The organism is Rubrivivax gelatinosus, assembly GCF_004340905.1.
GTDB classification, from domain to species: domain Bacteria; phylum Pseudomonadota; class Gammaproteobacteria; order Burkholderiales; family Burkholderiaceae_C; genus Rubrivivax; species Rubrivivax gelatinosus.
The window spans coordinates 1-55,324 of the sequence record NZ_SLXD01000018.1; the positions used below are offsets into that span (position 1 = coordinate 1).

56 protein-coding genes, 1 pseudogene and 1 riboswitch (1 of these 58 cut by a window edge) are annotated in these 55,324 nt (G+C 71.5%); of the genes and pseudogenes, 23 read left to right on the plus strand and 34 right to left on the minus strand.

Translation table 11 applies throughout. From position 1 onward, the window contains the following. From tkt to EV684_RS21800, 4 genes are all read left to right on the plus strand, one after another. Positions 1–1,788: transketolase (gene tkt / locus EV684_RS21785; RefSeq protein ID WP_132649455.1), on the plus strand; the 1,788-nt coding region annotated here is incomplete at its 5' end. Between the two features lie 23 nt (positions 1,789–1,811). Further along, positions 1,812–2,477: an HAD-IA family hydrolase gene (locus EV684_RS21790; protein WP_132649456.1), complete on the plus strand. Its 666-nt coding sequence runs from the start codon at positions 1,812–1,814 to the stop codon at positions 2,475–2,477. Between the two features lie 60 nt (positions 2,478–2,537). Then, on the plus strand, positions 2,538–3,551 hold the full coding sequence (fba, locus tag EV684_RS21795; RefSeq protein WP_132649457.1) for a class II fructose-bisphosphate aldolase: 1,014 nt from the start codon (positions 2,538–2,540) through the stop codon (positions 3,549–3,551). Between the two features lie 19 nt (positions 3,552–3,570). After that, entirely contained in the window at positions 3,571–4,305 is a 735-nt protein-coding gene (locus EV684_RS21800; RefSeq protein ID WP_132649458.1) for an HAD-IA family hydrolase, read from the plus strand. Between the two features lie 10 nt (positions 4,306–4,315). Here the strand turns inward: EV684_RS21800 and EV684_RS21805 are convergent, their stop codons facing one another. From EV684_RS21805 to EV684_RS21910, 22 genes are all read right to left on the minus strand, one after another. Next, positions 4,316–5,770: a nickel-dependent hydrogenase large subunit gene (locus tag EV684_RS21805; protein ID WP_132649459.1), complete on the minus strand. Its 1,455-nt coding sequence runs from the start codon at positions 5,768–5,770 to the stop codon at positions 4,316–4,318. Positions 5,771–5,792: 22 nt separating this feature from the next. After that, complete coding sequence (locus tag EV684_RS21810) at positions 5,793–6,797, minus strand: NADH-quinone oxidoreductase subunit B family protein (RefSeq protein ID WP_200222392.1); 1,005 nt, start codon at positions 6,795–6,797, stop codon at positions 5,793–5,795. Then, complete coding sequence (locus EV684_RS21815) at positions 6,794–8,290, minus strand: sigma-54-dependent transcriptional regulator (RefSeq protein ID WP_132649460.1); 1,497 nt, start codon at positions 8,288–8,290, stop codon at positions 6,794–6,796. The genes EV684_RS21810 and EV684_RS21815 overlap by 4 nt, the downstream gene beginning before the upstream one ends. Positions 8,291–8,395: 105 nt before the next feature. Further along, positions 8,396–9,448 carry a hydrogenase expression/formation protein HypE gene (gene hypE / locus EV684_RS21820; protein ID WP_132649461.1) on the minus strand — a complete coding sequence of 351 codons (1,053 nt, stop codon included), beginning with the start codon at positions 9,446–9,448 and terminating at the stop codon, positions 8,396–8,398. Then, a complete protein-coding gene (hypD, locus tag EV684_RS21825) occupies positions 9,445–10,584 on the minus strand; it encodes a hydrogenase formation protein HypD (protein WP_132649462.1) in 1,140 nt (379 codons plus the stop codon). The genes hypE and hypD overlap by 4 nt, the downstream gene beginning before the upstream one ends. After that, on the minus strand, positions 10,581–10,805 hold the full coding sequence (locus tag EV684_RS21830; protein ID WP_132649463.1) for a HypC/HybG/HupF family hydrogenase formation chaperone: 225 nt from the start codon (positions 10,803–10,805) through the stop codon (positions 10,581–10,583). Before EV684_RS21830 ends, hypD begins: the two co-directional genes overlap by 4 nt. Beyond that, positions 10,805–11,902 carry a Kae1-like domain-containing protein gene (locus EV684_RS21835; protein ID WP_132649464.1) on the minus strand — a complete coding sequence of 366 codons (1,098 nt, stop codon included), beginning with the start codon at positions 11,900–11,902 and terminating at the stop codon, positions 10,805–10,807. Before EV684_RS21835 ends, EV684_RS21830 begins: the two co-directional genes overlap by 1 nt. Next, on the minus strand, positions 11,899–12,849 hold the full coding sequence (gene hypB / locus EV684_RS21840) for a hydrogenase nickel incorporation protein HypB (protein ID WP_132649465.1): 951 nt from the start codon (positions 12,847–12,849) through the stop codon (positions 11,899–11,901). The genes EV684_RS21835 and hypB overlap by 4 nt, the downstream gene beginning before the upstream one ends. An 18-nt stretch (positions 12,850–12,867) precedes the next feature. Further along, complete coding sequence (locus tag EV684_RS21845) at positions 12,868–13,209, minus strand: hydrogenase maturation nickel metallochaperone HypA/HybF (protein WP_014429783.1); 342 nt, start codon at positions 13,207–13,209, stop codon at positions 12,868–12,870. After that, complete coding sequence (locus EV684_RS21850) at positions 13,202–14,254, minus strand: hydrogenase formation protein (RefSeq protein ID WP_132649466.1); 1,053 nt, start codon at positions 14,252–14,254, stop codon at positions 13,202–13,204. The genes EV684_RS21845 and EV684_RS21850 overlap by 8 nt, the downstream gene beginning before the upstream one ends. After that, positions 14,251–14,706 (minus strand): [NiFe]-hydrogenase assembly chaperone HybE, encoded by a 456-nt coding sequence (hybE, locus tag EV684_RS21855; RefSeq protein WP_132649517.1) that lies wholly within the window; start codon positions 14,704–14,706, stop codon positions 14,251–14,253. Before hybE ends, EV684_RS21850 begins: the two co-directional genes overlap by 4 nt. A 5-nt stretch (positions 14,707–14,711) precedes the next feature. Then, the gene (locus tag EV684_RS21860) at positions 14,712–14,951 is read right to left on the minus strand and encodes a rubredoxin (RefSeq protein ID WP_132649467.1); all 240 of its coding nucleotides are present in this window, start codon (positions 14,949–14,951) and stop codon (positions 14,712–14,714) included. After that, a complete protein-coding gene (locus tag EV684_RS21865; protein WP_132649468.1) occupies positions 14,948–15,823 on the minus strand; it encodes a hydrogenase expression/formation protein in 876 nt (291 codons plus the stop codon). Before EV684_RS21865 ends, EV684_RS21860 begins: the two co-directional genes overlap by 4 nt. A 21-nt stretch (positions 15,824–15,844) precedes the next feature. Next, entirely contained in the window at positions 15,845–16,291 is a 447-nt protein-coding gene (locus EV684_RS21870; RefSeq protein ID WP_043816478.1) for a thioredoxin domain-containing protein, read from the minus strand. After that, positions 16,288–16,632: a HypC/HybG/HupF family hydrogenase formation chaperone gene (locus EV684_RS21875; protein WP_132649469.1), complete on the minus strand. Its 345-nt coding sequence runs from the start codon at positions 16,630–16,632 to the stop codon at positions 16,288–16,290. The genes EV684_RS21870 and EV684_RS21875 overlap by 4 nt, the downstream gene beginning before the upstream one ends. Further along, on the minus strand, positions 16,632–17,294 hold the full coding sequence (locus EV684_RS21880) for a HyaD/HybD family hydrogenase maturation endopeptidase (RefSeq protein WP_132649470.1): 663 nt from the start codon (positions 17,292–17,294) through the stop codon (positions 16,632–16,634). Before EV684_RS21880 ends, EV684_RS21875 begins: the two co-directional genes overlap by 1 nt. Before the next feature lie 22 nt (positions 17,295–17,316). Next, positions 17,317–17,625, minus strand: coding sequence for a HigA family addiction module antitoxin (locus EV684_RS21885; protein WP_165908563.1), 309 nt, complete (start codon positions 17,623–17,625; stop codon positions 17,317–17,319). A 7-nt stretch (positions 17,626–17,632) separates the two neighbouring features. After that, positions 17,633–18,361: a Ni/Fe-hydrogenase, b-type cytochrome subunit gene (gene cybH, locus EV684_RS21890; RefSeq protein ID WP_132649471.1), complete on the minus strand. Its 729-nt coding sequence runs from the start codon at positions 18,359–18,361 to the stop codon at positions 17,633–17,635. A 31-nt stretch (positions 18,362–18,392) separates the two neighbouring features. Further along, the gene (locus EV684_RS21895; RefSeq protein ID WP_132649472.1) at positions 18,393–18,968 is read right to left on the minus strand and encodes a HupE/UreJ family protein; all 576 of its coding nucleotides are present in this window, start codon (positions 18,966–18,968) and stop codon (positions 18,393–18,395) included. A gap of 31 nt (positions 18,969–18,999) precedes the next feature. After that, entirely contained in the window at positions 19,000–20,856 is a 1,857-nt protein-coding gene (locus EV684_RS21900; protein WP_132649473.1) for a nickel-dependent hydrogenase large subunit, read from the minus strand. Between the two features lie 34 nt (positions 20,857–20,890). Then, a complete protein-coding gene (locus tag EV684_RS21905; RefSeq protein WP_132649474.1) occupies positions 20,891–21,979 on the minus strand; it encodes a hydrogenase small subunit in 1,089 nt (362 codons plus the stop codon). A 220-nt stretch (positions 21,980–22,199) separates the two neighbouring features. Further along, the gene (locus EV684_RS21910) at positions 22,200–22,826 is read right to left on the minus strand and encodes a DUF2238 domain-containing protein (RefSeq protein WP_132649475.1); all 627 of its coding nucleotides are present in this window, start codon (positions 22,824–22,826) and stop codon (positions 22,200–22,202) included. Positions 22,827–22,951: 125 nt separating this feature from the next. Between EV684_RS21910 and EV684_RS21915 the strand changes: the two genes are divergently transcribed. Together EV684_RS21915 and greB are read left to right on the plus strand one after the other, a co-directional pair. Continuing rightward, entirely contained in the window at positions 22,952–23,488 is a 537-nt protein-coding gene (locus EV684_RS21915; protein WP_132649476.1) for a queuosine precursor transporter, read from the plus strand. Between the two features lie 31 nt (positions 23,489–23,519). After that, positions 23,520–24,080, plus strand: a complete 561-nt coding sequence (gene greB / locus EV684_RS21920; protein ID WP_132649477.1) for a transcription elongation factor GreB — start codon at positions 23,520–23,522, stop codon at positions 24,078–24,080. Here greB and EV684_RS21925 read toward each other — a convergent pair. The 4 genes from EV684_RS21925 to EV684_RS21940 all read right to left on the minus strand — a co-directional run bounded on the left by EV684_RS21925 (position 24,065) and on the right by EV684_RS21940 (position 29,263). Next, positions 24,065–26,356, minus strand: coding sequence for a RelA/SpoT family protein (locus EV684_RS21925; protein WP_132649478.1), 2,292 nt, complete (start codon positions 26,354–26,356; stop codon positions 24,065–24,067). The two genes, greB and EV684_RS21925, sit on opposite strands and share 16 nt — an antisense overlap. 98 nt (positions 26,357–26,454) lie before the next feature. After that, on the minus strand, positions 26,455–26,658 hold the full coding sequence (gene rpoZ / locus EV684_RS21930) for a DNA-directed RNA polymerase subunit omega (protein ID WP_009858930.1): 204 nt from the start codon (positions 26,656–26,658) through the stop codon (positions 26,455–26,457). Positions 26,659–26,693: 35 nt separating this feature from the next. Continuing rightward, positions 26,694–27,314, minus strand: coding sequence for a guanylate kinase (gmk, locus tag EV684_RS21935; protein ID WP_132649479.1), 621 nt, complete (start codon positions 27,312–27,314; stop codon positions 26,694–26,696). 32 nt (positions 27,315–27,346) lie between these two features. Beyond that, positions 27,347–29,263, minus strand: a complete 1,917-nt coding sequence (locus EV684_RS21940; protein ID WP_132649480.1) for a sigma-54-dependent Fis family transcriptional regulator — start codon at positions 29,261–29,263, stop codon at positions 27,347–27,349. A gap of 307 nt (positions 29,264–29,570) precedes the next feature. On the opposite strand from EV684_RS21940, the gene exaC reads away from it, so the two are divergent. Continuing rightward, entirely contained in the window at positions 29,571–31,091 is a 1,521-nt protein-coding gene (gene exaC, locus EV684_RS21945; protein WP_132649481.1) for an acetaldehyde dehydrogenase ExaC, read from the plus strand. Positions 31,092–31,147: 56 nt separating this feature from the next. Here exaC and EV684_RS21950 read toward each other — a convergent pair whose 3' ends face one another. Beyond that, complete coding sequence (locus tag EV684_RS21950) at positions 31,148–31,531, minus strand: OmpA family protein (protein ID WP_132649482.1); 384 nt, start codon at positions 31,529–31,531, stop codon at positions 31,148–31,150. Positions 31,532–31,931: 400 nt separating this feature from the next. Between EV684_RS21950 and EV684_RS21955 the strand changes: the two genes are divergently transcribed. From EV684_RS21955 to EV684_RS21995, 9 genes are all read left to right on the plus strand, one after another. After that, on the plus strand, positions 31,932–32,339 hold the full coding sequence (locus EV684_RS21955) for a bactofilin family protein (protein WP_132649483.1): 408 nt from the start codon (positions 31,932–31,934) through the stop codon (positions 32,337–32,339). Continuing rightward, entirely contained in the window at positions 32,317–33,369 is a 1,053-nt protein-coding gene (locus EV684_RS21960) for a M23 family metallopeptidase (RefSeq protein ID WP_165908564.1), read from the plus strand. The genes EV684_RS21955 and EV684_RS21960 overlap by 23 nt, the downstream gene beginning before the upstream one ends. After that, positions 33,356–33,808 carry a bactofilin family protein gene (locus tag EV684_RS21965; protein WP_132649485.1) on the plus strand — a complete coding sequence of 151 codons (453 nt, stop codon included), beginning with the start codon at positions 33,356–33,358 and terminating at the stop codon, positions 33,806–33,808. Before EV684_RS21960 ends, EV684_RS21965 begins: the two co-directional genes overlap by 14 nt. Before the next feature lie 25 nt (positions 33,809–33,833). Continuing rightward, a riboswitch (TPP riboswitch) is annotated at positions 33,834–33,942 on the plus strand. An 89-nt stretch (positions 33,943–34,031) separates the two neighbouring features. Continuing rightward, entirely contained in the window at positions 34,032–35,942 is a 1,911-nt protein-coding gene (gene thiC / locus EV684_RS21970; RefSeq protein WP_132649486.1) for a phosphomethylpyrimidine synthase ThiC, read from the plus strand. A gap of 369 nt (positions 35,943–36,311) precedes the next feature. Beyond that, the gene (gene lldP, locus EV684_RS21975; protein ID WP_132649487.1) at positions 36,312–37,982 is read left to right on the plus strand and encodes an L-lactate permease; all 1,671 of its coding nucleotides are present in this window, start codon (positions 36,312–36,314) and stop codon (positions 37,980–37,982) included. Between the two features lie 16 nt (positions 37,983–37,998). Beyond that, a complete protein-coding gene (gene lldR, locus EV684_RS21980) occupies positions 37,999–38,799 on the plus strand; it encodes a transcriptional regulator LldR (protein WP_132649488.1) in 801 nt (266 codons plus the stop codon). Further along, the gene (gene lldD / locus EV684_RS21985; protein WP_132649489.1) at positions 38,796–39,935 is read left to right on the plus strand and encodes an FMN-dependent L-lactate dehydrogenase LldD; all 1,140 of its coding nucleotides are present in this window, start codon (positions 38,796–38,798) and stop codon (positions 39,933–39,935) included. Before lldR ends, lldD begins: the two co-directional genes overlap by 4 nt. Next, positions 39,932–41,677 carry a D-lactate dehydrogenase gene (gene dld, locus EV684_RS21990; RefSeq protein WP_132649490.1) on the plus strand — a complete coding sequence of 582 codons (1,746 nt, stop codon included), beginning with the start codon at positions 39,932–39,934 and terminating at the stop codon, positions 41,675–41,677. Before lldD ends, dld begins: the two co-directional genes overlap by 4 nt. A 53-nt stretch (positions 41,678–41,730) precedes the next feature. After that, positions 41,731–42,465, plus strand: coding sequence for an SGNH/GDSL hydrolase family protein (locus EV684_RS21995; protein ID WP_165908565.1), 735 nt, complete (start codon positions 41,731–41,733; stop codon positions 42,463–42,465). Positions 42,466–42,524: 59 nt separating this feature from the next. Here EV684_RS21995 and EV684_RS22000 read toward each other — a convergent pair whose 3' ends face one another. The 4 genes and pseudogenes from EV684_RS22000 to EV684_RS22015 all read right to left on the minus strand — a co-directional run. Next, entirely contained in the window at positions 42,525–42,917 is a 393-nt protein-coding gene (locus tag EV684_RS22000) for a hypothetical protein (protein ID WP_132649491.1), read from the minus strand. Between the two features lie 31 nt (positions 42,918–42,948). Continuing rightward, positions 42,949–43,731 (minus strand): hypothetical protein, encoded by a 783-nt coding sequence (locus EV684_RS22005; RefSeq protein WP_132649492.1) that lies wholly within the window; start codon positions 43,729–43,731, stop codon positions 42,949–42,951. 2 nt (positions 43,732–43,733) lie between these two features. Then, a complete protein-coding gene (locus EV684_RS22010; protein WP_132649493.1) occupies positions 43,734–44,237 on the minus strand; it encodes a hypothetical protein in 504 nt (167 codons plus the stop codon). Between the two features lie 384 nt (positions 44,238–44,621). Next, positions 44,622–45,602, minus strand: a pseudogene (locus EV684_RS22015) (Fic family protein); the annotation flags it as partial. Between the two features lie 303 nt (positions 45,603–45,905). On the opposite strand from EV684_RS22015, the gene EV684_RS22020 reads away from it, so the two are divergent. Next, positions 45,906–47,261 (plus strand): hypothetical protein, encoded by a 1,356-nt coding sequence (locus EV684_RS22020; protein ID WP_132649494.1) that lies wholly within the window; start codon positions 45,906–45,908, stop codon positions 47,259–47,261. Positions 47,262–47,263: 2 nt separating this feature from the next. Continuing rightward, complete coding sequence (locus tag EV684_RS22025) at positions 47,264–48,334, plus strand: hypothetical protein (protein WP_132649495.1); 1,071 nt, start codon at positions 47,264–47,266, stop codon at positions 48,332–48,334. A 335-nt stretch (positions 48,335–48,669) separates the two neighbouring features. On the opposite strand, the gene EV684_RS22030 is transcribed toward EV684_RS22025, so the two are convergent. Beyond that, on the minus strand, positions 48,670–49,569 hold the full coding sequence (locus EV684_RS22030) for a YicC/YloC family endoribonuclease (protein ID WP_132649496.1): 900 nt from the start codon (positions 49,567–49,569) through the stop codon (positions 48,670–48,672). Positions 49,570–49,598: 29 nt separating this feature from the next. Here EV684_RS22030 and EV684_RS22035 point away from each other — a divergent pair, with 29 nt between their 5' ends. The 5 genes from EV684_RS22035 (at position 49,599) to hemW (ending at position 54,327) form a co-directional block, all read left to right on the plus strand. Then, on the plus strand, positions 49,599–50,567 hold the full coding sequence (locus EV684_RS22035) for a serine/threonine protein kinase (RefSeq protein WP_014429747.1): 969 nt from the start codon (positions 49,599–49,601) through the stop codon (positions 50,565–50,567). Between the two features lie 6 nt (positions 50,568–50,573). Then, positions 50,574–51,482, plus strand: coding sequence for a PP2C family protein-serine/threonine phosphatase (locus tag EV684_RS22040; RefSeq protein ID WP_132649497.1), 909 nt, complete (start codon positions 50,574–50,576; stop codon positions 51,480–51,482). A 167-nt stretch (positions 51,483–51,649) separates the two neighbouring features. Further along, positions 51,650–52,375 carry a ribonuclease PH gene (gene rph / locus EV684_RS22045; RefSeq protein WP_132649498.1) on the plus strand — a complete coding sequence of 242 codons (726 nt, stop codon included), beginning with the start codon at positions 51,650–51,652 and terminating at the stop codon, positions 52,373–52,375. Between the two features lie 13 nt (positions 52,376–52,388). Next, positions 52,389–53,027, plus strand: coding sequence for a non-canonical purine NTP pyrophosphatase (locus tag EV684_RS22050; protein WP_132649499.1), 639 nt, complete (start codon positions 52,389–52,391; stop codon positions 53,025–53,027). 85 nt (positions 53,028–53,112) lie between these two features. Continuing rightward, positions 53,113–54,327, plus strand: coding sequence for a radical SAM family heme chaperone HemW (hemW, locus tag EV684_RS22055; protein WP_132649520.1), 1,215 nt, complete (start codon positions 53,113–53,115; stop codon positions 54,325–54,327). Positions 54,328–54,336: 9 nt separating this feature from the next. Here hemW and EV684_RS22060 read toward each other — a convergent pair whose 3' ends face one another. Further along, the gene (locus EV684_RS22060) at positions 54,337–55,110 is read right to left on the minus strand and encodes a sulfite exporter TauE/SafE family protein (RefSeq protein WP_243651263.1); all 774 of its coding nucleotides are present in this window, start codon (positions 55,108–55,110) and stop codon (positions 54,337–54,339) included. 136 nt (positions 55,111–55,246) lie between these two features. Further along, positions 55,247–55,324: the end of a protein-glutamate methylesterase/protein-glutamine glutaminase gene (locus EV684_RS22065; protein WP_132649501.1), read on the minus strand. It continues 1,008 nt past the right edge of the window; the window shows 78 of its 1,086 coding nt (coding positions 1,009–1,086); its start codon lies beyond the right edge, outside the window; the stop codon is at positions 55,247–55,249.

Genomic DNA, 55,324 nt, shown 5'->3' on the forward strand with positions numbered 1-55,324 from the left:
ATCTACGGCCTGCTGCACCTCAGCGGCTACGAGCTGTCGCTGGACGAGCTGAAGCGTTTCCGCCAGCTGCACAGCAAGACCGCCGGCCACCCCGAGGTCGGCGTCACGCCGGGCGTCGAGACCACGACCGGCCCGCTGGGCCAGGGCCTGGCCAACGCCGTCGGCATGGCGCTGGCCGAGAAGCTGCTGGCCGCCGAGTTCAACCGCCCCGGCCACACCCTCGTCGACCACCGCACCTGGGTCTTCCACGGCGACGGCTGCCTGATGGAAGGCATCAGCCACGAGGCCTGCTCGCTCGCCGGCACGCTGCGCCTGTCCAAGCTGGTCGCGCTGTACGACGACAACGGCATCTCGATCGACGGCCACGTCGACGGCTGGTTCACCGACGACACGCCGGCGCGGTTCCGCGCCTACGGCTGGCACGTCATCGGCCCGATCGACGGCCACGACGCCGCCGCGCTCGACGCCGCGATGGCCGAGGCGCGTGCCCAGGGCGACGCCGCCGACGGCAAGCCGACGCTCATCGTCTGCAGGACGACGATCGGCAAGGGCGCGCCGAACAAGGCCGGCGGCCACGACGTGCACGGCGCGCCGCTGGGCACCGCCGAGGTCGCGGCGATGCGCCAGGCGCTGGACTGGCCCTGGGGCCCGTTCGAGATCCCCGACGAGCTGCGTGCCGCCTGGGACCAGCATGAACGCGGCGCCGCCGCACACGCCGGCTGGAACCAGCGCCTGGCCGCCTACCGTGCCGAATACCCGGAGCAGGCTGCCGAGTTCGAACGCCGCATGGCCGGCGAGCTGCCGGCCGGCTACGCCGAACGTGCCGCCGAAGCCGTCGCCCGGCTCGCCGCTTCGGCCGGCACCGTCGCCACGCGCAAGGCCAGCCAGCTGGCGCTGGACGCGCTGGCGCCGCTGCTGCCCGAGATCTTCGGCGGTTCGGCCGACCTGACGGGCTCCAACCTGACCAACTTCAAGGGCTGCGTCGTCGCCGGCCGCGACCGGCCGGGCAACCACCTGAGCTGGGGCGTGCGCGAGTTCGGCATGGCCGCCGCACTCAACGGCATGGCGCTGCACGGCGGCTTCATCCCCTACGGCGGCACCTTCCTGACCTTCAGCGACTACAGCCGCAACGCGGTGCGCATGGCCGCGCTGATGAAGCAGCGTGTGATCCACGTCTTCACGCACGACTCGATCGGCCTGGGCGAGGACGGCCCGACGCACCAGAGCGTCGAGCACGTGCCCTCGCTGCGCCTGATCCCGGGGCTGGACGTCTGGCGCCCGGCCGATACTGCCGAGACCGCGGTCGCCTGGGCGAGCGCGATCGAACGCCGCGACGGCCCGACGGCGCTGGCGCTGTCGCGCCAGAACCTGGCACCGGCGGCCGACGCCAGCCGCCTGGCCGAGATCGCACGCGGCGGCTATGTGCTCGCAGACGCCGCCGGCGCACGTGCCGTGATCATCGGCACCGGCAGCGAGCTGCAGCTGGCGCTGCAGGCCCAGGCGGCGCTGGCGGCCGAGGGCGTGCCGGTGCGTGTGGTCTCGATGCCGAGCACCTCGGTCTTCGACCGCCAGGACGCGGCCTACGTTGACGCGGTGCTGCCGCCGGATCTGCCGGCGGTGGCGGTCGAGGCCGCGCACCCGGACTTCTGGCGCAAGTACGTCGGCCGCCGTGGTGCGGTCGTCGGCATCGCCAGCTTCGGCGAATCGGCGCCGGCACCGACGCTCTACCAGTACTTCGGCATCACCGCCGAACGGGTGGCCGAGGCCGTGCGCGGCCTGCTCGGCTGACGTCCTTCTCGAAGGAGCCCTCCATGCTGCGCGCCCTGCTGATCGACCTCGACGGCACCCTCGTCGACACCGCGCCCGAGCTGGCGCTGGCGCTCAACGCCACCTTGCGCGCCTGGCAGCGCGAGACTGTGGACGAGGAGACGGTACGCGGCTGGATCGGCGACGGCGCGCGCGCGCTGCTGGAGAAGGCCTTCGGCGGCCCGGTCAGCGAGGCCGTCTGGCAGCACTTCTCGCTCGTCTACGGCGAGATCTGCGGCCTGCACAGCACGCTGTTCCCGGGTGCGCGCGAGCTGCTGCAGCGCCTGTCCGACGACGGCGTGCGCCTGGCGCTGCTGACGAACAAGGAGCAGGTGTTCGCGCATCGCCTGCTGGCGCGGCACGACATCGCCGACCTGTTCGACCTGCTCGTCGCCGGCGACTCGCTGGCGGTGCGCAAACCCGATCCGGCGGTGGCCGGGCACGCGCTGGCCGCGCTGGACGTGCCGGCCGAGGAAGCGGCGCTGCTCGGCGACTCGGTCACCGACGTGCGCACCGCGCGTGCCGCCGGCCTGCGCGCCTGGGTCGTCGGCCACGGCTACCCGGCCGGCGAGTTCGCCGGCGCCGACCGCCCCGATGCCTTCGTCGCCACGCTCGCGGAGCTCGATCCGCAGGCGCTGGCCGGTGGTGCGGACCGGCAGTCCATCCACTGATCCCGCCGCCGGCGACCTGCGCGCCGGCACCCCCGTTGCCTTTACGACGCAGGAGTCACCATGCCCCTCATCGCGCTGCGCCCGCTGCTCGACCATGCCGCCGAACACGATTACGGCGTGCCCGCCTTCAACGTCAACAACATGGAGCAGATCCAGGCGATCCTGCAGGCCGCCCAGGCCTGCGACGCGCCGGTGATCCTGCAGGCCAGCGCCGGGGCGCGCAAATACGCCGGCGAGCCTTTCCTGCGCAAGCTGGTCGAGGCCGCCGTCGAGCAGTACCCGGCGACGCCGATCTGCCTGCACCAGGACCACGGCGCCTCGCCGGCGGTCTGCGTGCAGGCCATCCGCTCGGGCTTCACCAGCGTGATGATGGACGGCTCGCTGCGCGAGGACCAGAAGACGCCGGCGAGCTACGACTACAACGTCGAGGTCACGCGCCGCGTCGTCGAGATCGCACGCGCCGTCGGTGTCAGCGTCGAAGGCGAGCTCGGCTGCCTGGGCTCGCTGGAGACCGGCACCGCCGGCGAGGAGGATGGTGTCGGCGCCGAAGGTGTGCTCGACCACTCGCAGCTGCTGACCGACCCCGAGCAGGCCGCCGACTTCGTCGCCCGCACCGGCGTCGACGCGCTGGCGATCGCCATCGGCACCAGCCACGGCGCCTACAAGTTCACGCGCCAGCCCACCGGCGACATCCTGGCGATCGAGCGCATCGCCGCGATCCACGCCCGCATCCCGAACACCCACCTCGTGATGCACGGCAGCTCCAGCGTGCCGCAGGAGTGGCTGCAGATCATCCGCCAGCACGGCGGCGCGATCCGCGAGACCTACGGCGTGCCGGTCGAAGAAATCGTGCGCGGCATCCGCCACGGCGTGCGCAAGATCAACATCGACACCGACATCCGCCTCGCGATGACCGGGGCCATGAGAAAAGTCATGGCGGAGAAACCCGAAGAGTTCGATCCTCGTGCGTTTTTGAAGGCCGCAACCGCGGCCGCGCGCGACATCTGCCGGGACCGCTTCGAGGCCTTCGGCTGCGCCGGGCAGGCCTCCCGGCTGGTTCGTGCCCGCGGCTGACGCGAGACGAGGAATCACCATGACCTTGAAGGCGCTGCTCTGGGACGTTGACGGCACGCTGGCCGAAACCGAAGACCATGGGCACCGGGTCGCCTTCAACCTGGCGTTCAAGGAAGCCGGCCTGCGCTGGCGCTGGGACAGCGAGCTCTACGGCGACCTGCTGAAGGTCACCGGCGGCAAGGAGCGGCTGTTGGCCTGGCTCGAACGCGTGGACCCGGCCGCCGCCGCGGCCCCCGACGCGGCCGCGCGCATGACCCGGCTGCATGAACGCAAGACCGCGATCTACGTCGACCTGCTGACCCGCCGTGCGGTGGGTTTTCGCCCCGGCGTGGCACGCCTGCTCGACGACGCCCAGGCCGCCGGCCTGCGCCAGGCGATCGCGACGACCACGACGCCGGCCAACGTCACCCAGCTGATCGACGTGACACTGGGCGGCCGCGGCCACCGGCTGTTCGAGATCGTCGGCGCCGGCGACGCGGTGCCGAAGAAGAAGCCGGCGCCGGACATCTACCGCTGGGTGCTGGAGCGCATGCGCCTGGCGCCGCACGAATGCCTGGCGATCGAGGACTCGCGCATGGGCGTCGAGGCCGCGGTGGCCGCCGGCGTGCCGGTGCTGCTGGTGCGCAGCCGCTACACCGGCACCGCGACGATCCCCGGCACCGTCGGCGACCTGCCCAGCCTCGAAGGCGTGCGCCTGCAGCAGCTGCGCGACTGGCACGCCAAGGCGGTGCAGGGCAGCGCGGCCGCAGCCTGAGCGTTCTTCATCAATGGACCGTGCAGACCATGCACGGGTCGAACGAACGCACGACGTGCTGAACCGCGACCGGCGTCGTCTCGCCGGTTGAGACCGGCGCGCCGACCAGCGCCGCTTCCAGCGCGCCGGGCACGCCGGCCGCGTCGCGCGGCGAGAAGTTCCAGCTCGTCGGCGCGACGATCTGCCAGCTGGCGATGCGCCCGCGCTCCAGCCGCAGCCAGTGGCCGAGCGCGCCGCGCGCGGCTTCGGTGAGGCCGCAGCCTTCGGCCTCGTCGGGCAGCCGCGTCGCGACGTGGAACGGCTCGCGCGGCACGATCGCGGCGAGCGCCTGCTCCATCAGCCCCGGCAGCCGCGCCAGCTCCACCAGCCGCGCCAGCACGCGTGCCGCGACGCCGCAGCCGTGGCGCGCGACGAAGTCCGTCACCAGCGGCTGGCCGGCGAGCAGCTGCCGCGCCAGCGCGCCGGTCTCGACGACCCGGCCGGCCAGGCGCGGCGCCTTGTTCCAGGTGTAGCCGCCGGGCTTGTCGGCATCGGGCCGCGTCAGGCCGACGCTGGGGTGCAGCGCGCCTTCGGGCGCGTCGGCCAGCCAGGCGTGGGTCGCATCCTCGGTGATCGTCGCCAGGTCCAGCGCTGCGATGCGGCCGTCTTCCCAGACGCCGGGCGGGAAGACGTGGCCGCCGTCGGGCTGCACGAAGCCGCCGTAGCCCAGCAGCCGGCCGGGGCCTGGGCCCAGCGCCGCCAGCCCGAGGTCCGACGCGATCTCCAGCCAGAGCCGGAAGTCACCGCGCCCCGGCGCTGCTGCACGCCAGTGCTCCAGCGCGGCTTCGTCGCGCAGCGCCAGCAGCTCTTCCAGCGGCGCGCCGAACAGCTCCTGCTCCAGGAAGGCGCGGAACTCGCGCACACGCGCCAGCAGCCGCAGGCGTTCGGAGGCCTCGATCGCACGCGAGCTGCCGCCGGGCTGGATGCTCTGCGTGTGCGGCCACTTGCCGCCCAGCGTGCCCAGCAGCTCGAACCAGCGCTGGCGCGCGGCCAGCGCCTTGCGTGCCTGCACGCCGGCGAGCGCGGCGAAACGCCGCTCGGCCTCGGCGAACCACGGCCGCGCGGCGTAGGCCGGCCGCGTGAAGTCGGGCATGAAGAACAGGTAGAAGTGCGACAGGTGGTCGGCCGCGTTCTCGGTGCCCAGCATCAGGTTGGTGGTGTGCACGCCGTTGGGCGGCGGCGTGACGCCGGCGGCGGCGGCCAGCGCACGCGCCGCGGCGACCGACTGCGACACCGAGCAGATGCCGCAGATGCGCGGCACGATGACCAGTGCGTCCATCGCCGGGCGGCCGACCAGCATCTGCTCGAAGCCGCGGTACATCGGCGACACCACCTGGGCCGACGCGACGCGGCCCTCGGCGACGTCCAGCCGCACTTCCAGGTCGCCCTCCACGCGGTTGAAGGGCCCGACGATCAGACGGCTCATGCGGCGATTCTGTGCGGCGCGCTCACCGCCGCGTGCGCCGGATCGCCGGCGGCACGACGACGTGGTCGGCCACGGCGTTGTGCTTCACGCGCCGCGGCGTCGCGCTCTTGGCCAGCGAGGACAGCGCGACGAACCAGGCCTTGGGCATGTCGGTCGGCAGGCCGATCGGGATGCCGGCGAGTTTGGGCGTGGTGTCGAAGGCGTGGCCCGGCTCCTGGAAGCCGGGTTCGGTGCAGCTGATGCAGGCGTAGCCGCCGCGCGTGCACGAGCCTTCGCCGTTCCACAGCCGGGTGTTGCAGTCGGCGTGTGCCTGGGTGCCTTTGCAGCCCAGGTGCTCCATCATGCAGCCGAGGTCGGACGGCCGTTCGGCGCTGGCCTTGAACTCGTAGTACTCGTTGCGCGTGCAGCCGTGGTGCACCAGCTGGTCGGCGTAGAAACGCGGGCGCTGCAGCGCGTCGAGGTCGGCGGCGGCCAGCGAGCCGTCGGCCAGCGCCATCAGCGTCTCCAGCACCCAGCCCGGGTGCGTCGGGCAGCCGGCGATGTTGAGCACCGGCAGCCCGCCGGCGGCGCGGAACCCGGCGCCGAGCAGGCCGCCGGCCAGGTCGTCCTCGTACTGCAGGCCGCAGGCTTCGGTCGGGTTGGCGCCGGCGGCGGTCACGCCGCCCCAGGCGGCGCAGCTGCCGACCGCGACGACGTGGCGCGCCTGCGCGGCCAGCCGGCGCACCCAGGAGACCATCGGCACGCCGGTGCCGGCCAGCAGGTGGAAGCGCCCGCTGCCGTTGGGGCCGCGCAGCAGCGCGCCTTCGACGACCAGCACGTCCAGCGGCCGGCGGCCGTTGGCGATCTCGTCGAGCAGCGCCGTGACCTCGTCGCCGCTGGCGCGCGACAGCGACGGGTGCCAGAGCAGGCGGATGCCGGCGTCGGCCAGCAGCGCCGGGAAGTCGGGCGTGTCGGCGCACAGCAGCGACATGCTGCAGCCGCCGCAGCCGCCGCTCTGCAGCCAGAGCAGGTCCAGCGGCGCGCTCACGGCGGCGACTCCAGGCCGAAGCGCTGCAGCTTGGCGCGCAGGCCCATGCGCGACAGGCCCAGCTCGGCGGCGGCCTGGGTCTTGTTCCACTGCAGGCGCAGCATGGTCTCGCGCAGGATCATCGCCTCGACGGCGGCTAGCCGGTCCTGCAGCCGCCCGGCGGCTGGCAGCGCGGCGGCGGTGGTCGACGCGGCGGCGCCGGTCTGGCCCTGCAGCAGCCGGCGCGACAGCGCACGCGCCGGCAGGCGCAGCTCGTCGCTGAGCGCCAGCGCGCGCGCCAGCTCGTTGCGCAGTTCGCGCACGTTGCCCGGCCAGGGGTAGCCCATCAGCACGGCGCGGCAGTCGTCGTCCAGGCCGCTGGCCGGGCGGCCGAGTTCGGCCGAGACGTCGGCCAGCAGCTGCTCGGCGATGGCGATGACGTCGCCCGGGCGCTCGCGCAGCGGCGGCAGCTCCAGCGAGACGCCGGCGATGCGGTAGTACAGGTCCTCGCGGAAGCTGCCGGCGCGCACCGCGGCCTCGAGGTCGCGGTGGGTCGCGGCGATCACGCGCACGTCCACCGGCAGCGTGCGCGACGAGCCCACCGGCCGCACCTCGCCTTCCTGCAGCACGCGCAGCAGCTTGACCTGGAACGCCGCCGAGGTGTCGCCGACCTCGTCGAGGAAGATGGTGCCGCCGTCGGCCTGCTGGAACAGGCCGATGCGGTCTTCGACGGCGCCGGTGAACGAACCGCGTTTGTGGCCGAAAAGCTCGGTCTCCAGCAGCGTGTCGGGCACGGCGCCGCAGTTGACGACGACGAAGGGCCCGGCAACACGTGGCGAGGCGCAGTGGATCGCACGCGCCAGCAGTTCCTTGCCGGTGCCGGACTCGCCGAGGATCAGCGCCGACAGGTCGTAGCGTGCGACACGTTCGGCCATCGCGCAGACGCCGTCCAGCGGGCTGCCCGGCGCGCGCACGATGCGGTCGAAGTCGTAGGCGCGGCGCACCTCGCGCAGCGTGGCGTCGCGGCGCTGCTGCAGCGCACGCGGGCCGGCGCGCAGGTCGAGTTCCAGGCGCTGCAGGCCGTGCTGCAGCCGGCTGGCCTCGACGGCGCTGCGCACGGTGGTGAGCAGGTGGTCGGGCGTCCAGGGCTTGAGCACGTACTGGAAGATGCCGGCTTCGTTGACGCCGGCGATGATGTCCTGGCTGTCGGTGTAGCCCGAGACGAGGATGCGCACGACGTCGGGCCAGGTCTCGCGGATCTGCTTGAAGAACTCGACGCCGGTCAGCCCCGGCATGCGCTGGTCGCAGAGCACGACCTGGATCGCGTGGCGCTCGAGCATGCCGCGTGCGGCTTCGGCGTCGGGCGCGGTGAGCACGCGGAACTCCTCGTCCAGCGTGCGCCGCATCGCCTCCTGCGAGCGCTGCTCGTCGTCGACGACCAGCACCCAGGGCAGTTCGCGGCCGGCGGAACCCAGGGCGCGGGCCGCGGCGAAATCGGAGTCGGGGGCGTTCATCGGCGGGCGGTCGTCCGCCCGGGGTGGCGGCAAGCGGCCATGCTAGCGGCCCGGGGCTGCGCCCGCCTTACGCGTTTTCCGCAGCCGATCGAGGCGCTCGGCGGCTCAGCAGATCCTGGGAAGTTGCTCACCGGACAGCCAGTCGACGATGCGCCGCCCGCCCAGCCGCGTCGTCATCTGCACGAAGCGGCGTTCGTCGGCGACGACGCGGCCGATGACCGCGGCGTCGCGGCCGCGCGGGTGGGCGCGCATCGCCGCCAGCAGCGCCTCGGCGTGTTCGGGCGCGGCGACGGCCAGCAGCTTGCCTTCGTTGGCGACGTACAGCGGGTCCAGCCCCAGCAGCTCGCAGGCTGCGGCGACCTGGGCCTGCATCGGGATCGCCGCCTCGTCCAGGTGCAGGCCGACGCCCGACTGGCGCGCGATCTCGTTGAGCGTGGTCGCGACGCCGCCGCGTGTCGGGTCGCGCAGCGTGCGCACCGCGCCTTCGGGCACCGCGGCCAGCATCGCCGCGACCAGGCCGTTCAGCGCCGCGGTGTCGGAGACGATGCGCGTCTCGAACTCCAGCGACTCACGCTGCGACAGCACCGCGACGCCGTGTTCGCCGATCGTGCCCGACAGCAGCACGACGTCGCCCGGCCGCGCGTGGGCGCCGCCGATCGAACGCCCGGGCGGCAGCGCGCCGACGCCGGTCGTCGTGATGAAGACGCCGTCGCCCTTGCCGCGTTCGACGACCTTGGTGTCGCCGGTGACGATGGCGACGCCGGCCTCGCGCGCCGCGGCGGCCATCGATTCCACGATGGTCTTCAGCTCGGCGAGCGCGAAGCCTTCTTCGAGGATGAAGCTGGCCGCCAGGTACAGCGGCGTGGCGCCCAGCATCGCGACGTCGTTGACGGTGCCGTGCACCGCCAGGCCGCCGATGTCGCCGCCGGGGAAGAACAGCGGCGAGATCACGTGGCCGTCGGTGGCCATCACCAGGCGGTGACCGGGCGCCAGCGCCGGCAGCGCTGCGCCGTCGTCGCCCTGGCGCAGCCATTCGTTGTCGAAGGCGCGTGCGAAAAGTTCGTCGACGAGTTGCGCGGCGGCGCGCCCGCCGGCGCCGTGGTTGAGGTCGACGCGGCCCTGGCGCCAGTCGATCGGGCGTTGGTAATCGGTCTTCATGCGGCGACGACGGGGATGTCCTTGAACCGTCCATACGCGTAATGCGCGGCGCAGGCGCCTTCGGACGAGACCATGCACGAGCCCATCGGGTTGTCGGGCGTGCAGACGGTGCCGAACAGCGCGCAGTCCGACGGCGTCTTCACGCCGCGCAGGATGGCGCCGCACTCGCAGCGTTTGTGGTCGGGCACCGGCTGGTAGGTCAGCGCGAAGCGCTGCTCGGCGTCGAAACGTGCGTAGGCGGGGCGCAGGCGCAGCGCGCTGTCGGGCACCGTGCCCAGGCCGCGCCACTCGAAGGATTCGCGGTGTTCGAAGACCTGGTCCATCGCCGCGATCGCCGCGGCGTTGCCGTCGCGGCCGACGGCGCGCACGAACTCGTTCTCGACCTCGGCTCGGCCGTCGTTGACCTGGCGCACCAGCATCAGGATGGCCTGCATCACGTCCAGCGGCTCGAAGCCGGCGATGACGACCGGCTTGCGGTAGGCGGCAGCAAACGGCTCGTACGGCGCCGAGCCGATGACGATGCTGACGTGTGCCGGGCCGACGAAGCCGTCCAGCGGCACCGTGCCCCATTGCGCGACCTCGGGCGAGTTCAGCACGTGGGTGATCGCCGCCGGCGTCAGCACGTGGCAGCAGAGCACGCTGAAGTTGGCCAGGTCCTCGGCCGCGGCCTGGCGCAGCACCAGCGCCGTCGGCGGCGTCGTCGTCTCGAAGCCGATGGCGAAGAACACGACCTCGCGCGCCGGGTTCTGGCGCGCCAGCTTCAGCGCATCGGCGGCCGAATAGACCATGCGGATGTCGCCGCCGCGCGCCTTGGCCTTCAACAGCGACAGGCCGCCGGAGGCCGGCACACGCATCGTGTCGCCGTAGGTGCAGACGATGGCGCCGTGCTCCAGCGCCAGCGTGATCGCCTGATCGACACGGCCGATCGGCAGCACGCAGACCGGGCAGCCGGGGCCGTGGATCATGCGCACGTTGGCCGGCAGCAGCGACGCGACGCCATAGCGTGCGATGGCGTGCGTGTGGCCGCCGCAGAACTCCATGAAGGCGTAGCGCCGCGCCGGGTCGGCTTCGGCGGCGATGCGTTCGGCCAGGTGGCGCGCGGTGTCGCCGTCGCGGAACTCGTCGACGTACCTCATCGGGCGGCCTGCGCGGCTTCGGCGAACAGCGCCAGCGTGCGCGCCGCTTCCTCGGGGTCGAGCAGGCCGATCGCGAAACCGACGTGCACGACGACGTAGTCGCCGACGGCGGCGGCGGGCACCAGCGCCAGCGAGACGCTCTTGCGCACGCCGCCGAGCTCGACGAGGGCCTCGTCGCCGTCGCGGCGTTCGACGACGAGGGCGGGCAGGGCGAGGCACATCAGGCGGTCTCCGGGAGTTCGGCCAGCCGGTGTTCGGCGATGCGGCACTGGCCACGCGCCAGGCCGGCGTCGCCGCAGTCGGCGAGCGCGGCGGGGCGCAGCGCTTCGAGGTCGCGTGCGGCCAGCCCGGCCTCGATCCGGGCCGACAGCACGCGGTTGAAGAAGCAGCCGCCGGCCAGCGCGACGCGGCGCAGGCCGTGGGCGGCGCAGGCCGCGGCGGCGGCCTCGACCAGGCCGTCGGCCAGCGCGCGGTGGAACAGCGCCGCGCCGCGTGCGGCCTGACCTTCGGCGCCGAGCTCGACCAGGCGCGCGGCGACCGGGCGCAGGTCGACCACGCCGTCCTGCACGACGGCGGCGACGGTCTCGCCGTCGTCGCCGTAGGCGGCGGCCAGGCCTTCGAGCGCCATCGCGGCCTCGGCTTCGTGCGCCTGGCGCACCGACACGCCCAGCAGCCCGGCGGCGGCGTCGAACCAGCGGCCGGCGCTGCTCGTCGGCGGGCAGTTCAAGCCACGCTTGAGCAGGCCGAAAACGGCGCGTGCGGCGGTCTCGCCGACGACCGGGCCCAGGCGCTCCTCGATCTCGGCGCACCGGCCCAGCGCGTGCAGCGCCGCGGCGGCCATGCGCCAGGGCTCCTGCGCCGCGCGGTCGCCGCCGGGCAGCGCCAGCGGCAGCAGCCGGCCGAGGCGGCGGTGGCGCGCGCCGTCCAGCAACAGCACTTCGCCGCCCCAGGCGCCGCCGTCGTCGCCGAGGCCGAAACCGTCGAGCGCGAGGCCGATCACCGGCGCGTCCAGGCCGTGTTCGGCCGTCACCGCGGCGACGTGCGCGGCGTGGTGCTGCACGCCGATCGCCGGCACGCCGAGTTCGGCGGCCAGCGCCAGCGCGAGGCGTGTGCTGTGGAAGTCGGGGTGCAGGTCGTGCGCGACGGCGTCGACGCGGCCGTGCACGCTGTCCAGCAGCGCACTGACCGAGGCTTCGAGCGCGACGCAGGCCTCGGGCGTGCCCAGGTCGCCGTGCATCGCCGAGGCCGTGAAGCGGCCGTCGACCGAGAGCCCGGCGACGTTCTTCAAGAACGCCCCTGTGGCCAGGACGCAGCTCATCCGGGCTGCCCGCCGAGTGCGCGCACCTGGGCTTCCAGCGCGGCGATGCGTTCCTTCAGCGCGGTCTCGCCGTCGGCCGCGGCCGGCAGCGCCGGTTGCGGCGCCAGGTGCAGCAGCCAGGACAGCCAGGCGTCCAGCCCTTCGCCGCTGCGCGCCGAGACCTGCAGCACCTCGATCGCCGGGTTCACGCGGCGCGCGTATTCGATGCAGCGCTGCACGTCGAAGTCCAGGTGCGGCAGCAGGTCGATCTTGTTGAGCACCATCAGCCGTGCGGCGGCGAACATGTCGGGGTACTTCAGCGGCTTGTCCTCGCCTTCGGTGACCGAGAGGATGGCCACCTTGGCCGCTTCGCCCAGGTCCCACAGCGCCGGGCAGACGAGGTTGCCGACGTTCTCGATGAACAGCAGGCGCTCGGCGTGGGCGTGGCCGTGGTCGTCGTCGTGATGGTGGTGACCGTGCTCGTGATGGTCGTGGTGGTCGTGATGGTGGTGCAGCGGCAGGCGCTCGAAGGCCGCGGCGACCATCGGTGCGTCGAGGTGGCAGCCCTTGCCGGTGTTGACCTGCACCGCCGGCGCGCCGGTGGCGCGGATGCGGTCGGCGTCGTTCGAGGTCTGCTGGTCGCCTTCGATGACCGCGACCTCGACGCCGGGCGCGCGCCGGCGCAGCGCCGCTATCGTCGCGCACAGCAGCGTCGTCTTGCCCGAGCCCGGGCTGGACACCAGGTTCAGCGCCGTGACGCCGTGGGCGACGAAGTGCGCGCGGTTGCGCGCCGCGACGCGGTCGTTGGCGCCGAGCACGTCGGCTTCCAGCTTGATCGCGCGTTCGGCGCTCAGCCCCGGCACCGAGACGCGCGCGGCGTTGGCGCCGAAGTCCAGGTCGCCGTTCGGCGCGGCGGCGGCCGTCCGGCCTTCAGGATGCTCGCCCGAGCAGCCACACACGACACACATCCGTCTCTCCTTCGTTGTTCAGGCCACGATGAGGTCCACGACCTTCAACTCGGTGCCTCCGGTGACTTGCAGCTTGTAGCCGCCGCACAGCGGGCAGGCATCGCCACGCGCGGCGATCTCGACGCCGGTGCCGCAGTCCAGGCACCAGGCCTGGCCGGGCGGCTCGTCGATCTCGATGCGTGCGCCGGCCAGCCTGGTGCCCGGCGCCATCGCTTCGAGCGCGAACCGCAGCGCACGCACCTCGACGCCGGCCAGCGCCGGGGCCGACAGGCGCAGCACGGTGACCCGCTCGAAGGCTTCGCGTTCGGCGCAGTCCTCGACGATGCGCACGATGCCGCCGGCCAGGCTCATCTCATGCATCGGCGGTTTCCTCGTTCATCGGCCGGCAGCGTACCGGCACGCAGGGGTCGAAGGCGTCGGCCAGCAGTTCGGCTCCGGCGACGTCGTCGGGGGCCAGCGCCTGCAACGTGCGCGCCAGCACGCCCTCGGGGTGGAAGTTCCACTCGGTCGGCGCCAGCACGCGGTAGTCGGCGACGCGCCAGCCGGCGGCGGCGGGTTCGACCCGCACGCGGTGCACCAGCAGCCCGCGTGCGGTCTCGGCCCAGGCCAGGCCGACGCCGGGTGCCGGCGACAGCGCGCCATGCGCCAGGCGCGCGGGATCGGCGGCCAGGCGCACGAGGTCGACCAGGCGCGAGGCGATGCGGTCCCAGGCGTGGCGCGGCGCCGCGGCGCCATCGGCGGCGCGCGACCAGGGCCCCGTGTCGGGCACGCCGGCGTCCAGCCGCGGGCGCAGCGCCCAGCCCGGTTCGTCGCCGAGGCGGCGGCCGATCTCGGGCAGCGCGGCCAGCGCCAGCGGCGCGACGGCCAGTGTCGCCAGCGTGTTGGCACGGGCCTGCATCGTGCGCAGCGCCAGCGCCGTGGGCGAGGCGCCCGTGCGGCACCAGTCGGCCACCGCGTCGGCGTCGACACCCTGCGTGAACCACTCGGCGGGCAGGTCCAGCCAGCGCCGCAGCCAGCCGGCCAGCGCGGCGCCGCGGCCGGCATCGTCGCCCGGCGCCCACAGCGGCGCGGCGGCGGCCAGGGCGGCGAGGGCCAGCGCGGCCGCGGGGGCGTGGCGGCGCGGCCAGTCGTGGCACAGGCGCAGCAGGTGCTCGCGTACCGTGGAGCCGAACAGCGAGACCGTTGCCGGCGCCAGCGCGTCGCCGGCTCCGGCGGCGGCGATCGCCTCGTGCGCGGCCAGCGCATGCGCCGGGGCGCACAGCGTGAACAGCGCGGCGGCGCGGCGCGGCGCTTCCTGCACCGCCACGCCGTTCAAGAGCCGCGGCGCGAGTTCGGCGCGCGTGCTGGCCACCGCCGGCCGGCGGCCGGGGCGCAGTTCGACTTGGCCGGCGAGATCGGCCGTCATGCGCCGCGCCCGAAGAGGAAACCGCGCCGCGACGGCACCGGCTCGCGCGCCGGCGGGGGCGGCACCGGCGCCGGCCGCAGCAGCGCGAGCAGCTCGCGTGCGGTGGCCACCGCCGCCGCCTGGTCGGCGAACTCCTGCACCGGCGAGAACAGCGAGCAGGCTTCGTAGCCGCCGCAGCTTGGTTCGTGCGCGCCGATGAACTCGAAGACCCGGCCGCCGAACTCGCGATCGGCCTTGGCACCGACGGCCAGCGCCGCACCGGCCGGCAGGCGCACGAGGTTCATGAACCAGGGTGTCAGCAGCACGCCGACGGCGGCTTCGCCGTCGTCACCCGTGTGCGGCGCGAAGCCCACGGCCTGCACCGCCAGCCGCGGGTTCAGGAAGGGCAGGCCGCGCATGCGTGTCGCCGCGATCTCGCCGAACGCGGCTTCGAGCGCGGCCACACGCGCCATCGGTGTCACCCGGCGGCTCCGTCGTCGGCCAGCACCATGAACTGCTCGGCGTCGCCGTCGCACTGCGGGCAGCGCCAGTGCGCGGGCAGCTCGGCGAAGGGCACGCCGGGCGGGATCTGCCAGGTGGCGTCGCCTTCGGCCGGGTCGTAGACCCACCAGCAGATCTTGCATTCCAGCCGCGCGCCGGCCGGCAGGCGGCTGCGGTCGCCGAGGTAGCTGCCCTCGAAACGCGCCTCTGTGCTCATCCCTGCGCCACCCACTGCAGCACCTCGTCCAGGCGCTCGGCCGAGTCGGCCAGGTCCTCGGGCGCGGCGCAGGCGACCTCGGGGATGGCGCAGACCTCGACCGAGTTCAGGATCACCTTGTCCTGCGAGTTGTAGTAGACGACGCGCCAGGTGTTGGGCACGCGCGTGTCGGTGATGCGGCAGTTGCCGTAGCCGCGCGAGAGCACGACGACGCGGCCGGTGCCGATCTGGTAGTCCATGAAGCCGATGTCCTCGGGCGACAGCGGCAGCAGCGTCAGGTTGACGACGTGCGCCGGCTGCCCGGCGCGCCACTGGTGGCGCTGCTCGGCGAGCTCGGTGAGGATGGACTGCGCGTTCATCACGCCCGGCGGCGGCGCCATCGGCTCGGGGGCCGGGCTGGCGCCGTCCTCGCGCGCGGCACGCAGCAGCACGGCGGGCACCGGGCCGCATTCGATCGTGTCGGCGACCTGGCCGTCGGCCAGCACTTCGACGACGCGCCAGACGCCGGCGAACACCGATTCCTGCACCTGCACGAGCGGCCGGCCGTCGTCGCCCAGCACCTGAGCGCTGACTTCGCCTTCGCCGAGCACCTGGTGCACCAGCGCCAGGTCGTCGGGCGACAGGCCGGCCAGCGACACCGGCGCCGGCGTCTCGCCGCGCGTGCAGGCCTGCACTGCGGCCAGCGCCTGATGCAGCGCGGCGACGGCGGCGTCGTGGCCGCCCAGCTGCTCGGGCTCGGGCAGGCGCGGCGCCTGGTAGGTGGCCATGCCCTGCGGCATCTCCAGGTAGTCCAGGCCGTCGTCCTCGTGGCTGCCGGGGCCGGCGGCGACGAGCGGGATCGGGAAGGGGCGGGGGCTGATCGGGGCGTTCATCGAGCGGCTTTCGGGCGGGACTCAGTGGCAACCGGGGCCGGCGTCGGCGGCGGCCAGCGCGATCGGCGCGCGGCTCGTCGGCATCGCCAGCGCGGCGCCGACGCGTGCGACGAAGTCGGTCCAGTCCAGCATGCCGGCGATCGTCGTCACGTAGCGGCCGTCGCGCAGGAAGACGAGTGAGGGCCAGCGCTGGGCGCCGAAACGTGCCGCCAGGCGGTCTTCGTCGGCACGCGTCGTGACGCCGACGGTGAAGCGGCCGGGGAAGGCCGCTTGCAGCTCGGGCAGCACGACGGCGACATCGACGCCTTCGGGGAAACGCACCGGGTCGCCGTGGAAGAACAGCACGCGGTCGCCGTCGCCGGCGAGAAAGGTCTCGACCGAATCGGCCCCGACCCAGGTCGCGCCGTGGCGCTCGACGAGGCGGGCGACGAGCGGCGCGGCGCCGTCGGCAGGGGAGGAGTGGCTCATCGGGTGTCGGCGCCGTCGGCGCTGGGAGGGGTGGGGGAAGCGCCACCGGTCAGGGCGGCGAGCTGGGCGGCGTCCATCGCCGAAGGCAGCACGAAGCCGGCCGCGCTGTCGGCCGGGCCGCCGCCCAGCGCGTGTTCGAGCAGGTCCAGCGTCGCGTCGACTTCGGCGGCGCGTGCGGCGTCGATGCGCTCGCGCGCGCTGTCCAGGAACACCAGCAGCCAGTCGCCGGGCGCGACCTCGCCGACCAGCGCGGTCTCGACCGGCTGCGTGCGGCCGCGGCCGGCGACGATCGCGCGGCCGGGCGTCACCGACAGCACCTGCATAGCCACACCGAGGCACATCAGCCGGCCTCCGGCATGAAACGCGCGTCGCCGACGCGGCAGGCCTCGTCCTCGGACGGGCGGCCGGCCTCGTAGGCGGCGAGTGCGATCGTCGCCTGGCTGACGGCGTCGTCGCCCGAGGGCGGCGCCAGCCGCGGCCTGGGGTCGGCGCCCCACCGGCGCAGCGTGTCGACGCCCAGCGCCAGCGCGTCTTCCAGCGCCAGCTTGATGCGCGGGCGCAGGCTGCCGCCGTAGTCCTCCAGCTCCTCGGGCTGGCAGCCGATCAGCAGCACCGACTGCGGGTAGCGCCCGGTCAGCGTGGCCAGCGACAGCACCTCCTGGAAGCCGGTCTGGTGCAGGCTCATCTTCTTGGCGCCCATGAAACGCGGCACGTCCTCGTTCTCGATCAGCTTCAGCGTGCCGGGTTCGAGGCCGTAGTCGATGGCGTCGAAGATCAAGAGCCGCGTCGCCTGCTGCACGTAGTGCACGAGGTACAGGCCCTGGGTGCCGCCGTCGACCAGGCTGACGTGCGGGGCGAAGGTCCAGCGCGCGTCCAGCGCCTCGACGCAGCGCACGCCGAAGCCTTCGTCGGCCCAGAGCACGTTGCCTATGCCGAGCACGACGATGGTTTCTGGGCTGTCACCCGGGGGGTGGCAGGCGCTTTCGGGCGTGAGTGATTCCATGGACCTTGTCTCGTGGAGGAGTTCAGCGCGCGGCCAGGCCGCGGCGCAGCTGCTTCCAGGCGTGGAAGCTGTCGTAACGCGACTGCAGCGCCAGCCAGTGGCTGGCCGGCAGGCCGAAGGCCAGCGCGCAGCGGACCGCGGTGTCGGCCGACATCGCACGCTGGCCCTGCACCAGCTCGTGCAGGCGCCGGCGCGAGACGCCGAGCACCCGCGCGGCCTGCGACTGCGACATCGCCAGCGGCCCCAGCACCTGGCGCTGCAGGAAGCGCCCCGGATGCACCGGCGCACGCGTCGGCACGCCGGCGGGCGACAGCAGCGGGCGCGGTGTCATGCCGGCCTCAGTCTTTAAAGGTGCGGAAGCCGGAGATCATCGTGCTGACCATGCTTTGCCGGCCCATGATGTCTTCGCGGATCGCGGCGTAGACGTGCATCAGCACGAAGATCACCATGCCCCACATGCCCAGCCGGTGCCAGGTGTGCAGGTCCTGCGACTGGCCGAACAGCGGGATCACCCAGCCGAACATGACGTCGGCCCACGAGCCGCGCCCCAGGCCCTCGCTGTAGAGCGCGAAGCCGGTGACGAACATGAAGACCGTGATCGCCAGGAAGCCGGTGACCATGCCCAGGCGCGCCAGCGGGTTGTGGCCGACGTACTGGCCCGGGCGCGGGTCGATGAACAGGTACCAGCGCACCATGCCCATCACGCCGCGCCAGTAGCCGCGGCTGAACAGCGGCAGCGTGAACAGCTCGTGCGAATGGTGGTTGCCGGCGAAGGCCCAGTACAGCCGGCCGATGAAACCGACCGCGAACACGTAGGCCGCGGCGAAGTGCGCGAAGCGGATGTAGCCCATCACGTAGTTCGCGCTGGCCTCGCCGCCCACCGAGGGCAGCGGCTTGCCGATCAGGTAGCCGGTGGCCATCAGCACGAAGACCGCTGCCGCGTTGATCCAGTGCCAGGCGCGGATCGGCGCCTCGTAGACATAGACCGCACGACGGACGACCGCACGCTGCGCGACTTCTTCCGCGTCGCTGGGGCTCAGGCGGGTGACGCCGGATTCGATGTCCATCGTGTCTCCTCGGTCTTGTCGTTCGAAAGGATCAGGCGCGCACCAGCAGCATCAGCCCGGCGAGCGCGACGCCGCCCGACAGCGCGCGCCAGACCACCGCCGGCAGCGCCAGCAGGCGCGGCGCGGCGGCCAGGCCCACGGCGTGCAGCGTCGCGGTGGCGGCCAGGAAACCCAGCGCGTAGCCGGCGAAGCCGCCGGCATCGGGCAGTTCGGCGCCGTGCGCCAGACCGTGCAGCGAGCCGGCCACGGCCACCATCACCAGCCCGGCCGCAGCCGGCAGGCGGCGCGCGAAGGCCAGCATCAGGCCGAGCACGACGACGCTGGCGGCGATCGCCGGTTCGACCAGTGCGTGGCCCCAGCCGGCGGCACCGGCGACCGCGCCGGCCAGCAGCGCCAGCATGAACAGCGCCGGGCCGGCCAGGCGGCGCGGGCCGGCCAGCGCGGCCGCCGACCACAGGCCGACGGCGACCATCGCCAGCAGGTGGTCCAGCCCCAGCGGGTGCACCAGGCCGGCGAACAGGCTGGTCGTGCCATGGCCGGTGTGGGCCATCGCCGGGGCGGCGGCCAGGGCGGCCGCGGCGGCCAGGAGGGTGTGCGAGCGCTTCATCTCGAGAGTCCTTTGGGTTTCGGCCCGGTTGTCAGCGGACCTTCACGGTGGTCAGTTCCCGCCCGTCCTCGCTCATCACGTGGGTCGAGCAGGCCAGGCAGGGGTCGAACGAATGCAGCGTACGCAAGATCTCGACCGGCTGTTCCGGGTTGACCATCGGCGTGCCCAGCAGGCTGGCCTCGAAGGCGCCGATCTGGCCCTTGGCGTCGCGCGGGCTGCCGTTCCAGGTGGTCGGCACGACGCACTGGTAGTTCTCGATCTTGCCGTCCTTGATGCGGATCCAGTGGCCCAGCATGCCGCGCGGCGCGGCGACGGTGCCCACGCCCTTGGCTTCCTTGGGCCAGGTGGCCGGGTCCCACTTCTCGACGTTGGCGGTGGCGGTGTCGCCGGCGCGGATGTTGGCCACCAGCTCGTGGTAGTCGGCCAGCAGCATCTCGCCGCAGTACTGGCCTTCGAGGCAGCGCGCCAGCGTGCGGCCGATCGTCGAGGGCAGCAGTTGTTTGAGCGTGTACTGCGTCTCGGGCAGGCCCAGCGCCTTCGGGATGGTGTGGTTGATCGCCTCGGCGGCCGAGTCCACCTGCTCCTTGACACGCTGGCAGTGCGGGTTGCCCTTCGTCGCATGGGCGTAGCCCAGGATGTAGCGCGACAGCGGGCCGACCTCGACGGCGTGGCCGCGCCAGCGCGGCGACTTGATCCACGAGTACTTGGCGCTTTCGTCGATGTGCTCGATCGCGGTGCGCGTGCCCTTGGTCTTCGCACCGAGCTCGAACTTCGGCTCGGTGACGCCGTCCCAGGGGTGCAGGCCCTTGCTGTCGTCGGCGTACTGGTACCAGCTGTGGGCGACGAACTCCTGCACCTGCTCGGGGTCGCGCGGGTCGATCGGCAGGATCTCGTCCCAGTTGCCGTTCAGGATGACGCCGCCGGGCAGCTGCTGGGTCGCGGGGTCGTAGGCCACCTTCTCGTAGGTGCCGTAGTCGGCGACGTTGAGCGCCGCCAGGCCGCCGCCGTGCAGCCAGCCGGCCTGCTTGTAGATCGTGCCGATGGCCAGCACGTCGGGCAGGTAGACGTTGCGGTTGAACTCGATCATCTCGTCGATGCGAGCCTTGACGAAGTTCAGCCGCTCCATGTTGATCGGCGCGCCGGCGGCGCCGTTGCCGTCGATGTTGATCGCGCAGGGCACGCCACCGACGAGGTAGTTCGGGTGCGGGTTCTTGCCGCCGAAGATCGCGTGCACCTTCACCCATTCCTTCTGCAGGTCCAGCGCCTCCAGGTAGTGGGTGACGGCCATCAGGTTGGCCTCGGCCGGCAGCACGTAGGCCTTGCTGCCCCAGTAGCCGTTCATGAAGGGGCCGAGCTGACCGCTGTCGACGAACTTCTTCAGCCGGTTCTGCACGTCGCGGAAGTAACCCGGCGAGGACAGCGGGTGCGAGGGCGAGACCAGCTGCTGCAGCTCGCTGGTCTTCTTCGGGTCGGCCTTCAGCGCCGAGACGACGTCCACCCAGTCCAGCGCGTGCAGGTGGTAGAAGTGCACCGCGTGGTCGTGCACCTGCAGCGTCTTGGCCATCATCTCGCGGATGAGGTGCGCGTTCTTCGGGATCCGGATGCCCAGCGCGTCCTCGACGGCACGCACGCTGGTCAGCGCATGGCAGCCGGTGCAGACGCCGCAGATGCGCTCGACGAAGGCCCAGGCGTCGCGCGGGTCGCGGCCCTTGAGGATGACCTCCAGCCCGCGCCACATCGTGCCGGTGGACACGGCGTTGCGGATGACGTTGTTGGCGTCGACGTTGACCTCGCAGCGCATGTGGCCCTCGATGCGCGTGACGGGGTCGACGACGATGCGGCGGCCGCTGTCGTCGAGCTTGAAGCCTTGGGTTTCGATGGCGCCCATGAACGGTGCTCCGGGAGTTCGGTCGGGTGGGGTTTCAGCTGCGCGACTCGGCACGCGCGGCGGCGTCCGGGTCGTGCGACAGGCGCTTGATCACCGAGGCGGCGGCGTGCGCGGCGATGGCCGCGCCGACGACGCCGGCCGCGGTGCCGCCGACCTTGTCGGCGTTGGCCTCGATGCCGAACTGGTGGATGTCGGTCAGGCGCTCGTAGAACGAGCCCTTGTCCCAGAAGCCGTCCTCGGAGCAGCCGATGCAGCCGTGGCCGGCCTTGATCGGGAAGCTGGTGCCTTCGTTCCACATCACCGTGGAGCAGGCGTTGTAGGTCGTCGGCCCCTTGCAGCCGACCTTGTAGAGACAGAAGCCCTTGCGCGCGTTGTCGTCGTCGAAGCTCTCGACGAACTGGCCGGCGTCGAAGTGCGGCCGGCGGTAGCACTTGTCGTGGATGCGCTGGCTGTAGAACATCTTCGGCCGGCCCTGGCGGTCGAGCTCGGGGATGCGGTCGAAGGTCAGCATGTAGGTGATGACGCCGGTCATCACCTCGGCGATCGGCGGGCAGCCGGGCACCTTGATGATGGGTTTGTCGGTGATCACCTTGTGGATCGGCGTGGCCTGCGTCGGGTTCGGCTTGGCGGCCTGCACGCAGCCCCAGGAGGCGCAGGAGCCCCAGGCGATGACGGCCTTGCAGTCGGCGGCGACACGCTTCAACTTCTCGACGAAGGGCCTGCCCGACTGGATGCAGAACATCCCGTCCTCGTTGAGCGGCGGGTTGCCCTCGACGGCCAGGATGTAGTTGCCTTTGTACTTGGCCATGATCTCGTCGAGGATGGCCTCGGCCTGGTGGCCGGCGGCGGCCATCAGCGTGTCGTCGTAGTCCAGCGAGATCATCGACAGCACGGCGTCCTTGGCCAGCGGGTGCGCGCTGCGGATGAAGCTCTCGCTGCAGCAGGTGCATTCCAGCCCGTGCAGCCAGAGCACCGGGGTGCGCGGCTTGGTCTCCATCGCGTGGGCGATCTGCGGCACGAAGGCCGGTGCCAGGCCGAGCGAGGTCGCGGTCAGCGAGCAGTACTTGAGGAAGCTGCGCCGCGAGATGCCCTGGCGGCGCATGACTTCGTAGAAGGTCTCCATCGGATCGGGCTCCTCGCGTGGGTTCGGACTTCTTTGATCTGCCTCATACCCACGATGCGTGCCCGTTTTTCTTGATCTAGGGAAAGCCCGGTGCGAGCCTTGCAAGTCCTTGATTCAACGAGGAGTTTTTTGACCGCGGCGTGACGCTTCGCACGCTCGGTCCGGGTTGGGTGGCAGCGAGGCTGCCGCTTCGGCAGTCGAGGTGGCTGCCGTGTTGCCGCTAGCGGCCTGTGCGGGGCAGCCGGCTCAGCTGCCGGTCGTGCAGGCGTGCCAGCAGCACCAGCGCGCAGACGGCGCCGATCAGCGCCATGAACATGTCCGACTGCGTGTCCCAGGGGTCGCCCTGGGTGCCGAGGAAGGCGTCGGCGTCCTGGCCGATGGCCAGTGCGACACCCCATTCGATCAGCTCGTAGCTGGCGCTGATGGCCAGCACGACGCAGACGACGAGGAAGGCCAGCATGCGCCGGCCGCGCACAACGCCGCCGCGCAGCAGGATCTCGCGCGCCGCGACGGCCGGCACGAAGCCCTGCATGAAGTGGCCGATCTTGTCGTACGGGTTGCGCGACAGCTGCAGCCAGTCCTGGATCTGGAAACCCAGCGGCACGCGCGCGTAGGTGTAGGCGCCGCCCAGCATCAGCACCGCGCAGTGCACGAAGACCAGCGCGTAGAGCAGCGTCGTCAGTGGATGGCGCCGGTGCGTCGCCGCCAGCAGCGGCAGCACGATCATCACCGGCAAGGTTTCCAGCACCCAGGTCTCGCGTTCGTAAGGCTGCCAGCCCGACCAGGCGAGCAGGGCGATCAGCACGAGGGCGGCGGCGGCGAGGGCAGGGGTGCGTCGGTCGGTCATCGGCTCGCGACTCTAAGCCCGGGCGGGCCGCGGCGGGCTCGATCGACGCCGTGCATCGCCGTGCGCTGCACAAGCCGGCCGACAGCGGCGACAATCACGGGTTGCGCGCCCACTGCCGTCACGCCATGAACCGTCTTCCGCTCGCCTCCCTGTCGAAGCCCATCGCCGCGATGGCCTTCGTCATCGTGCTGTCCAACGTGCTGGTGCAGTTCCCGGCCGGCGACTGGCTGACCTGGGGCGCGTTCAGCTATCCGCTGGTGTTCCTGGTCTGCGACCTGACCAACCGTGCGGTTGGCGTCTCCGAGGCGCGGCGCGTGGCCTGGGTCGGCTTCGCGATCGCGGTCGCGCTGTCGGCGGTGCTGGCGCCGTGGCGCATCGCGGTGGCTTCGGGCAGCGCCTTCATCTTCTCGCAGCTGATGGATATCGCCGTCTTCAACCGCTGGCGCCGCCAGAGCTGGTGGAAGGCGCCGCTGATCGGCTCGATGGTGGCCTCGGTCGTCGACACCTCGCTCTTCTTCTTCCTCGCCTTCGCCGGCACCGACGTGCCCTGGCAGCAGCTCGCCGCCGGCGACCTGCTGATCAAGTGGCTGATGGCCGCTGTGCTGCTCGCGCCCTACCGCGCGATGCTGCCGCGCCTGCAGGCCTGGGTGCCGGTGCGCTGACGCTGCCGGCGCGGCGCCGGCCGACGAGCCGATGAACAAGGCCTTCACCAAGGAAACCGACGCCGCCGACGACGGCGACGACGAGGTCCCCGGCCTGCCGCCGCTGCCGGCCGGCACGCGCAACTACATGACGCCGCAGGGCTATCGGCGCCTGCGCGAGGAGCTGATGACGCTGCTCGACGTCGAGCGACCGAAGATCGTCGAGACGGTCTCCTGGGCGGCCAAGAACGGCGACCGCAGCGAAAACGGCGACTACCTCTACGGCAAGAAGCGGCTGCGCGAGATCGACCGCCGCATCCGCTTCCTGACCAAACGCCTGGACATCGCCGAGGTCGCCGACCCGTCGGCGCACCACGGCAGCGACCAGGTCTTCTTCGGTGCCACCGTCACCTATGCCAACGCGAAGGGCGAGGAACGCACGATCACGATCAAGGGCATCGACGAGGCCGACAACCTGCAGGGCGAGGTCAGCTGGGTGGCGCCGATCGCGCGGGCGCTGCTGAAGGCGCGCGAAGGCGACGAGGTGCAGCTGATGACGCCCGGCGGGCTGGAGACGATCGAGGTGATCGAGGTGCGTTACCCGGCACCCTGACCGGGTTTGTCGCGCCAGACGCGCAGCACCGCCGGCGCCCGGCGCAGCGTGCGCAGCACCTCGGCCAGATGCACGCGGTCGCGCACGCTGATCAGCAGGCGCAGTTCGGTCGTTTCGGCGGCCGGCTCCTGGTCCATGTCGAGGTGGGTGATGTCGGCTTCGGCCGCGGCCACCGCCGAGGCGATCTGCGCGAGCACGCCCTTGCCGTTGTGCACCAGCGCGACGACCGTCGTTGGGAAGCTGCGGGTCAGCTCCTCGGCCCATTCGACACGCATCCAGCGTTCGCTGTCGCGTTCGAACAGCCGGCGGCCGACCTGGCACTCGGTCGTGTGCACGACCAGGCCTTCGCCGCGGCCCAGGTAGCCGGCGATCTGGTCGCCGGGGATCGGGCGGCAGCAGTGCGCCATCTGCACCGAGGCGCCTTCGCTGCCGTCGACGAAGACCACGCCCTGCGTCGGCGAGCTGGCGTCGCTGGCGTAGCGGCCCATCGTCAGCATCACCGCGTCGGGGCGGATGCCGCGTTCGGCCAGCAGCCCGGCCAGGCGCTTGGCGACGATGGTCGCGATCTTCTTGCCCAGGCCGATGTCGGTGAGCAGTTCGTCACGGCTGCGGTTGCCGCTCCAGCGCGTGAGCTGCTGCCAGATGGCCGCGGCGTCGCTGTCCTCCGGATCGGGCGACGGCGCCTGCAGGCCCTCGGCGCGCAGCGCCTGGCCGAGCAGCTTCTCGCCCAGCGACTGCGACTCCTCGGCCTCGAGGTTCTTCAGGTAGTGGCGGATCTTCGAGCGTGCACGCCCGGTGCGCACCATGTGCAGCCAGCCCGGGTTGGGCCGCGCGCCCGGCGCGGTGATGACCTCGACGACGTCGCCGCTGCGCAGCTCGGTGTGCATCGCCACCGGCTCGCCGTTGACCTTGGCGGCGACGACATGGTCGCCGACGTCGGAGTGGATCGCGTAGGCGAAGTCCACCGGCGCCGCGCCGCGCGGCAGCGCGAGGATCTTGCTGCGCGGCGTGAAGACGTAGACCGCGTCCGGATAGAGGTCGATCTTGACGTGCTCGAGGAACTCCGCCGAGTCGCGTGTCTCGTCCTGGATGTCGATCAGGCTCTGCAGCCACAGCGCGCCCAGGCGCTGCGCCTCCTGCGAGTCGCCCTTGCCGCTGGTCTTGTAGATCCAGTGCGCGGCGATGCCGCGTTCGGCCACCGCGTGCATCTCGTCGGTGCGCACCTGGAACTCGACCGCCGTGCCCAGCGGGCTGACGAGCGTGGTGTGCAGCGACTGGTAGCCGTTGGCCTTGGGGATCGCGATGTAGTCCTTGAAGCGGCCCGGCACCGGCTTGTAGAGCTGGTGCAGCACGCCGATCGCGAGGTAGCACTCGGGCAGCGTCGGCACGACGATGCGGAAGCCGAAGATGTCGTTGACCTGCGCGAAGCCGGCGTGCTTCTCGCGCATCTTGCGGTAGATCGAGTAGACGGTCTTCTCGCGCCCGGTGACCTCGACCTTCATCTTCTGCGCCCCGAAGGCCCGCTCGACGTCGCGCTGCACACGCTCGACGATGTCGCGCCGGTAGCCGCGTGCACGCTTGATGGCCTTGGCCAGCGCACCGTGGCGCCAGGGGTGCAGATACTGGAAGGACAGCTCCTGCAGCTCGCGGTAGGTCTGGTTCAGGCCCAGGCGGTGGGCGATCGGGGCGTAGATCTCCAGCGTCTCGCGGGCGATGCGCGAACGTTTGTTCGCCGCCATCGACTCCATCGTGCGCATGTTGTGCAGACGGTCGGCGAGCTTGACGAGGATGACGCGCACGTCGCGCGCCATCGCCAGCAGCATCTTGCGGAAGGACTCGGCCTGGCTCTCCTCGCGGGTGCTGAACTGCAGCTTGTCGAGCTTGGTGAGGCCGTCGACGAGGTCGGCGGTCGGGGCGCCGAAACGCTCGATCAGCTCGGTCTTCGTGACGCCCTGGTCCTCGATGGTGTCGTGCAGCAGCGCGGCCATCACGGCCTGCACGTCCAGGCGCCAGTCGGCGCACAGCCCGGCGACGGCCAGCGGATGCGTGATGTAGGGCAGGCCGCTGGCGCGGAACTGGCCCAGGTGCGCCTCGTCGGCGAACTTGTAGGCCTCGCGGACGAGCTTGATGTCGCCCTTGGACAGGTAGCCCAGCTTCTCGGTCAGGCCGGCGAACGAGGCCGCCTCGGCCGCCGTCTGCCCGGGCGGCTCGGACGCGCGCGAACGCCCCTGCAGCGCGGCAGGCAGCAGTTCGGCAGCCAGAGAGCGGATCCCCATGCTGCGTAATCTAGCGTGGAATGTCGGGCACGGACGGCTCGTGGCCGCAAACGACGACGGGCGCCGCGAGGGCGCCCGTCAGGGATGGCGACAAGCGGTCAGACCGGAACCTTGCGCAGCATCTCCAGGCCGACTTCACCGGCGGCGATCTCGCGCAGCGCGGTCACGCCGGGCTTGTTCTTGGTCTCGATCTTCGGGGCGTGGCCCTGGCTCAGCATGCGCGCGCGGTACGTCGCCGCCAGCACCAGCTGGAAGCGGTTCGGGATCTTGTGCAGGCAGTCTTCGACGGTGATGCGGGCCATGAGCGGAGCTTTCCGTGGAGAGGGGAGGGTTCGAGTCAGAGCAGGTCGAGTGCGGCAAAGACCTGGGAGCGGTTGCGGCACTGCGTCACGTACTTGAGGCGCTGCGAGTGCACGACCGTCTTGAGGTCGAAGAGCGCCGTCTCGAACAACTGGTTGATTATAACGTAGTCGAAGTGGCGGGCCTGGGCCACCTCCTCGCGTGCGTTCTGCATGCGCACCTCGATGACCTCGTGGCCGTCCTCGCCGCGGCGCAGCAGGCGCTGGCGCAGTTCGTCCCAGCTCGGCGGCAGGATGAAGATCAGCACCGCGTAGGCGAAGAGCTTCTTGATCTGCAGCGCGCCCTGGTAGTCGATCTCCAGCACGACGTCCTCGCCGCGCATCAGGCGCTCCTCGATCGCCTTGCGCGAGGTGCCGTAGAGGTTGCCGTGCACCTGCGCCCACTCGAAGAAGTCGCCGCGCTCGATCATCGAGCGGAACTCGGGCTCGCCGACGAACCAGTACTCGCGCCCGTTCTGCTCCTGGCCGCGCGGCTTGCGCGTGGTGTGCGAGACCGACACCGACAGGTGCGAGTCGAGCTCGAGCAGGGCCTTGACGAGGCTGGATTTGCCGGCGCCGCTGGGCGCGGCGACGACGAAGAGATTGCCGGGCGTTTCCATCGCCGGATTCTACCGGCGGCGCCCGGTGCGCCTCAGCGCAGCCGCAGCTCGCGCATCTTGCGGTACAGCGTGTTGCGGCTGATGCCCAGCCGGCGCGCGGCCTCCGACAGGTTGCCGGCGCAGGTCTCGAGCACCTGGCGCACGGTGCGTTCGGACTGCGAGCGCAGGTCCACCGCGTCGGCCACCGGGGCCGGCGCGGCGGGGCGCAGGCGCAGGTCCTCGGCGAGGTCGTCGCTAAGGTGGCTCCAGCCGATCTCGTCCTCGTGTTCGTCGAGCAGCGCGCAGGCGGTGGCCAGCGCGTTGTGCAGCTGGCGCAGGTTGCCCGGCCAGCGGTGGCGCGCGAAGGCCTGCGCGACCTCGGGCGCCAGCCGCACGTCGCGCGCCGGCAGCAGCTCATGCAGCATGCCGGCCACCAGCGCCGCCTGGTCGCCGCGCTGGCGCAGCGCAGGCAGCTGCAGCGCCAGGCCGTTCAGGCGGTAGTACAGGTCCTCGCGGAAGCGCCCGGCGTCGATCGCCTCGCGCAGGTTGCGGTGGGTGGCGCAGATCAGGCGGAAGTCCACCGCCAGCGGCCGCCCGCCGCCCAGCGGCACGACCTCGCGCTCCTGCAGCACGCGCAGCAGCCGCGTCTGCAGCGCCGCCGGCATGTCGCCGATCTCGTCGAGGAACAGCGTGCCGCCGTGGGCTTCGCGGATGCGCCCGGGCGCGCCCTCGCGCGCCGCGCCGGTGAAGGCGCCGGGGCGGTAGCCGAAGAGCTCGGCCTCGATCAGCGTCTCGGGCAGCGCGGCGCAGTTGACGGCGACGAAGGGCGCGTCGCGGCGCGCGCTGCTGCGGTGCACGGCGCGAGCGAACAGCTCCTTGCCGACGCCCGACTCGCCCTGCAGCAGCAGCGCGATCGGCTTGTCGAGCACGCGCCGGGCGCGGCCGATCGCGGCCTGCATCGCGCTGTCGCCGGTGTCCAGGCGGGCGAGCGCGTCGTCGGCGGCCGGCGCCGCGGGCGCCGCCGGCCGCACGCCGAGGCTGCGCCCGCCTTCGACACGCAGCCACAGCACGCTGCCGTCGTCGCGGCGCAGCGCGTGCGCGGTGCTGCCGCGGCTCCAGGCGGCCAGCGTGGCGAGGTCCAGCGGCAGCACGCGTTCCAGCGTCAGCGCGCCGACCGAGCCCGGTGGCAGCCCGAGCATCGCCATCGCGACGCCGTTGGCGCCGACGATCCAGCCGTCTTCCGACAGCGCGAGCAGCCCTTCGGTGACGGTGCCCAGGCCTTCGGGCTGGGCGTGCAGCCGCAGGCGCAGGCCGGCGGCGTGGCGGGTGTCGAACAGACGGTGCTCGATGATGCGCGCCGCCGAACGCACCAGCGCCAGCGTGTGGCGGTGGTAGCTGCGGTGGTCGCCGGAGATGTCGAGAACGCCCAGCAGGCGGCCGGCGGGGTCGGCGATCGGCGCGGCGGTGCAGGTCAGGAAGGCGTTGCGCTCCAGGTAGTGCTCGCTGCCGTGCACGACGACCGGCGCGCCCTCGGCGATCGCGGTGCCGATGGCGTTGGTGCCGCGCCACTGCTCGTGCCAGCTCGCGCCGGGGCGCAGCGCGACACGCTGGGCGCGGTCGACGAAGCCGGCGTCGCCCAGCGCATGCAGCAGCATGCCCTGCGCGTCGGACAGGATCACCATGCTCTCGGTGTCGCGCGTCTGGTCGAAGAGGAACTCCATCACCGGCCGCGCATGGGCGACGAACTCGCCCTGCTGATCCAGCGCGCGTGCGAGCTGCGCCGACGACGCGTGCGGCGCGCCGGCGAAACGCCCGGTGGGTGCGAGGCCGAAGTCTCGGCTGCGGCGCCAGCTGCGTGTCAGCGCGGGCTCGAACGCGTCGTCGGCGAGTTCGCCGGTATCGAAGAAGCGGCGTCGCGCTTCGCGCAACAGGGCCGGCGGCGTGCGCGCGGCGATCAGGGAACTGGGCATCGTCTCGTCTCCAGCGAAGCCTCTGGCGGGCTCTGGTGTCGGTGCCGGCCCAGACTAGCGCAAGCCTTCGCCGCCGCGATGCGGATCGACCCGGAGGCCGGACACGGGTCGTCACGAAACGGGACAGCTGTACCGCCGTGATGCGCAGCGCAGGCCGGTTTTGACGCGAAATCTGCCTTGCTTTGCCGAAATCAGCCGGTTCCGGCGCCAAACGCGCCTGGCATGCCGCCTGCAGATGCGGCCGCCGCGCGATCCGGCGCGACGCATTGCACCGGACGACGTTCCCAAGACCCAAAGGAGACAAACCATGCTGTACGCACTGCCCAATACACCCGGCGCCAAGGTCCAGTTCAAGAGCCAGTACGACAACTTCATCGGCGGCAAGTTCGTGCCGCCGTCCGACGGCCAGTACTTCGACGTCATCACGCCGATCACCGGCAAGCCCTACACACGCGCCGCGCGCTCCGGCGCCGCCGACATCGAGCGTGCGCTCGACGCCGCCCACGCCGCCGCCGACGCCTGGGGCCGCACGCCGGCGGCCGACCGCGCCAACGTGCTGCTGAAGATCGCCGACCGCATCGAGCAGAACCTCGAGCTGCTCGCCTACGCCGAGACGGTGGACAACGGCAAGCCGATGCGCGAGACGCTGGCCGCCGACGTGCCGCTGGCGGTTGACCACTTCCGCTACTTCGCCGGCTGCCTGCGCTCGCAGGAAGGCTCGATCAGCGAGATCGACGAGCACACGATCGCCTATCACTTCCACGAGCCGCTGGGCGTCGTCGGGCAGATCATCCCGTGGAACTTCCCGCTGCTGATGGCGGCCTGGAAGATCGCGCCGGCGCTGGGCGCGGGCAACTGCGTCGTGCTCAAGCCCGCCGAGTCGACGCCGATCAGCATCATGGTCTTCGCCGAGCTGATCGCCGACCTGCTGCCGCCGGGCGTGCTGAACATCGTCAACGGCTACGGGCGCGAAGCCGGCATGCCGCTGGCGTCGAGCAAGCGCATCGCCAAGATCGCCTTCACCGGCAGCACCGCCACCGGCCGCGTCATCGCCCAGGCGGCGGCCGGCAACCTGATCCCGGCGACGCTGGAACTCGGCGGCAAGAGCCCGAACATCTTCTTCGAGGACGTGGCCGCGGCCGACGACGAGTTCTTCAACAAGGCGATCGAAGGCCTGGTGCTGTTCGCGTTCAATCAGGGCGAGGTCTGCACCTGCCCGTCGCGCGCGCTGATCCACGAGAAGATCTACGACAAGTTCATGGCGCGTGCGCTCGAGCGCGTGAAGCAGATCAAGCAGGGCAGCCCGCTGGACACCGAGACGATGATGGGCGCGCAGGCCTCGGCGATGCAGATGGACAAGATCCTCGGCTACCTCGAGATCGGCCGCCAGGAAGGCGCCGAGTGCCTGATCGGCGGCGCGCGTGCCGAACTCGGCGGCGAGCTGTCCGGCGGCTACTACATCCAGCCGACGCTGTTCAAGGGCCACAACGGCATGCGCGTGTTCCGCGAGGAGATCTTCGGCCCGGTGCTGGCGGTGACGACCTTCAAGACCGAGCAGGAGGCGCTGGACATCGCCAACGACACGCCCTACGGCCTGGGCGCTGGCGTCTGGAGCCGCGACGGCACCGCGGCCTACCGCGCCGGGCGCGCGATCAAGGCCGGCCGCGTCTGGACCAACTGCTATCACGCCTACCCGGCGCACGCGACCTTCGGCGGCTACAAGGAATCGGGCATCGGCCGCGAGACGCACAAGATGATGCTCGACCACTACCAGCAGACGAAGAACCTGCTGGTGAGCTACTCGCCGCACGCGCTGGGCTTCTTCTGACCGGCGTGTCCGAGCACCAGGCCGCGCGTTCGCCGCGCGGCCTATTTCGTTGCGGGTCAGCGCAGTTCGAGGCGCATCCGGACCGCCTGCCCGGTCGCCGGCTGCGGCGCGCGCAGCTGCGCCGAGCCGGCGCCGCGTCCCAGCAGGTAGCTGCGCAAGGCGGCGGCCCGCTGCGCGGCCATGGCTTCGTCGCCGCTGCTGTCGCCCGGCGCGGCGAGCGCCAGCGTCATCTGCGGCTGGCGTCGCAGCGACTCGGCGAGCTTGTCCAGCACGGCGGCCAGCGGCGGCTTGACGCTGCGTTTGCCGGTGTCGAACGAGAACTCCAGCGGGACGTTCACCGCCACCGGGCCGCTGCCCTGCTGGGTGATGAGGACCGGCGTGCCGCCGAACCAGCTCTGCAGCCACTGCCGTTCGACGACCAGCGGCGGCGTCGCGGGCAACGATGGTGCCGCGCCGGCGCCGGGGCGCTCGGACGCCGGCGGCGAGCTGCCGCAGCCCGCGAGGGCGAGAAGTGAAGCGAGTGCCGCTGTGGCGGCGAGGCGCCATCCGGCACGAGACCGATGGCGTGGCGCACGTTTCGTCATGCAGAATTGTTTTCGCCTGGGCCGGGCCGGGATGTTTCCAGACGTATTGACCTTGCCCGGGCGACAAAAAATGCCGCGAAGCTTGCTTGTTTGTGCATTTGAATCATTTCTAGCAGTTAAACTCGTGAGCAGTGGCACGGTGCACGATTGCCACGATCGTGCTTTCGCGTAGGTAGGGGGGCTTGCCTCGCGCGTCCGACCCGGACGTGACGGGCGCCGGGCCTGGTCCGTGGTGCGATCTCAGCCGGAATTGAGCATGAGCGAACAACAAGTCACCGCTGGAACCCTGACGCTCGGAGAAGGCGTCACGATCAGCGGCAAGATCAACGCCGCTGGGCGGGTGCAGGTCTTCGGCACCGTCAAGGGCGAGATCGAAGCCGACGACATCGCCATCGGCAAGACCGGTCGCGTCGAAGGCAGCCTCAGCGCGCGCAACGTCGACATCCGCGGCGAGGTCGGCGAGACCATCGTCGCGCGCGAGCAGATCGTCATCCGCGCCACCGCCGTCGTCACCGGCACCGTGACCTACCAGACCATCCAGATCGAAGGCGGCGCCCGCATCGACGGGCACCTGCGGCGTTCGGATGCCGCGGGTGCGGCCGCGCCCGTGCCGGCCCAGGCCCCAGCCGTCGAGCCCGGCGATGCGGATCAAGGCGCTGTCTGAAGCGCCGATCCGCTGGCTGGACGACGTCCGGCGCAGCCTGCCGGACACCGGCGTCGCCTCGGTCATCGTCACCGACGACCGTGGCGTGCGCTACATCGAACTGCGCCGCGACGCGATCGAACGCACGATCACGCGCTTCAAGACGCTGGCCTTGTGGCTGGCGCTTGCCACCGTCGTCGCGCTGCTCAGCTTCATCGCCCTCGTGATGCGCCTGCACAGCAGCGAGAGCGAGCGCGACTCGCTGTCGCAGACCGTTGCCACCCTGCAGCAACTGGGTGCCGAGACGCTGGACGTCGCCGACATCGAGTCGATGACGCCCGAGCGCATGGGCGAGATGGTGCAGCGCCTGAAACGCCGCGACGAAGCCTTCCGCTCCTATGTCGCGGTCACCGCGCGCCTGGCGGCGGTCGAGAACGACCACATCGGCGACTCCCTGCGTGCCCTCGGGGCGGGCCCGACCGAGGTGGCGACGGCGCTGCGCCGCTTCACCGGCGCGGCGCCCGAGACCGGCGTCGGCGCGGCACTGGACAGTGCGGTGCAGGCCGAGCTGGAACGGTTCATCACCGCGCCCCAGCAGGACGTGCTGCTGGCCAACGCCGGGCTGCGCCGCCTGCTGTCGGAGCTGCCCTCGGCGCCGCCGTTGTCGCAGGCCCGCGTGACCTCCGACTTCGGCCTGCGCCTGCACCCGATCTCCCGGCGCCTGGACACGCACCAGGGCGTGGACTACGTCACCTCGGGCGACAAGCGCGTGCGGTCGGCCGCCGCCGGCGAGGTGCTGTTCGCCGGCTGGCGTCCGGGCTACGGCAATCTCGTCATCGTCGGCCATGCGCTGGGTTTCGAGACCTGGTACGCCCACCTCGCCCAGGTGCAGGTGACGGCCGGCGCGACGCTGCCGTCGGGCGCCGTGCTGGGTGTCATGGGCAGTACCGGCTCGTCGACCGGCGAGCACGTGCACTTCGAGGTCCGCCGCGGCACGCGGCCGATCGACCCCCTCAAAGTCTTCCGGGTGAGCCAGCATGCTGTTCAGTAAGCCGAAGTCCGAGCGCGGCGAAACCAGCGCCGCCGATCCCGAGAGCGTGCCGCCGGCCCCGGCGCCAGGCGCGGTGCTGCCGGTGCTCGACGACGCCGTGCGGCGCAAGCCCCGGCCCGACGACGGGCGCCCCTCGGTGCTCGGCCCCGGGGTGCTGGTGCGCGGCTACATCGGCTCGCCCGGCCCGCTGCACTTCCAGGGCGACATCGAAGGCACGGTGGAAGCGCCCCAGGTGACGCTGGGCGCCGAAGGCTCGATCCGCGGGCAGATGGCCTGCGACCGCGCCAGCCTGGACGGCCATTTCGACGGCCGCCTGGACTGCCGCGACCTGAACGTCGGCGCTTCGGGACGTCTGGACGGCCAGGTGCGCTGCGACAACCTCGTGCTCGCGCTCGGCGCGCAGATCAATGCCGAGGTCAAGGTCGGGCCGCGCGACTGATCCGCGCACCGGCGGGGCTACACTCGGCTCCGCTCCGGGGTGCACGTGTGGCGTGCTGAGATGGCGGACCTGACCGCCGGAACCGCGAACTTGATCTGGTTAGCACCAGCGTAAGAAGAGCTGCAGCGCCGAGGCGCGTGGGTCCGTCCTGTCGGGGCGGGCGCGCGCCGTCTGGTCGGCGCCGATGGCGGGGCATTCATCCAACCGACATGGAGATTGCCCGATGAACGCCCCCGGCGACCTGCAGCAGCGGCTGTCCCTGAGCCGCGAACCCTTCCCCCAGTCCCGCAAGGTTTACGTGCCCGGCGCCTCGCCGACGGTGCGTGTGCCGATGCGCGAGATCGCGCTGAGCAACGGCGAGGCCGTCACGCTCTACGACACCTCCGGCCCCTACACCGACCCGGCGGTCGCCCTCGACGTGCGCCGCGGCTTGCCCCCGGTGCGCGGCGCCTGGCTGGACGAGCGTGCCGACACCGAGGCCTACGACGGCCGCCCGCGGGCCGCGCAGGACGACGGCGGCCGCGCCGGCGAGGCCGCCGACGCCCGCCTGGACGAACTGCGCCGCGAGGCCGCCGCCTTGCAGCGCCGGCCGCGCCGTGCCGCCGCCGGCGGCTGCGTGACGCAGATGCACTACGCGCGCCGCGGCATCGTCACGCCCGAGATGGAGTACGTCGCGCTGCGCGAGAACGGCCGCCGCGAATGGATGCGCGAGTACCTCGGCGACGCCGCGCGCGAAGCCCGGTTGCGTGGCAACCCGCTGGGCGCCTGCATCCCGCAGACGATCACGCCCGAGTTCGTGCGCGACGAGGTGGCACGTGGCCGTGCGGTGATCCCGGCCAACGTCAACCACCCCGAGCTCGAGCCGATGGTCATCGGCCGCAACTTCCGCGTGAAGGTCAACGCCAACATCGGCAACTCGCCGGTGACGTCCTCGATCGAGGAGGAGGTCGAGAAGCTGGTCTGGGCGATCCGCTGGGGCGCCGACACGGTGATGGACCTGTCCACCGGCCGCCACATCCACACCACGCGCGACTGGATCGTGCGCAACTCGCCGGTGCCGGTGGGCACGGTGCCGATCTACCAGGCGCTGGAGAAGGTGGGCGGCGTCGCCGAGGACCTGAGCTGGCCGCTGCTGCGCGACACGCTGATCGAGCAGGCGGAGCAGGGCGTCGACTACTTCACCTTGCACGCCGGGCTGCGCCTGCCCTTCGTGCCGCTGACCGCCGGCCGGCGCACCGGCATCGTCTCGCGCGGCGGCTCGATCCTCGCCAAGTGGTGCGTGGCCCATCACCGCGAGAACTTCCTCTACACGCACTTCGAGGAGATCTGCGAAATCATGAAGGCCTACGACGTGGCCTTCTCGCTGGGCGACGGCCTGCGCCCGGGTTCGGCGGCCGATGCCAACGACGAGGCCCAGTTCGCCGAGCTGCGCACGCTGGGCGAGCTGACCCAGGTGGCCTGGCGGCACGAGGTCCAGACGATGATCGAAGGCCCCGGCCACGTGCCGATGCACCTGGTGCAGGCCAACATGGACGAGCAGCTGCGCCACTGCCACGAGGCGCCGTTCTACACGCTGGGGCCGCTGACGGTGGACATCGCGCCGGGCTACGACCACATCGCCAGCGCGATCGGCGCGGCGATGATCGGCTGGATGGGCACGGCGATGCTCTGCTACGTCACGCCCAAGGAGCACCTGGGCCTGCCCGACCGCGACGACGTGCGCCAGGGCATCGTCGCCTACCGCATCGCCGCGCACGCCGCCGACATCGCCAAGGGCCACCCCGGCGCGCGCGCCCACGACGACGCGATGAGCAAGGCGCGTTTCGAGTTCCGCTGGCGCGACCAGTTCGCGCTCGGCCTGGACCCGCAGACCGCCGAAGCCTTCCACGACGAGACCCTGCCCAAGGACTCGTCCAAGGAGGCGCACTTCTGCTCGATGTGCGGGCCGCGCTTTTGCAGCATGAAGATCACGCGCGAACTGCGCGAGTTCGCGCAGGCGCAGGGGTTGGGCGACGACGAGGCCGTGCAGCGTGGCATGGCAGCCAAGAGCGCCGAGTTCAGGGCCGGAGGCGGAGAGTTCTACCGGCCACGGGACGGGCGGCATGAAGGCCCGGTTGCTGATGATCGGGACTGACGAAATGGTCGGACCAATGTAAGCGCTGTCGGCTGACGGCGATCGTCGAAGGGCCACGAGTTACGGGGTGGATACAGGAATACCCTGAGTGAATCGCTCGGGAAAATCCGCAGAATCCGCTCCGCTTCTCGCTCCCTGTCATCAAGTGGTCCGACCAATTTGGTTCCGGCCTGCGTCGAGTCGGTAGCGCTGGAGTGTTGAAGTCAGCCTTCCGGAACCAGCCGGCGTGACGGTCGCGAGACCCGTGCTGCGAGTTCCTGGGCGGCCCGGCGCGCAAGCGGCGGGCCGCCCGCGGCGACTGAAACCGTGCCGGGCCGTCCGCGGCCCGTTCCCGTCCCCTGGGTCCTCCCGACCGCACGTCACACGGCCATGCAACCCATCTGGCAACAGAACTACGACCCCGCCGGCAACGTCTGGCTGTCGGCGCTGATCGCGCTGATTCCCATCGTCTTCTTCTTCATCGCGCTGACCAAGCTGCGCCTCAAGGGCTACCAGGCCGGCACGATCACCGTGCTGCTGGCGCTCGGGGTGGCGCTGCTCTTCTACCGCATGCCGCTGAGCGCGGCGCTGGCCTCGGGGGCCTATGGCTTCTTCTACGGCCTGTGGCCGATCGCCTGGATCATCGTGGCCGCGGTGTTCCTCTACAAGGTCTCGGTGAAGACGGGGCACTTCGACGTCATCCGCTCGTCGATCCTGTCGGTGACGCCCGACCAGCGGTTGCAGCTGATCCTGGTGGGCTTCTGCTTCGGCGCCTTCCTCGAAGGCGCGGCCGGCTTCGGCGCGCCGGTGGCGATCACCGCGGCGCTGCTCGTCGGCCTGGGCTTCAAGCCGCTGTACGCCGCCGGCCTGTGCCTGATCGCCAACACCGCGCCGGTGGCTTTCGGCGCGATGGGCATCCCGATCATCGTCGCCGGGCAGGTGTCGGGCGTCGATGCTTTCGCGATCGGCCAGATGGCCGGCCGCCAGCTGCCGTTCATGACGATGATCGTGCTGTTCTGGCTGATGGCCATCATGGACGGCTGGCGCGGCGTGAAGGAGACCTGGCCGGCGGTGCTGGTGGGCGGCGGCTCGTTCGCGGTGGTGCAGTTCCTCACCGCCAACTACGTCGGCCCGGAACTGCCGGACATCACCTCGGCGATCGTCTCGATGATCGCGCTGACGGCCTTCCTGAAGGTCTGGCAGCCCAGGCGCATCTTCCGCTTCGAGCACGACGAGGCCGCCGGCAAGGCGGCGGTGGCAGCCCAGGCCGCGCCCGCGCTGTCGCTGGGCCAGGTCGTGATGGCCTGGTCGCCGTTCATCATCCTCACGGCCATGGTCACGGTGTGGAGCGTCAAGCCTTTCAAGGCGCTGTTCGCCGCCGGCGGCCCGCTGGCGTCCACCGTCGTCAGCATCCCGGTGCCGCTGCTGGACAAGCTGGTCGAGAAGATGCCGCCGGTGGTGACGGCCGCCACGCCCTACGGCGCCGTCTACAGCTTCAACTGGCTGTCGGCCACCGGCACCGCGATCCTGTTCGCGGCGCTGCTGACGATCCTGTTCTCGCGCCTGGCGCCGGCCAAGGCGGCGGCGACGCTGGGCGAGACGCTGAAGGAGCTGGCGATCCCCATCTACTCGATCGGCATGGTCCTGGCCTTCGCCTTCGTCGCCAACTACTCCGGCCTGTCGGCGACGCTGGCACTGGCGCTGGCGCACACCGGCTCGGCCTTCACCTTCTTCTCGCCTTTCCTGGGATGGATCGGCGTCTTCCTGACCGGCTCGGACACCTCGGCCAACGCCTTGTTCGCGGCGCTGCAGGCGACCACCGCGCAGCAGCTGGGCCTGCCCGAGGTGCTGACGGTGGCGGCCAACACCACTGGCGGCGTCACCGGCAAGATGATCTCGCCGCAATCGATCGCGATCGCCTGCGCGGCGGTCGGCCTGGCGGGGCGCGAGTCGGACCTGTTCCGCTTCACCGTCAAGCACAGCCTGGCCTTCGCCGCGATCATCGGCGCGATGACGACGATCCAGGCCTACCTGCTGCCGTGGATGATTCCGGGTCACTGAACCCCCGGACACCCCGATGAGACTGGTCGATCACGTCGTCGAAAAACTGCTGGCGCTGGTGCAGGCACGAGGCCTGCAGCCCGGCCAGCGCCTGCCGGCCGAACGTGCCCTGGCCGCCGAACTGGGCGTCTCGCGCAGCTCGCTGCGCGAGGCGATCCAGAAGCTCGCCAGCCAGGGCGTGCTGGCGGCCCGCCAGGGCGACGGCACCTACCTGCAGTCCACGGCCCAGGCCGACTGGCTGCAGGAGGCGGTGGCGCCGTTGGTCAGCCTGCTCGACACCGACCCCGGCTACCGTTTCGACGTCATCGAGACGCGCCATGCGCTGGAGACGGCCACTGCCGAGCTGGCCGCGCAGCGCGCGACGCCCGCCGACAAGGACCGCATCCGCCGCGCCTTCGACGTGATGATCGATCACCAGCAGAGCGGCCACGCCGAGCTGGCCGCACGGTCCGACGCCCAGTTCCATCTCGCCATCGCCGAGGCCTCGCACAACCTCGTGCTGAAGCAGGTGATGCACAGCCTGTTCACCGTCGTGCTGTCGACCGTGACGCGCAACCGCGAGGACATGTTCCGCTTCAGCGCGCCCGAGACGCTGCGCCGGCTGAGCGCCGAACACCAGGCGGTGATGCAGGCCATCGTCGACGGCGACGCGCCGCGTGCGCGCGCCAGCATGGTCGACCACCTCGAGCACGTGCGCCAGACGATCCAGCGCGAAGCCGAGGACCACGCCCGCCGCGAGCGGCTGCTGCGCCTGCCGCCGGGCAGCGTGGCGCCGCTGCTGCCCCCGACACCGGATCCAGCTGACTCCAGCCCATGATCATCTCCTCCACCGCGGACTACCGCGAGGCCGCCCGCCGGCGGCTGCCGCCCTTCCTGTTTCACTACATCGACGGCGGCGCCTATGCCGAGCAGACGCTGCGCCGCAACGTCGACGACCTCGCCGGCGTCGCGCTGCGCCAGCGTGTGCTCAAGGACATGAGCCAGCTGGACACCTCCATCGAGCTCTTCGGCGAGAAGCTCTCGATTCCGGTGACGCTGGCTCCGGTCGGCCTCACCGGCATGTACGCACGCCGCGGCGAGGTGCAGGCGGCACGTGCCGCCGAGGCCCAGGGCATCCCGTTCACGATGTCCAGCGTCTCGGTCTGCGCCATCGAGGAGGTGGCGCCGAAGATCAAGCGGCCGATGTGGTTCCAGCTCTACGTGCTGAAGGACCGCGGCTTCATGCGCAACGCGCTCGAACGCGCCCAGGCCGCCGGCTGCTCGGCGCTGGTGTTCACCGTCGACATGCCGGTGCCCGGCGCACGCTACCGCGACATGCACTCGGGCATGAGCGGGCCGAACGCGCCGCTGCGCCGCTACTGGCAGGGCCTGACGCACCCGCGCTGGGCCTGGGATGTGGGCCTGATGGGCAAGCCGCACGACCTGGGCAACATCTCCACCTACCGCGGCCAGCAGGTCGGGCTGCAGGACTACATGGGCTACCTGGGCGCCAACTTCGACCCGTCGATCTCGTGGAAGGACCTGGAGTGGATCCGCGAGTTCTGGCGCGGGCCGATGCTGATCAAGGGCATCCTCGACCCCGAGGACGCGAAGGACGCGGTGCGTTTCGGCGCCGACGGCATCATCGTCTCCAACCACGGCGGGCGGCAGCTCGACGGCGTGCTGTCCTCGGCGCGTGCGCTGCCGGCGATCGCCGACGCGGTGAAGGGCCAGATCAAGATCGTCGCCGACTCGGGCGTGCGCAACGGCCTGGACGTCGTGCGCATGCTGGCGCTGGGCGCCGACGCGACGATGATCGGCCGCGCCTACATCTACGCCCTGGCCGCCGCCGGCGAGGCCGGCGTGCGCCACCTGCTGGCGCTGATGGAAAAGGAGATGCGTGTGGCGATGACGCTGACCAGCGTCGCGCGGGTCGCCGACATCGGCCCCGATCTGCTGGTGCGGGAAGCATGAGCACGCGCGAAGCCTTGCTGGAGCAGCTGCGTGCCGCCGTCGGCGCGCCGCAGGTGCTGACCGACGACCAGGCCACACGCCGCTTCCGCAAAGGCCACCGCACCGGCGAAGGCCCGGTGCTGGCCGTCGTGCGGCCCGGCAGCCTGCTGGAGCTGTGGCGCGTGCTGCAGGCCGCGGTGGCGGCCGGCCGCATCGTCATCATGCAGGCCGCCAACACCGGCCTGACCGGCGGCTCGACGCCCGACGGCAGCGGCTACGACCGCGAGATCGTGCTCGTCAACACGCTGCGCATCACCGGCGTGCAGCTCATCGCCGGCGGCGAGCAGGTCGTCTGCCTGCCCGGCGCGACGCTGGACCAGCTGGAGCGCCAGCTGGCGCCGCTGGGCCGCGAGCCGCATTCGGTGATCGGCTCGTCGTGCATCGGCGCGTCGGTGCTGGGCGGCATCTGCAACAACTCGGGCGGCGCGCTGGTGCGCCGAGGGCCGGCCTACACCGAGCTGGCGCTGTACGCGCGGGTCACCGACGACGGCCGCCTCGAGCTCGTCAACCATCTCGGCATTGCGCTCGGCGACACGCCGGAGGAGATCCTGACGCGGCTGGAACGCGGCGAGTACGGCGAAGCCGACGTCGTGCACGACAGCGGCCGTGCGGCGTCGGACCCGCGTTATGCGGAGCACGTGCGTGCCGTCGACGCCGACACCCCGGCGCGTTTCAACGCCGACCCGTCGCGGCTGTTCGAGGCCTCGGGCTCGGCCGGCAAACTCTGCCTGTTCGCGGTGCGGCTGGACACCTTCCCGAAGGAGGCCAGCACCGTCTTCTACCTGGGCACCAACGAGCCCGACGAGCTGACCGCCGTGCGCCGCCACCTGCTGAGCGCGCTGCCGCGGCTGCCGATCGCCGGCGAGTACATCCACCGCACGGCCTTCGACATCGGCGAGCGTTACGGCAAGGACAGCTTCCTGCTGATCGACCGCTTCGGCACCGCACGTGTGCCCAAGGCCTTCGCGCTGAAGAGCCGCATCGACGGCTTCTTCGAGCGCTTCGGGCTGCGCGGCGTGACCGACCGCGTCGTGCAGGCGATCACCGACCGGCTTCCCAGCCATTTGCCGGCACGTTTGCGCGAGTGGCGTGACCGCTACGAGCACCACCTGCTGATCCGTGTGTCCAACGACCAGGCGGAGGCGACACGGGAGTACCTGGCACGCCAGTTCGAGGCCAGCAGCACGGGCGGATGGTTCGAGTGCGACGCCGAGGAAGGGCGCAAGGCTTTCCTGCACCGCTTCGCGATCGCCGGCGCGGCGATCCGCTACCGCGAGGCGCACCGCGGCCAGGTCGGCGACATCGTCGCGCTGGACGTCGCGTTGCGCCGCAACGACCGTGCCTGGGTGGAGCAGCTGCCCGAGGCGATCGAGCGCGACGTCGTGCACAAGCTCTACTACGGCCACTTCTTCTGCCACGTCTTCCACCAGGACTACATCGTCAAGCCGGGCGTCGACCCGGTGGTGATGGAGCACCGCATGTGGGAGCTGCTGGATGCGCGCCGCGCCGAGTACCCGGCCGAGCACAACGTCGGCCATCTCTACGTCGCCAAGCCGGCCCTGGTGGACCACTACCGCCGGCTGGACCCGACCAACACCTTCAACCCCGGCATCGGCCACACGCCGCGCGGGCGCGGCTGGCAGGAATGCTGCGACCGGCCGGCGCCGGTGTGGCCGAAGGCGTATTCGGAGGCGGTGGAGTAGGGCGCGGGGCGGCGGCTGCGGCCCGGGCATGCCGAATGCCCTTCGGCGCGCGCATGCCTTCTCGCCACCCGTCCCCCCGATCGCCTCGACCGCTGCGTGTCGCGCTGGCCGTGGCCGCGCTGGGGCTGCTGCTCGGAGCCGGCTGCGCCGCGTCGCGCATCCAGGCCTCGGCCGAGCTGGCCCGTGAGAGCGAGCCGTTCCAGGCCTCGCCCGAGGCGCCCGCGCATCGGTTGCTGATCGTCGGCGACAGCACCGCGGTGGGCACCGGGGCGAGTTCGCCGCGGGCCTCGCTGGCGGGGCTGATCGCCGCGGAGCATGCCGACTGGTTGATCGTCAACCGGGCGCGGGATGGTGCGAAGTTCGGCGACGTCGCCGAGCAGCTCGGCGGCAGCGAGCGCTTCGATACCGTGTTGCTGCTGGCCGGCGGCAACGACGTCGTGCGGCTGACCGGCGCCGAGAGCTTGCGCTCGTCGGTCGACGAGGCGCTGGGCCGGGCCCGCGTGCTGGCGCCGCGCGTCATCGTCATGCCCTCGGGCAACGTCGGCAACGCGCCGTTTTTCCTTCCGCCGTGGTCGTGGTGGATGACCCAGCGCTCGCGCGAGCTGCACCGCGTCGTGCGCAGCGCGGCCACGCGGCACGACGCCGCCTACGTCGACCTGTTCAAGGAGCGCCGCGACGATCCGTTCGCCCAGCAGCCGAAGCGGCTGAACGCGCCGGACGGGCTGCACCCCAGCGACGAGGGCTACCGGCTCTGGCGCGAGGAGTTGCGGCGGCAGGCGGCGTTGTAGCGGGGCTGGGTCGCCCGGACCCTGCGCGTCGGGTGCGAGCCGCGCCCCCCGCTGGACCGTCACGCCGGCACCAGCGGCGAGCCGATCTCCCAGAAGCCGGCGGTGCCGCGTTCCTGCAGCACCCAGAAGCTGCCCGCGTCGGTGGCCTGCCGCCGGAACTCGTACGGCAGCTCGAACCAGTCGGCATCCTCGGGCAGGCCGTCGTCGCCCGCCAGCGGCGTGTCGTAGCGCGGCTGGCACTGCACGACGCCGTAGGCCGCGAGCCGCCAGCGAAAGCGCAGCCGCGATTCGCCGCGCAGCACGCTGCGCAGGCGCATCTCCCCCTCGCCGTCGTCACCGAAGACGATGGCCTCGTCCATCAGCGCCGTGTGGCTGCCCGGCAGCGCGCGCCAGGCGCCGCAGGGGCCGCGGCTGAGCAGGCGGTGGCGGCAGGTCTCGTCGGCGAGGTTCATCGTGCCGTGACGATAAGGCCGCGTGCGGCCTTTAGCGGCCGATCTCCAGCGGGCGACCCTCGATCGTCAGCTCGTAGGCGCTGCGCGCGGCCTGCGAGCCGGCGAAGTAACCCACGCCGCCGGCCACCAGGGTGCCGACGCCGTGTCCCACCCAGGCCCAGGGACCGGCGGCGTCCGCCGGCGTGTACCAGGCCGCGAAGGTGCTGCCGGCGGCCATCGCGCCGGCCCAGCCGCCGGCCACCTCCACCGTGGTCTTGGCCTTGTCCTGCGCGGTGTAGATGCGCCAGCCGTCCTGGGCGGCACCCACCACGATCAGCACCTTGCCGCCGACGCGGAAGGCTCCCTGCACGCGGCCCACCCACTTCTCCTGCGTGGCCAGCTTGTCGACGGCGTCCATGACGCCGGGTTCGACGGGGGTGCTCTGTGCCTTCAGCAACTCGACCAGCGAGGCTGCGCCGTTGCGAGCCAGGCGCACGTTCTCGGCGCGGCTGGTCAGCGTGAACTCGCCGTTGCCGGTCTTCGAGAAGACGCTGTCGTGCAGCGTGACGCGGCCGACGCCGGACTCGCTGGCGCGCACCGACTCGCCGACCTCGGCCCACATCGCGCGTTCGGCCATCGCGTTGGCGTTGCGCTGGATCTCGCGCAGGTTGGTGTTGGACAGCGTCTCGCCGTGCGTCTTGCCGGTGCGGGTGCGCAGCTGCTGTTCAGCGGTCGCGGTGGCGCCGGCGAGCTGGCGCTGGTAGATCTCGACCAGTTGGCGCTCGCCGAACTGCAGCGGCGCTGCGCCGCCGGTGTTGCGGATCTCCACCGGCACGGTCAGGTGCTCGTGTACGGGTCGCCTGCGGTGACGAACCACGACACCCGACCCACCTGGCCGAGTTCGGGATTGAACGGCGGGCGACCGGAGGCGACGTTGGCGAGGATCGCGCTGGCCACCTCGGGTGTCACGGCCGAGGTCCCGGCGGTGCCGGGCACGACGTTGGCGGCCTGCGGCAACGCCACCGCCGCACCGGCGGGCGGCAGGCCGGCGACGGACTGCTGATCGCGTGCCTTCATCAGGTTCAGCAGCCCGGCCTGGGCGCGCGTCGGCGCCACCTGGATCTCGCCGCGCTGGATCGCGGCACTGGCGTCCGCAGCGCTGCGCGCGCGGGCCTGCCCGGCGGCCGAGTCGGCCGGGGCGTTGAGCGCGCCCTCGTCGAGCGTCGTGGCGCGGCGGACGAATTCGGCACGCGCCGCAGGCGCGAGGCCGGCCTCGCGCGCCATCGCCGCGAAGGCGCGCGCGCGCACGCTCGCGGCGCTGTCGCCCGGGCGCGTGGCCACGGTCACCGAGTCGGCGGGCGACCAGGTCCTGGGGGGTGCGGCGCTGCTGTCGCGGTTCGTCTCCGCTGCCGCAGGTGCCGCGCCGGCGAGGGATGAGGCAGAGGAGATGGCGCCGATGCCGCCGATTCCGTCGGTTCCAGCCATGCAATGCTCCGGTTGCGAGCCCGGACGGCAGGCTAGGAGCGCCGCCGCCGCGCAGCTACTGCGGATCGATCCCAGTGGCGGGTAAGAGACTCTGCGGCGTCCCGGGGGCGATGCGTCTCGCACCCGGTCGCCGCAGCATGAGTGGGGGCTGCCGGTGGGGCGGGCGCAGCGGCGAAGCTCACCCCCCGAAAACCTACTCGATGTTCTGCACCCGGTATCTCCGGGCTTGGAGTTCCCCGGCTACAACTTGATCCACTTCGCCGAGCGTCCCTTGCCATTCGGGGCAATCACCCCCTCGGCCTTCATGGCGCGCAGGATCACACGCACCATGTCGCGGCTGATGCCAGGGCAGGCTTCCTCGATCTCCGAGATGGAGAAGGGCAGTTGGCGTTTGAGAATTTCAGAGCGAACACGGTCGCCCTTGGCGCCCCGGCCGCGTTCGATGGTGCCCACGCGCTCTTCAAATTCCTTGTAGGCGCGCAGCAGAGCACCCCAGAAGTAGTCGAGCCATGGCGCGATGTCGTGTGCAGCTTCGTGCCAACCCTGGGAACTGGCTTCCAGCGTTTCGTAGTAGCTCTCCTTCGACTCTTCGAAGATGCGCTCCAGGCTGATGAAGCGGCCCACCGCATAGTCGAAGTGGTAGAGGAGCTGCAGGGTCAGCAGTCGTGCCATGCGGCCGTTGCCATCCGGGAAGGGGTGGATGCACAGGAAATCGAGGATGGCCAGCGGCACCAGCACCAAGGGGTCTGCCAAGTGCTGATCCAAGGCCATGCGGTAGCGCGCGATCAGGTCCGCCATCGCCATGGGCGTGAGGTGCGCCGCGACCGGTCGAAAGCGGATGCGTGAGCTGCCATCGGGGTGACGCTCGACGATGTCGTTGTTGGTCGCCTTCCAGTGCCCGCCCGGTTGCGGCATGTAGCGGTACAGCATGCCGTGGAGTTGCAGAACCGTGCCTTCGGAGAACGGCATCTGCTCGCCGCTCTCATGGATCAGACTCAGGGCATCGCGGTAGCCGGCCACTTCCTGCTCGGAACGGCTTTGCGGCGTGGCGTTCTTGAGCACCAGCGACTTGAGGCGGTGCGCGGCGACGACCACGCCCTCCAGGCGGTTCGACGACTCGGCGGACTCGAGCACTGCCACCTGCCGCAGGTCGCTCAAGACCTCCGGCGATTGCGCCACGAAGAGCTGCTGCTTGCCCCTGTACTCACCCAGGGCGCGCAACTAGGTATTGGGGTATTTTGATGTTTCATTGCCCCAATAAATCCATGATTGCCGCATTCAGTCGTCACGGCGTGCCAGTGGGAAGGCCACAGACAGGCTGTCAACGCTGCACCTCGGAAGAGTGGTTTGAGCGCCTCGACAGTGACGATGCTGCTGTCGCCCACCGGACCGCGCCCGGACGCCGTTGCGCTGGCCACTGCCATGTCGGCGACGCGCCGTTCTCGTTCTTCCAGCGGCCGTGGCCGTGGTGGAGCTCAGGCAGCCGCTACAGTCTTGCCATGCCGACGAGTGAGGAGCCCGGGAATGTTTGAAGGCAATCCGCCGCTGCGGGTCTTGGCGCGATCAAGGGGCTCTGCCTGGAGAGCGGTGCTGGTGCCGTGTCTGCTGGCTCCTGCGCTGTCGCCACAGGCGCAGACCGCGGCGCCATCCGCTGCTCCGACGGTGTTGCGTCTGCTTTGCGAAGAGGCAGCCGCCGGAGCGGCGGTGACCCTCGACGGCGAGGTGCGCGGCGAATGCCCGGCCGACGGCCCGCTGGACCTGATCGTGGTGCCAGGTACCTACCGCTTGCGCGCGGCCAAGCCTGCTGGCCCTGATCAGGAGCGCGTGTTCGAGAAAGAAATGCGCATCCTGCCGGGCACCTTGCCCCGCCAGGAGGTGCTGCTCGGCACCGCTCGGCCCACCGCCGACGCCCAGCGCCGCCACGCCGAACAACAGGCCCTGGCGCAGCAGGCGCGCGAGAAGGAGATGCGCGAAAGAGCGGCCATCGAACGCCCCATCGACGACGCCCTGGCCGCCCACGACGCGCAGCACGGCCTGTTCTGCTTCGCCGTGCAGCGAACCAGCTGGCGCTACGTGCGCGCGGTGTCGCCGGTGTGGGAAACCCCCACCACGGGCGACAAGGGCCGACCGGCGCAACTCGCCTCGCTGCGCGGCTTCGTCGAAGCCTTGCACTCCGCGGACGACGACTGGTTCTCCTGGCGCGGGTACGCCCAGGACAGTCTCGAGCCTCAGCCGTTCTGGGACCGCCCGATCGACACGCCGTCCATCGAAGGCGCGCTGACCGCCGTGCTCGTGAACGGACGCCAGCTCTCGTTCGGGCGCGGCATCGAGGAGCAGGACGTCACGCAGCGCTGCTACAGCACGGCCGAGCAAGCGCATCTGGCGCGCCGCTGGTACGCCGGAAGAATGGGGTCGCTGGCGGTGGTGCCCCCCGGCAGCCGGCCGGTGCCGTCACCGCAGACGATGGCGCCCGGGCGCCAGTTCTGCACCGCTGCCGTGCGTGTGGGCGACACCGGGCGCCAGGTGCGCAGCGGCGTGTGGGCGCCCGGCGGGTCCTCGCTGACCGACCAGCAGCTGTTCGACTGGTTCGTGGCCTTCAGCGGCGCCATCCACGCCAGCGACCCTGCTCAGTGGCCTGCCCCGCTGCGCGGCCCCATCGACGGCACCTGCGACGTCCAACCCGGGCTGGCGAGCAAGTGCGTGGCCCGCTACGAACGCGTCGGCCGCAAGGACATCCAGGGAGAGATCGCCTGCCTGCCCGACACGATGTCGGCCTTTCAGCAGCGCCAGGCCTACCGGGCCGCGGCGCGGCGCGACAAGGTCGTCAGCAACGACGTCGAGTGGGAGCCCGCGGGGGCCACCCGCATCGAAAGGCCCTGACCATGCACCACGCAGTCCCGTTCGTTGCGCGCCGCCCGCGCGTCCTGCCGCTGGCCGTGCTGCTGACTGCCCTGCTGTCGGCCATGGCCGCGCCCGCGCGGGCGGCCCCCAACGACCCGGCCGCGGGCGACGCGGCCCACCTGCAGGGCCTGGTCTCGCAACTCGACGCGCTGGACCGGGCCGAACTGCTGGACCTGCTTGATCAGGCCGACTGCTGCACGCTGGCTCGCGACTTCGACTGCGCCGAAGCGCGCCACCGCCGCGCGCGGCTGTACGCGCACCAGCAGCGCGACCGCGCGTGGGTGGCCAAGTCGAAGGCCTTCCTCGAGGAAGAGCGCGAACTGCAGGCCAGCGAAGAAAAGCGGCGCGAGCGCGAGGCACAGCGCCAGGCGCTGGAGGACGAATGCGCGCGCTTTTGCCCTGTGCCTGTGGAGTACCACCAGTGCGTGGCAGGGCAGCGCTATGTGGGCAATTGCACCGACGGCAGCCCCACGCCCAGCCTGGCAGATGGCATGCGCGAAGGCTTCGCGTCGGCCATGGCGGGGGCGCAGCGGCTGAACAACATCCACAACCAGGCCATGAACCGCCTGCAGGACACCCAGGCCGAGCAGCGGCGCGCCGTGGCCCGCGAAGAAGAGGCGCAGCTGATCCGCCGCAACCAGCAGGCGGCGCTCGCGCGCGAGCGTCAGTCGCAGTCGCCTGCACAGACGCCGGCCGCCGCGCCCGCCCGGGCCGAAGCGCAGCGCTACACCTTCCTCTGGCCGGGCAGCCTGAGCTCCGACCCCATGCACGCGTCCGAGGCCGATGCTCGCGCCGAGGTCGCACGCCTTGCTGAACGCGCGAGCCGGGGCGAAACCGAGCCGACCAAGATCCAGCGCGGCCTCATCCCCGACGCGGTGTCCTATGAGTGGGTCAAGACGGGTCCGACCCAATGCCGTTCGAGCCCCAGCGGCGCCAAGGTTTTCTGGTGGTGCTGGGCCGAGACCGAGTACCGCGTGGTCTCGCTCGCACCGCGCCCCAGCGGCGGCAACGACGCGTCGCCCAAGGTCCCGGCCGCTGGCGTGGCGCGCTGACCGGGGGCGGTTGGCGGGCATGTCCCCGGAAACCAGCGCCTGCTCCTGGCGTCCGGCGTCACCGAGTGCGCATCGGTCTGGCAGCGACAAGCCTGGTCGCTGCTTGCGAACCTGCCTGGCGTAGTCCTGCTCATCCGGGTTGAGGTCGACTGCGCCCCGGCGGAGTTGCCGCAGCAGGGGCTGGCGCAGCGTGTGTGGTTCAGGCTCGAACCACTCTGAACCTCACACGGTTCACGCACTTCGGCGGAACCGCCTGAGACGTCCTGGTGACCGAAATCCCAGGAACATCAAGGGGTTAGGTGCGTTTTTGGGACGCCCCGAACACCCCCGAAAACCTACTCAATGTTTTGCACCTGCTCGCGCATCTGCTCCACGAGCACCTTCATCTCCACCGAGATGGCCGTCAGCTCGATCGCCGGCGACTTGGAGCCCAGCGTGTTCGCTTCGCGCTGCAGTTCCTGGATCAGGAAGTCCAGGCGCTTGCCGAGTTCGCCGCCTTTCTTCAGCAGGCGCTCGATCTCGTCGAGGTGCGAGCGCAGCCGGGTCAGCTCCTCGGCGACGTCGATGCGGATCGCGAAGGCGGCGGCTTCGGCCAGCGCGCGCTCCTGCAGCGTCGCGGCCGGCACGCTGTTGCCGGCGTTGGCGCCGGCCAGCGCCTCGTTCCAGCGCTCCAGGAAACGCTGCTGCTGGCGCTGCACCACCTGCGGCACCAGCGGCTCGGCCTTGTCGGCCAGTTCGCGCAGCTTGCCCAGGCGGTCCATCAGCATCGCCACCAGGCGCTTGCCTTCGCGGGCTCGGGCGTCCTTCAGGCCTTCGATGCACTGGCGCGCGGCCTCCAGCGCCGCCTCGTCGAGGCGCTCGCCGCCGGCACCGTTGCGGCACCACTGCAGCACCTCGTTGACCGACAGGCCGCGCGCCTGCGGCATCCAGCCCTGCACCGAGCCTTCAAGGCGCAGCAGCCGGTTGAGCTGCTCCGGGTTGGGGTTGGGCCAGGCCGTGTCGCTGTCGCGCTGGGCCGAGATGCGCATCTCGATCTTGCCGCGCCGGAACGCCGTGCCGAGCAGGTCGCGCAGCGCCGGCTCCAGTCCACGCAGGTCGTCGGGCATGCGGAAGGACAGGTCCAGGAAGCGGCCATTGACCGAGCGCGCCTCCACCGAAACCGAGGACGCGGCGCCCCCCTCGGCAGCCGGGGCCGAAGCGGCGTTGGCATAACCCGTCATGCTATAAACCGCCATCGATTCCACCCCTCGAAAAGCCGGCGATTATGTCAAAGCCCAAACCCGCTCCACTGCCCTCGGGCACCGTGGTGGGGGGCTACCAGATCGTCAAGAAACTGGCGGCTGGCGGTTTCGGCGTCGTCTACCTCGCCGAGGGCCAGGACAAGCAGCTCGTCGCGATCAAGGAGTACCTCCCATCGTCGCTGGCCGAGCGCTCGCCGGGTGAGCTGACACCGCGCGTCAAGCCCGACAAGCAGCCGCTGTATCGCCTGGGCCTGAAGAGCTTCTTCGAAGAAGGTCGCTCGCTCGCGCAGATCAGCCACCCGAGCGTCGTCTCGGTGCTGAACTTCTTCCGCGAGAACGAGACCGTCTACATGGTGATGAACTACCTGCAGGGCGACACGCTGCAGGACTTCATCGTCACCGCGCGAGACCTTAAGCGCGACAAGGTGTTCCGCGAGAGCACGATCCGCAGCCTGTTCGACGAGATCCTGCGCGGCCTGCGCATCGTGCACCAGCACAAGATGCTGCACCTGGACATCAAGCCGGCCAACGTCTTCATCACCAACGACAACAAGGCGGTGCTGCTGGACTTCGGCGCCGCGCGTGAGGTGCTGTCCAAGGAAGGCAACTTCATCCGGCCGATGTACACGCCGGGCTTCGCCGCGCCGGAGATGTACCGCCGCGACGGCTCGCTGGGCCCCTGGACCGACATCTACGCCATCGGCGCCTGCATCTACGCCTGCATGCAGGGCTACCCGCCCAACGACGCGCCGCAGCGCCTGGAGAAGGACCGTCTGGCGCTGTCGCTCTCGCGGCTGCGCAACGTCTACTCGGACAACCTCATCGAGGTCACCGAGTGGTGCATGTCGCTGGACCCGCTGTCGCGCCCGCAGAGCGTGTTCGCGCTGCAGAAGGAGCTCTCGCGCGAGACCGAGCGCCGCTACACCAAGCTGAGCTTCAGCGAGCGGCTCAAGCTCCAGATCGAGACCATCAAGACCGGCCAGAAGGCCTGACGCACGATGCGCTTCGCCGTCTACCAGGTCAGCCGCAAAGGCGGCCGCGAGAAGAACGAAGACCGCATGGGCTATTGCTACACGCGGGATGCGGGCCTTTTCGCGCTGGCCGACGGCATGGGCGGGCACCCGGAAGGCGAGGTCGCCTCGCAGCTGGCGCTGCAGACGCTCGCGGCGATCTTCCAGCGCGAGGCGCGGCCCTCGCTGCGCGAGCCGATGCGCACGCTGCACGACGCGATCCTCGCCGCGCACCACCAGTTGCTGCGTTATGCCAGCGAGCGCTCCCTCGGCGACACGCCGCGCACCACGGTCGTCGCCTGCGTGCTGCAGGGCAACTCGGCCTATTGGGCGCACTGCGGCGACTCGCGGCTGTACCTGGTGCGCGGCGACAAGCTGATCGCGCGCACCCGCGACCACTCGTACTCGGAGCTGCAGGACACGCTGGCCCAGGTCGTGCCGATGGGCGAGCGCATGAACCGCAACGTGCTGTTCACCTGCCTGGGCAGCCCCGGCAAGCCGGTGGTCGACACCACCGGGCCGCTGCTCTTGCAGACCGGCGACCGCATCCTGCTGTGCTCCGACGGCCTGTGGGGCCACCTCAGCGACGCCGTCATCGCCGAGCAGCTGGCCAGCCGCCCGATCTCCGACGCGGTGCCCGAGCTCGTCGAGCAGGCGCTGCGCCTGGGCGGCGCGCGCAGCGACAACGTCACCGCGATCGCCGTCGAATGGGAGTGCGCCGAGGACGGTGACAGCGCCGGCGGCGTCTCGACGCTGTCGCTGGGCGACCAGGTCTTCGCCTCGACGATCCAGGCCAGCATGGCCGGCGAGCCGGCCGACGAACTGGACGAGGCGGAAATCGAACGGTCCATCCGCGAGATCAACGAAGCCATCCGGCGCTCATCGCAGAAGCGATGAGCGCCGGATGGCTCACGCTGTCCCTTGGGCTCCCCCGGCCCCTCCGCGAGGGGGCTCCAGTTTGGCGTTGGCTCCCCCAGCCCCCTCCAGGAGGGGTTCCAGTTCGATGAACGTGGAGGATGGGGCCAGGCGGCGACAATGAGGGCTTCGTCTCCGATCCTCTCGCCATGACCTTCGTCCGCTCCAGCGGCCGTGCGCACGATGCGCTGCGGCCCGTCACGATCACCCGCCACTACACCAAGCACGCCGAAGGCTCGGTGCTGATCTGCTTCGGCGACACGCAGGTGCTGTGCACCGCCTCGGTCGAGGAGAAGGTGCCGCCGCACAAGCGCGGCAGCGGCGAGGGCTGGGTGACGGCCGAGTACGGCATGCTGCCGCGCGCCACGCACACGCGCGGCGACCGCGAGGCCGCACGCGGCAAGCAGAGCGGGCGCACGCAGGAGATCCAGCGCCTGATCGGCCGCTCGCTGCGTACGGTGTTCGACCTCGCCGCACTCGGCGAACGCAGCATCCTGATCGACTGCGACGTGCTGCAGGCCGACGGCGGCACGCGCACCGCGGCGATCACCGGTGCCTTCGTCGCCGCGCAGGACGCGGTGAACTGGCTGCTCGGCCAAGGCAGGATCGCCGCGACACCGATTCGCGACCAGGTCGCCGCGATCTCGGTGGGCATCGTCGACGGCACGCCGCTGCTGGACCTCGAGTACGTCGAGGACTCGGCCTGCGACACCGACATGAACGTCGTGATGACCGGCTCCGGCGGCTTCGTCGAGATCCAGGGCACGGCCGAAGGCGTGCCGTTCACGCGTGCCGAGATGGACGCGCTGCTGGCGCTGGCCGGCAAGGGCATCACCGAGCTGGCGGCCGCGCAGCGCGCGGCGCTGGCCGCCTGACGGGAGCGCGGCGATGCGCCTCGTGCTGGCGTCGAACAACGCGAAGAAGCTCAAGGAGCTGCGGGCGCTCTTCGGCACGCTGCCGATCGAGCTGGTGCCGCAAGGCGAACTCGGCGTTGCCGAGGCCGACGAGCCGCACCACACCTTCGTCGAGAACGCGCTGGCCAAGGCGCGCCACGCGGCGCGTGCCGTCGGCGGTGCGGCGATCGCCGACGACTCGGGGCTATGCGTCGACGCGCTCGGCGGCGCGCCGGGCGTGATCTCGGCGCATTACGCGCCGCTGCCGGCCGCCGCCGCCGCGCTGGCCGACCGCGAGGCGCGCCGCGCCGCGCAGGACGCGGCCAACAATGCGCTGCTGCTCGAACGCATGGCCGGCGTCGCCGAGCGCCGCGTGGCCTTCGTCAGCGTCATCGTCGCGCTGCGTCATGCCGACGATCCGGAGCCGCTGGTCGCGGCCGGGCGCTGGAACGCCGAGCTGCTGGCCGAACGCCGCGGCAGCGGCGGCTTCGGCTACGACCCGCTGGTCTTCGTTCCCGAACTGGGCGCGACGGTGGCCGAGCTCGATGCGGCGACGAAGAACGCGCACAGCCACCGCGCCCGTGCCGCGGCGCAGATGATCTCGCTGCTCCAGACGGCCTGGCACCTTGGCTGACGACGCCCCCCCCCGAAGCGCCTTCGGCGCTCCCCCCCAGGGGGGCGCCGCCAGCGGACCGGCGGCGCCGGATCCGCGGCGGCCGCTGGATCACCAGGCCGCGTCGGTCATCCACTTTCTCAAGCCCGGCGCCGTGCGCCTGGACACGCTGCCGCCGCTGTCGCTGTACCTGCACGTGCCCTGGTGCCTGCGCAAGTGCCCGTACTGCGACTTCAACTCGCACGAGCTGGGCGGCGGCCGGCCCGACGCGGCGCTGCAGTCGCGTTACGTCGACGCGCTGATCGCCGACCTCGAAGCCTCGCTGCCGCTGGTGTGGGGCCGGCCGGTGATCAGCGTCTTCATCGGCGGCGGCACGCCCAGCCTGCTGGAGCCCGAACAGGTCGACCGGCTGCTGGCCGCGCTGCGCGCGCGCCTGCCGCTGGAGCCCGGCTGCGAGATCACGCTGGAGGCCAACCCCGGCACCTTCGAGCGCGAACGTTTCGCCGCCTTCCGCGCCGCCGGCGTCACGCGGCTGTCGGTCGGCGTGCAGAGCTTCGACGACGCGGCTCTGGCCGCCATCGGCCGCGTGCACGACGGCGCCCAGGCGCGTGCCGCGCTCGAAGAGGCGGCGCGTGCCTTCGACACCTTCAATCTCGACCTGATGTATGCGCTGCCCGGCCAGGACCTGGCGGCGTTGGCGCGCGACCTCGACACGGCGCTGTCCTTCGCGCCGCCGCACCTGTCGATCTACCACCTGAGCCTGGAGCCGAACACGCGTTTCGCCTCGCGCCCGCCCGAAGGCCTGCCCGACGACGACCTGGCCAGCGACATGCTGGACCTGATCGCCGAACGCACCGCGCACGCCGGCCTGGCGCGCTACGAGGTCTCGGCCTTCGCGCGCCCGGGCCACCGCTGCGTGCACAACCGGAACTACTGGCATTTCGGCGACTACCTGGGACTGGGCGCCGGCGCGCACGGCAAGCTGTCGTTCGCCGAGCGTGTCGTGCGCCAGGTGCGCTGGCGCGAGCCCCAGGCCTACGTCGAGCAGGCGCTGGCCGGCCGCGCGCTGTCCAACGAGCACGAGGTGGCCGCGGACGAGCTGCCGTTCGAGTTCATGCTCAACGCCTTGCGTCTGCGCGAGGGCTTCGAGCTCGGCTTGTTCACCGAGCGCACCGGCCTGGCGCCGACGGCGCTGGAGCCCGGGATGACGCGGGCGCTGGAACGCGGCCTGCTGGAGCGCCGCGGTGCACGCCTCGCGCCCACGGCGCGCGGCTTCGACTTCCTCTCCGACCTGCAGCAGCTGTTCCTGGCGCCGTCCTGAGGCGCGGCGTCACACGTGCAGCAGCTTGGCTCCCGCGACGACGAGCAGCGTCGCGATCGCCGGCCGCAGCACGCGCTCGGGCAGCCGCGCGCTCAGGTGCGAGCCGATGATGATCCCGGGGATCGAGCCGATCAGCAGCGTGCCCAGCAGCATCAGGTCGACGTTGCCGAGCATCAGGTGACCGGTGCCGGCGACGATGGTCAGCGGGATCGCGTGCACGATGTCGGTGCCGACCAGCCGCGACGGCGTCATCCGGAACGGGTAGAGGTAGACCAGCATCACCGCGCCCAGCGCCCCGGCGCCGATCGAGGTCAGCGTCACCAGCAGGCCGAGGATGGCGCCGGCGACGACGGTCAGCGCGGGTTGCCAGCGTTTGAAGTCCAGCGGCGAGACGGTGCGCAGCTTCAGGCCCACGGCCTGCACGCGCTTCTTGAACAGCATCGCCACCGCGGTGAGCAGCAGCACCGCGCCGAGCGCGCTCATCAGCAGCCCGCTCTTGAGCTGCGAGGCGTTGGTCAGGTGCAGCCAGGCCAGCGTGGCCACCGAGGTCGGCAGGCTGCCCAGGCACAGCAGCTTCAGCACCTCGCGATCGACGGTGCCCTTGGAGTGGTGCACGAAGCCGCCGACCGACTTGGTGATCGCGGCGAACCAGAGGTCGGTGCCGATCGCCGACGCCGGCGCGACGCCGAACAGCAGTACCAGGATCGGCGTCATCAGCGCGCCGCCGCCGACGCCGGTGATGCCCACGACCGTGCCGACGCCGAAGCCGGCAATGGCATTCACCCACCACGCGTCCAAATCCGTTCCTCGCTGCGTTACCGGGGCCGATGCTACCGGCACGCATGAACGCGTGCGCCCGAGGGCCCTCGCCCACGGGGGCAGCAAGCTCCGGGCCGGCTTGCTGCCCTCGACTCGGGGGTCAGACGCGTGTCGTCGCCAGGCCGGCGGTGCTGCGCAGGCGTTCGATCAGCGCCGGCGCGATGCGCTGCAGCGGCAG

Coding starts and splice junctions, on each gene's coding strand:
- EV684_RS21800 (WP_132649458.1), top strand. CDS start 3,571: ATGACCTTGAAGGCGCTGCTCTGGGACGTTGACGGCACGCTGGCCGAA.
- EV684_RS21850 (WP_132649466.1), bottom strand. CDS start 14,254: ATGACGGCCGATCTCGCCGGCCAAGTCGAACTGCGCCCCGGCCGCCGG.
- EV684_RS21955 (WP_132649483.1), top strand. CDS start 31,932: ATGAGCGAACAACAAGTCACCGCTGGAACCCTGACGCTCGGAGAAGGC.
- EV684_RS21870 (WP_043816478.1), bottom strand. CDS start 16,291: ATGAGCCACTCCTCCCCTGCCGACGGCGCCGCGCCGCTCGTCGCCCGC.
- hypB (WP_132649465.1), bottom strand. CDS start 12,849: ATGTGTGTCGTGTGTGGCTGCTCGGGCGAGCATCCTGAAGGCCGGACG.
- lldD (WP_132649489.1), top strand. CDS start 38,796: ATGATCATCTCCTCCACCGCGGACTACCGCGAGGCCGCCCGCCGGCGG.
- fba (WP_132649457.1), top strand. CDS start 2,538: ATGCCCCTCATCGCGCTGCGCCCGCTGCTCGACCATGCCGCCGAACAC.
- EV684_RS22020 (WP_132649494.1), top strand. CDS start 45,906: ATGTTTGAAGGCAATCCGCCGCTGCGGGTCTTGGCGCGATCAAGGGGC.
- EV684_RS21860 (WP_132649467.1), bottom strand. CDS start 14,951: ATGAGCACAGAGGCGCGTTTCGAGGGCAGCTACCTCGGCGACCGCAGC.
- lldP (WP_132649487.1), top strand. CDS start 36,312: ATGCAACCCATCTGGCAACAGAACTACGACCCCGCCGGCAACGTCTGG.
- exaC (WP_132649481.1), top strand. CDS start 29,571: ATGCTGTACGCACTGCCCAATACACCCGGCGCCAAGGTCCAGTTCAAG.
- EV684_RS21805 (WP_132649459.1), bottom strand. CDS start 5,770: ATGAGCCGTCTGATCGTCGGGCCCTTCAACCGCGTGGAGGGCGACCTG.
- EV684_RS21790 (WP_132649456.1), top strand. CDS start 1,812: ATGCTGCGCGCCCTGCTGATCGACCTCGACGGCACCCTCGTCGACACC.
- hybE (WP_132649517.1), bottom strand. CDS start 14,706: ATGGCGCGTGTGGCCGCGCTCGAAGCCGCGTTCGGCGAGATCGCGGCG.
- EV684_RS21835 (WP_132649464.1), bottom strand. CDS start 11,902: ATGAGCTGCGTCCTGGCCACAGGGGCGTTCTTGAAGAACGTCGCCGGG.
- EV684_RS21875 (WP_132649469.1), bottom strand. CDS start 16,632: ATGTGCCTCGGTGTGGCTATGCAGGTGCTGTCGGTGACGCCCGGCCGC.
- EV684_RS21900 (WP_132649473.1), bottom strand. CDS start 20,856: ATGGGCGCCATCGAAACCCAAGGCTTCAAGCTCGACGACAGCGGCCGC.
- EV684_RS21905 (WP_132649474.1), bottom strand. CDS start 21,979: ATGGAGACCTTCTACGAAGTCATGCGCCGCCAGGGCATCTCGCGGCGC.
- thiC (WP_132649486.1), top strand. CDS start 34,032: ATGAACGCCCCCGGCGACCTGCAGCAGCGGCTGTCCCTGAGCCGCGAA.
- hypD (WP_132649462.1), bottom strand. CDS start 10,584: ATGAGGTACGTCGACGAGTTCCGCGACGGCGACACCGCGCGCCACCTG.
- EV684_RS21865 (WP_132649468.1), bottom strand. CDS start 15,823: ATGAACGCCCCGATCAGCCCCCGCCCCTTCCCGATCCCGCTCGTCGCC.
- EV684_RS22040 (WP_132649497.1), top strand. CDS start 50,574: ATGCGCTTCGCCGTCTACCAGGTCAGCCGCAAAGGCGGCCGCGAGAAG.
- EV684_RS21830 (WP_132649463.1), bottom strand. CDS start 10,805: ATGTGCCTCGCCCTGCCCGCCCTCGTCGTCGAACGCCGCGACGGCGAC.
- EV684_RS21885 (WP_165908563.1), bottom strand. CDS start 17,625: ATGACACCGCGCCCGCTGCTGTCGCCCGCCGGCGTGCCGACGCGTGCG.
- gmk (WP_132649479.1), bottom strand. CDS start 27,314: ATGGAAACGCCCGGCAATCTCTTCGTCGTCGCCGCGCCCAGCGGCGCC.
- rph (WP_132649498.1), top strand. CDS start 51,650: ATGACCTTCGTCCGCTCCAGCGGCCGTGCGCACGATGCGCTGCGGCCC.
- lldR (WP_132649488.1), top strand. CDS start 37,999: ATGAGACTGGTCGATCACGTCGTCGAAAAACTGCTGGCGCTGGTGCAG.
- EV684_RS22050 (WP_132649499.1), top strand. CDS start 52,389: ATGCGCCTCGTGCTGGCGTCGAACAACGCGAAGAAGCTCAAGGAGCTG.
- EV684_RS22025 (WP_132649495.1), top strand. CDS start 47,264: ATGCACCACGCAGTCCCGTTCGTTGCGCGCCGCCCGCGCGTCCTGCCG.
- EV684_RS22000 (WP_132649491.1), bottom strand. CDS start 42,917: ATGAACCTCGCCGACGAGACCTGCCGCCACCGCCTGCTCAGCCGCGGC.
- EV684_RS21815 (WP_132649460.1), bottom strand. CDS start 8,290: ATGAACGCCCCCGACTCCGATTTCGCCGCGGCCCGCGCCCTGGGTTCC.
- EV684_RS21925 (WP_132649478.1), bottom strand. CDS start 26,356: ATGGGGATCCGCTCTCTGGCTGCCGAACTGCTGCCTGCCGCGCTGCAG.
- EV684_RS21910 (WP_132649475.1), bottom strand. CDS start 22,826: ATGACCGACCGACGCACCCCTGCCCTCGCCGCCGCCGCCCTCGTGCTG.
- EV684_RS21880 (WP_132649470.1), bottom strand. CDS start 17,294: ATGGAATCACTCACGCCCGAAAGCGCCTGCCACCCCCCGGGTGACAGC.
- dld (WP_132649490.1), top strand. CDS start 39,932: ATGAGCACGCGCGAAGCCTTGCTGGAGCAGCTGCGTGCCGCCGTCGGC.
- EV684_RS22035 (WP_014429747.1), top strand. CDS start 49,599: ATGTCAAAGCCCAAACCCGCTCCACTGCCCTCGGGCACCGTGGTGGGG.
- EV684_RS21895 (WP_132649472.1), bottom strand. CDS start 18,968: ATGAAGCGCTCGCACACCCTCCTGGCCGCCGCGGCCGCCCTGGCCGCC.
- hypE (WP_132649461.1), bottom strand. CDS start 9,448: ATGAAGACCGATTACCAACGCCCGATCGACTGGCGCCAGGGCCGCGTC.
- EV684_RS21940 (WP_132649480.1), bottom strand. CDS start 29,263: ATGCCCAGTTCCCTGATCGCCGCGCGCACGCCGCCGGCCCTGTTGCGC.
- EV684_RS21995 (WP_165908565.1), top strand. CDS start 41,731: ATGCCTTCTCGCCACCCGTCCCCCCGATCGCCTCGACCGCTGCGTGTC.
- EV684_RS22030 (WP_132649496.1), bottom strand. CDS start 49,569: ATGGCGGTTTATAGCATGACGGGTTATGCCAACGCCGCTTCGGCCCCG.
- EV684_RS21960 (WP_165908564.1), top strand. CDS start 32,317: ATGCGGATCAAGGCGCTGTCTGAAGCGCCGATCCGCTGGCTGGACGAC.
- EV684_RS21845 (WP_014429783.1), bottom strand. CDS start 13,209: ATGCATGAGATGAGCCTGGCCGGCGGCATCGTGCGCATCGTCGAGGAC.
- EV684_RS21965 (WP_132649485.1), top strand. CDS start 33,356: ATGCTGTTCAGTAAGCCGAAGTCCGAGCGCGGCGAAACCAGCGCCGCC.
- cybH (WP_132649471.1), bottom strand. CDS start 18,361: ATGGACATCGAATCCGGCGTCACCCGCCTGAGCCCCAGCGACGCGGAA.
- rpoZ (WP_009858930.1), bottom strand. CDS start 26,658: ATGGCCCGCATCACCGTCGAAGACTGCCTGCACAAGATCCCGAACCGC.
- greB (WP_132649477.1), top strand. CDS start 23,520: ATGAACAAGGCCTTCACCAAGGAAACCGACGCCGCCGACGACGGCGAC.
- EV684_RS21915 (WP_132649476.1), top strand. CDS start 22,952: ATGAACCGTCTTCCGCTCGCCTCCCTGTCGAAGCCCATCGCCGCGATG.